At 72.2% G+C, this 46,688-nt stretch carries 37 protein-coding genes; 11 read left to right on the top strand and 26 right to left on the bottom strand.

Annotated elements, in window-relative coordinates; translation table 11 throughout:
* Positions 1-539: 539 nt before the first annotated feature.
* The 3 genes from ACFW6B_RS38055 to ACFW6B_RS38045 all read left to right on the top strand — a co-directional run bounded on the left by ACFW6B_RS38055 (position 540) and on the right by ACFW6B_RS38045 (position 7,971).
* Positions 540-1,922 carry an alpha-amylase family protein gene (locus ACFW6B_RS38055; protein WP_386603885.1) on the top strand — a complete coding sequence of 461 codons (1,383 nt, stop codon included), beginning with the start codon at positions 540-542 and terminating at the stop codon, positions 1,920-1,922.
* A gap of 144 nt (positions 1,923-2,066) precedes the next feature.
* Positions 2,067-7,466, top strand: coding sequence for a pullulanase-type alpha-1,6-glucosidase (gene pulA, locus ACFW6B_RS38050; RefSeq protein WP_386603896.1), 5,400 nt, complete (start codon positions 2,067-2,069; stop codon positions 7,464-7,466).
* Between the two features lie 142 nt (positions 7,467-7,608).
* The gene (locus tag ACFW6B_RS38045; protein ID WP_386603883.1) at positions 7,609-7,971 is read left to right on the top strand and encodes a 5-carboxymethyl-2-hydroxymuconate Delta-isomerase; all 363 of its coding nucleotides are present in this window, start codon (positions 7,609-7,611) and stop codon (positions 7,969-7,971) included.
* 18 nt (positions 7,972-7,989) lie between these two features.
* Here ACFW6B_RS38045 and ACFW6B_RS38040 read toward each other — a convergent pair whose 3' ends face one another.
* Together ACFW6B_RS38040 and ACFW6B_RS38035 are read right to left on the bottom strand one after the other, a co-directional pair.
* The gene (locus ACFW6B_RS38040; RefSeq protein ID WP_386603881.1) at positions 7,990-8,691 is read right to left on the bottom strand and encodes a TetR/AcrR family transcriptional regulator; all 702 of its coding nucleotides are present in this window, start codon (positions 8,689-8,691) and stop codon (positions 7,990-7,992) included.
* A gap of 186 nt (positions 8,692-8,877) precedes the next feature.
* Positions 8,878-10,806, bottom strand: a complete 1,929-nt coding sequence (locus ACFW6B_RS38035; protein WP_386603879.1) for a hypothetical protein — start codon at positions 10,804-10,806, stop codon at positions 8,878-8,880.
* Positions 10,807-11,111: 305 nt separating this feature from the next.
* Here ACFW6B_RS38035 and ACFW6B_RS38030 point away from each other — a divergent pair, with 305 nt between their 5' ends.
* Positions 11,112-11,579, top strand: coding sequence for a hypothetical protein (locus ACFW6B_RS38030; RefSeq protein WP_386603877.1), 468 nt, complete (start codon positions 11,112-11,114; stop codon positions 11,577-11,579).
* Positions 11,580-11,672: 93 nt separating this feature from the next.
* On the opposite strand, the gene ACFW6B_RS38025 is transcribed toward ACFW6B_RS38030, so the two are convergent.
* The 6 genes from ACFW6B_RS38025 to ACFW6B_RS38000 all read right to left on the bottom strand — a co-directional run bounded on the left by ACFW6B_RS38025 (position 11,673) and on the right by ACFW6B_RS38000 (position 18,368).
* On the bottom strand, positions 11,673-13,220 hold the full coding sequence (locus ACFW6B_RS38025; RefSeq protein WP_386603875.1) for a DUF1996 domain-containing protein: 1,548 nt from the start codon (positions 13,218-13,220) through the stop codon (positions 11,673-11,675).
* 361 nt (positions 13,221-13,581) lie between these two features.
* Positions 13,582-14,568: an NAD-dependent epimerase/dehydratase family protein gene (locus tag ACFW6B_RS38020; protein WP_386603894.1), complete on the bottom strand. Its 987-nt coding sequence runs from the start codon at positions 14,566-14,568 to the stop codon at positions 13,582-13,584.
* A 131-nt stretch (positions 14,569-14,699) separates the two neighbouring features.
* On the bottom strand, positions 14,700-15,308 hold the full coding sequence (locus tag ACFW6B_RS38015) for a winged helix-turn-helix domain-containing protein (protein ID WP_386603873.1): 609 nt from the start codon (positions 15,306-15,308) through the stop codon (positions 14,700-14,702).
* A gap of 472 nt (positions 15,309-15,780) precedes the next feature.
* Positions 15,781-16,809, bottom strand: a complete 1,029-nt coding sequence (glnII, locus tag ACFW6B_RS38010) for a glutamine synthetase (protein WP_386603871.1) — start codon at positions 16,807-16,809, stop codon at positions 15,781-15,783.
* A gap of 373 nt (positions 16,810-17,182) precedes the next feature.
* Complete coding sequence (locus ACFW6B_RS38005) at positions 17,183-17,872, bottom strand: hypothetical protein (protein ID WP_386603869.1); 690 nt, start codon at positions 17,870-17,872, stop codon at positions 17,183-17,185.
* Between the two features lie 124 nt (positions 17,873-17,996).
* Positions 17,997-18,368: an arsenate reductase family protein gene (locus ACFW6B_RS38000; RefSeq protein ID WP_386603867.1), complete on the bottom strand. Its 372-nt coding sequence runs from the start codon at positions 18,366-18,368 to the stop codon at positions 17,997-17,999.
* A gap of 164 nt (positions 18,369-18,532) precedes the next feature.
* On the opposite strand from ACFW6B_RS38000, the gene ACFW6B_RS37995 reads away from it, so the two are divergent.
* Entirely contained in the window at positions 18,533-18,841 is a 309-nt protein-coding gene (locus tag ACFW6B_RS37995; RefSeq protein ID WP_386603865.1) for a hypothetical protein, read from the top strand.
* A 115-nt stretch (positions 18,842-18,956) separates the two neighbouring features.
* Here the strand turns inward: ACFW6B_RS37995 and ACFW6B_RS37990 are convergent, their stop codons facing one another.
* A complete protein-coding gene (locus ACFW6B_RS37990) occupies positions 18,957-20,153 on the bottom strand; it encodes a winged helix DNA-binding domain-containing protein (protein WP_386603862.1) in 1,197 nt (398 codons plus the stop codon).
* Positions 20,154-20,343: 190 nt separating this feature from the next.
* On the opposite strand from ACFW6B_RS37990, the gene ACFW6B_RS37985 reads away from it, so the two are divergent.
* Together ACFW6B_RS37985 and ACFW6B_RS37980 are read left to right on the top strand one after the other, a co-directional pair.
* Complete coding sequence (locus ACFW6B_RS37985) at positions 20,344-20,874, top strand: hypothetical protein (protein ID WP_386603860.1); 531 nt, start codon at positions 20,344-20,346, stop codon at positions 20,872-20,874.
* Between the two features lie 5 nt (positions 20,875-20,879).
* Positions 20,880-22,238, top strand: a complete 1,359-nt coding sequence (locus ACFW6B_RS37980) for a DUF2252 domain-containing protein (RefSeq protein WP_386603858.1) — start codon at positions 20,880-20,882, stop codon at positions 22,236-22,238.
* Here the strand turns inward: ACFW6B_RS37980 and ACFW6B_RS37975 are convergent.
* The 5 genes from ACFW6B_RS37975 to glnA form a co-directional block, all read right to left on the bottom strand.
* The gene (locus ACFW6B_RS37975; protein ID WP_386603856.1) at positions 22,201-23,040 is read right to left on the bottom strand and encodes an alpha/beta hydrolase; all 840 of its coding nucleotides are present in this window, start codon (positions 23,038-23,040) and stop codon (positions 22,201-22,203) included. The two genes, ACFW6B_RS37980 and ACFW6B_RS37975, sit on opposite strands and share 38 nt — an antisense overlap.
* 92 nt (positions 23,041-23,132) lie before the next feature.
* A complete protein-coding gene (locus tag ACFW6B_RS37970; protein ID WP_386603854.1) occupies positions 23,133-23,777 on the bottom strand; it encodes a DUF1269 domain-containing protein in 645 nt (214 codons plus the stop codon).
* A gap of 124 nt (positions 23,778-23,901) precedes the next feature.
* Positions 23,902-24,486 carry a hypothetical protein gene (locus tag ACFW6B_RS37965; protein WP_386603852.1) on the bottom strand — a complete coding sequence of 195 codons (585 nt, stop codon included), beginning with the start codon at positions 24,484-24,486 and terminating at the stop codon, positions 23,902-23,904.
* 4 nt (positions 24,487-24,490) lie between these two features.
* Positions 24,491-25,435 carry a zinc metalloprotease HtpX gene (gene htpX, locus ACFW6B_RS37960; RefSeq protein ID WP_386603850.1) on the bottom strand — a complete coding sequence of 315 codons (945 nt, stop codon included), beginning with the start codon at positions 25,433-25,435 and terminating at the stop codon, positions 24,491-24,493.
* A 181-nt stretch (positions 25,436-25,616) separates the two neighbouring features.
* Positions 25,617-27,026, bottom strand: coding sequence for a type I glutamate--ammonia ligase (glnA, locus tag ACFW6B_RS37955; RefSeq protein WP_386603848.1), 1,410 nt, complete (start codon positions 27,024-27,026; stop codon positions 25,617-25,619).
* Positions 27,027-27,225: 199 nt separating this feature from the next.
* Here glnA and ACFW6B_RS37950 point away from each other — a divergent pair, with 199 nt between their 5' ends.
* The gene (locus tag ACFW6B_RS37950; protein WP_386603846.1) at positions 27,226-27,693 is read left to right on the top strand and encodes an RDD family protein; all 468 of its coding nucleotides are present in this window, start codon (positions 27,226-27,228) and stop codon (positions 27,691-27,693) included.
* A gap of 663 nt (positions 27,694-28,356) precedes the next feature.
* Here the strand turns inward: ACFW6B_RS37950 and ACFW6B_RS37945 are convergent.
* The 4 genes from ACFW6B_RS37945 to lipB form a co-directional block, all read right to left on the bottom strand.
* Entirely contained in the window at positions 28,357-29,055 is a 699-nt protein-coding gene (locus ACFW6B_RS37945) for a DUF4191 domain-containing protein (protein WP_386603844.1), read from the bottom strand.
* 177 nt (positions 29,056-29,232) lie between these two features.
* Positions 29,233-29,427, bottom strand: coding sequence for a hypothetical protein (locus tag ACFW6B_RS37940; RefSeq protein ID WP_355983643.1), 195 nt, complete (start codon positions 29,425-29,427; stop codon positions 29,233-29,235).
* A gap of 292 nt (positions 29,428-29,719) precedes the next feature.
* Entirely contained in the window at positions 29,720-30,685 is a 966-nt protein-coding gene (lipA, locus tag ACFW6B_RS37935) for a lipoyl synthase (RefSeq protein ID WP_386603841.1), read from the bottom strand.
* A gap of 164 nt (positions 30,686-30,849) precedes the next feature.
* On the bottom strand, positions 30,850-31,656 hold the full coding sequence (lipB, locus tag ACFW6B_RS37930; protein WP_386603838.1) for a lipoyl(octanoyl) transferase LipB: 807 nt from the start codon (positions 31,654-31,656) through the stop codon (positions 30,850-30,852).
* 334 nt (positions 31,657-31,990) lie between these two features.
* On the opposite strand from lipB, the gene ACFW6B_RS37925 reads away from it, so the two are divergent.
* Positions 31,991-33,463: a regulator gene (locus tag ACFW6B_RS37925; RefSeq protein WP_386603891.1), complete on the top strand. Its 1,473-nt coding sequence runs from the start codon at positions 31,991-31,993 to the stop codon at positions 33,461-33,463.
* A gap of 153 nt (positions 33,464-33,616) precedes the next feature.
* On the opposite strand, the gene ACFW6B_RS37920 is transcribed toward ACFW6B_RS37925, so the two are convergent.
* Both ACFW6B_RS37920 and ACFW6B_RS37915 read right to left on the bottom strand, forming a co-directional pair.
* Positions 33,617-35,011, bottom strand: a complete 1,395-nt coding sequence (locus ACFW6B_RS37920; protein ID WP_386603836.1) for an NAD(P)/FAD-dependent oxidoreductase — start codon at positions 35,009-35,011, stop codon at positions 33,617-33,619.
* A gap of 209 nt (positions 35,012-35,220) precedes the next feature.
* Entirely contained in the window at positions 35,221-36,141 is a 921-nt protein-coding gene (locus tag ACFW6B_RS37915; protein ID WP_386603834.1) for a TIGR01777 family oxidoreductase, read from the bottom strand.
* Positions 36,142-36,213: 72 nt separating this feature from the next.
* Here ACFW6B_RS37915 and ACFW6B_RS37910 point away from each other — a divergent pair, with 72 nt between their 5' ends.
* Positions 36,214-36,705, top strand: coding sequence for a GNAT family N-acetyltransferase (locus ACFW6B_RS37910; RefSeq protein ID WP_386603832.1), 492 nt, complete (start codon positions 36,214-36,216; stop codon positions 36,703-36,705).
* A gap of 57 nt (positions 36,706-36,762) precedes the next feature.
* Here the strand turns inward: ACFW6B_RS37910 and ACFW6B_RS37905 are convergent, their stop codons facing one another.
* A complete protein-coding gene (locus tag ACFW6B_RS37905) occupies positions 36,763-37,947 on the bottom strand; it encodes a MarP family serine protease (RefSeq protein ID WP_386603830.1) in 1,185 nt (394 codons plus the stop codon).
* Between the two features lie 415 nt (positions 37,948-38,362).
* Between ACFW6B_RS37905 and ACFW6B_RS37900 the strand changes: the two genes are divergently transcribed.
* Positions 38,363-39,085: a peptidoglycan recognition protein gene (locus ACFW6B_RS37900; RefSeq protein ID WP_386603889.1), complete on the top strand. Its 723-nt coding sequence runs from the start codon at positions 38,363-38,365 to the stop codon at positions 39,083-39,085.
* 418 nt (positions 39,086-39,503) lie between these two features.
* Here the strand turns inward: ACFW6B_RS37900 and ACFW6B_RS37895 are convergent, their stop codons facing one another.
* From ACFW6B_RS37895 to sucB, 5 genes are all read right to left on the bottom strand, one after another.
* Positions 39,504-40,025: a DUF4240 domain-containing protein gene (locus tag ACFW6B_RS37895; protein ID WP_386603887.1), complete on the bottom strand. Its 522-nt coding sequence runs from the start codon at positions 40,023-40,025 to the stop codon at positions 39,504-39,506.
* Positions 40,026-40,128: 103 nt separating this feature from the next.
* Positions 40,129-41,112 (bottom strand): helix-turn-helix transcriptional regulator, encoded by a 984-nt coding sequence (locus ACFW6B_RS37890; RefSeq protein WP_386603828.1) that lies wholly within the window; start codon positions 41,110-41,112, stop codon positions 40,129-40,131.
* Between the two features lie 125 nt (positions 41,113-41,237).
* The gene (aceE, locus tag ACFW6B_RS37885) at positions 41,238-43,937 is read right to left on the bottom strand and encodes a pyruvate dehydrogenase (acetyl-transferring), homodimeric type (protein WP_386603826.1); all 2,700 of its coding nucleotides are present in this window, start codon (positions 43,935-43,937) and stop codon (positions 41,238-41,240) included.
* Between the two features lie 296 nt (positions 43,938-44,233).
* Positions 44,234-44,857: a GntR family transcriptional regulator gene (locus ACFW6B_RS37880; RefSeq protein WP_386603824.1), complete on the bottom strand. Its 624-nt coding sequence runs from the start codon at positions 44,855-44,857 to the stop codon at positions 44,234-44,236.
* A 321-nt stretch (positions 44,858-45,178) separates the two neighbouring features.
* The coding region (gene sucB, locus ACFW6B_RS37875; RefSeq protein ID WP_386603822.1) for a 2-oxoglutarate dehydrogenase, E2 component, dihydrolipoamide succinyltransferase at positions 45,179-46,688 on the bottom strand (1,510 nt) is incomplete at its 5' end.

Here is a 46,688-nt window from a genome sequence, read left to right as displayed (position 1 = left end):
TGAGACAGCCCAGTTGTGACCGGGCTATCCACTTGAATGGTGCGACCTCGTGTCGCACGCGGAAGCTGTACCGAAGCTGCACGGCCATCACGCTACGCACCTGGGCATGGATAGGATCCCGAAGATCGGAACTGACCGACACCACGCTTTCGTAACGCATGTGACGTGACCTTCGTGACCGAGTTTCACGCGCCGGCGACCATAGTGCTGTCTGCGACACCGGTGTCCGCCGCCGCTGTCTGCTGGACGGACAGCGCGACCGGACTGTCGAGCGTCAGGGTGGCGTTCACCGGCAGCCAAAGGGCGGCCCCTTCTGCGTCGTAAGGACATCGGTCGTAAGGACATCGGGGATGCGGCTCCTCTCCGGATCGGTCAGCGCGGCCGCGGAGGTGCGGAGCTGACCCGTGTGGAGCGTGGGACCGGCCAAGGGGGCGCGTCAATAAGGGAGTTGGAAGTTCTTTCGACATCTTGCTGAAACATGATTGCAAGCGGTACGTTCCGATCCCCCCACCCGCACGACGTAGTGCAGGAGTACACACATGGCACGGAAGAAGCTTGCGGCCTCGTTCGCCCTCGTGGCGGGCCTGGCGGTCACGGTGGCCGTTCCCCCCGGTACGGCGGCGGCCTCGCCGCCCGGTACCAAGGACGTCACCGCCGTCATGTTCGAGTGGAAATTCGACTCGGTCGCCAAGGAATGCACCAACACGCTGGGCCCCGCCGGATACGGCTACGTCCAGGTGTCCCCGCCCGCCGAGCACATACAGGGCTCGCAGTGGTGGACCTCGTACCAGCCCGTGAGCTACAAGATCGCCGGAAGGCTCGGCGACGCCACCGCCTTCAGGAACATGGTCAACACCTGCCACGCGGCCGGTGTGAAGGTCGTGGCGGACACGGTGATCAACCACATGGCGGCCGGTTCCGGCACCGGCACGGGAGGCTCTTCGTACACGAAGTACAACTACCCGGGGCTCTACTCGTCCGCCGACATGGACAACTGCACCTCCAGCATCAGCGACTACACCAACCGCTCCAACGTCCAGAACTGCGAACTCGTCGGCCTCGCCGACCTGGACACCGGCGAGGACTACGTCCGCTCGGCCATCGCCGGATACATGAACACCCTGCTCGGCTACGGCGTCGACGGCTTCCGGGTCGACGCGGCCAAGCACATGCCGGCCGCCGACCTCGCCAACATCAAGTCCCGGCTGAGCAACACGTCCGTCTACTGGAAGCAGGAGGCCATCTACGGGGCGGGCGAGGCCGTCCAGCCCGCCGAGTACACCGGGACCGGCGACGTCCAGGAGTTCCGGTACGCCTACGACCTCAAGCGGGTTTTCAACAACGAGAACCTCGCCTACCTGAAGAACTACGGCGAGGGCTGGGGCTACATGAGCAGCTCGGTCGCGGGCGTCTTCGTGGACAACCACGACACGGAGCGCAACGGCTCGACGCTCAACTACAAGGACGGGGCGAACTACACCCTCGCCAACGTCTTCATGCTCGCCTACCCCTACGGCGCCCCCGACATCAACTCCGCCTACGAGTGGTCGAACATCGATGCCGGACCGCCCAACGGCGGTACCGTCAACGCCTGTTGGCAGGACGGCTGGAAGTGTCAGCACGCCTGGCCGGAGATCAAGTCGATGGTCGCCTTCCGCAACGCCACCCGGGGGCAAGCGCTTTCCAACTGGTGGGACAACGGTAACGACGCGATCGCCTTCGGCCGGGGCAGCAAGGGCTTCGTGGCCATCAACCACGAGAGCTCCTCGCTGAGCCGGACGTACAGCACCTCCCTGGCCGCGGGAACGTACTGCAACGTCCAGAACAACACGAGCATCACGGTCAACAGTTCGGGCCAGTTCACGGCGACGCTGGGCGCCAACACCGCACTCGCCATCTACGCGGGCAAGTCCAGCTGCTGAAAAGCCTTTCCGCATGTTGCAAGACTCTTGCTGTAAACCTTGCGTGAGCGATACGGTCACGCGGGCGTTAGGCATCGTGGCCGAAACGCTGCGCGGGGTCGGACCCGAGTACGCCGTAATCGCTAGGAGTTCACGACTGTGGACCTGATACCGAGAGGGACGGCGGGCCGCACCAGCCGTCCCAGGCTGCGGGCAGCCGTCCTCGCTGCCGCGCTGGCCGTATCGCTTGCGCAACCCCTTGTGGCGCGGGCCCAGATCCCGCCCGCACCGCCGTCGGACGCGAAGCTCGCCGCCGAGCCGTCACGGCACGACTCCACCCGTGACCAGTTCTACTTCGTCCTGCCGGATCGTTTCGCCAACGGCGACACGTCCAACGACAAGGGCGGACTGACCGGTTCCCGGCTGTCGACGGGTTACGACCCCACCGACAAGGGCTTCTACCAGGGCGGCGACCTCAAGGGCCTGACGAAGCGGCTCGACTACATCAAGGGCCTCGGCACCACCGCCATCTGGATGGCGCCGATCTTCAAGAACCAGCCCGTCCAGGGCACCGGCAAGGACGCCTCGGCCGCCTACCACGGCTACTGGATCACCGACTTCACCAAGGTCGACCCGCACTTCGGCACCAACAAGGACCTGGAGACGCTGATCTCCAAGGCCCACGCCAAGGGCATGAAGGTCTTCTTCGACGTCATCACCAACCACACCGCCGACGTCGTCGACTACGAGGAGAAGTCCTACAACTACCTCTCCAAGGGCGCCTTCCCGTACCTGACCAAGGACGGCAGGCCCTTCGACGACGCGGACTACGCGGACGGCAAGCACGCCTTCCCGTCCGTGGGCACCGGTTCCTTCCCCCGCACGCCGACGGTTCCCGCCGCGAAGAAGGACGTCAAGGTCCCGTCGTGGCTCAACGACACGACCATGTACACCAACCGCGGTGACTCCACCTACGCCGGCGAGTCCACCACCTACGGCGACTTCTCCGGCCTCGACGACCTGTGGACCGAGCGTCCCGAGGTCGTCAGCGGCATGGAGAAGATCTACGAGCGCTGGGTCCGCGACTTCGGCATCGACGGCTTCCGGATCGACACCGTCAAGCACGTGAACATGGAGTTCTGGACGCAGTGGGCGACCGCCCTCGACGCGTACGCCGCCAAGCAGGGGCGCAAGAACTTCTTCATGTTCGGCGAGGTCTACTCCGCCGACACCTCGATCACCTCGCCGTACGTCACCGAGGGCCGCCTCGACGCCACCCTCGACTTCCCCTTCCAGGACGCGGCCCGCTCCTACGCCTCGCAGGGCGGCAGCGCGCGGAAGCTCGCCTCCCTGTTCGCGGACGACTACAAGTACACGACCGACAAGGCCAACGCCTACGAGCAGGTCACCTTCCTCGGCAACCACGACATGGGCCGCATCGGGTACTTCCTGAACCAGGACAACCCGAAGGCGACCGACGCCGAACTGCTGAAGAAGGACAGGCTCGCCAACGAGCTGATGTTCCTCGGCCGCGGCAACCCCGTCGTCTACTACGGCGACGAGCAGGGCTTCACCGGCTCCGGCGGCGACAAGGACGCCCGCCAGCCGATGTTCGCCTCCAAGATCGCGGACTATCTCGACGACGACGAGATCGGCACCGACCGCACGGCCGCGAGCGACGCCTACGACACGAACGCGCCGCTCTACAAGACGATCAGCACCCTGTCCAAGCTCCGCAAGGACAACCCGGCCCTCGCCGACGGCGTCCAGACGGAGCGCTACGCCGCCGACGGCGCGGGCGTGTACGCCTTCTCCCGCACGGACGCGAAGACCGGCACCGAGTACGTGGTCGCCGTGAACAACGCGGACGAGGCGAAGCCGGCCACCTTCGCGACCGGTTCGGCGGACACGACCTTCCGGGCCGTGTACGGAACCTCGGCCTCGGTGAAGAGCGACGGCGACAAGAAGGTCACCGTCACCGTCCCGGCCGGTTCGGCGATCGTCCTCAAGGCCGCGGGCCGCCTCGCCGCCCCCGCGACCAAGCCCACGCTGACCCTGAAGGCCCCCGCCGCGGGCGCCACCGGCACCGTCGAACTCTCGGCGGACGTCACGGGCGGACAGCTCGACCGGGTCGTCTTCGCCGCCCAGACCGGCAACGGCACGTGGCGCGTCCTCGGCTCCGCCGACCACGCCCCGTACAAGGTCACCCAGGTCATCGGCGAGGACGTACCGGCCGGAACCGCCCTGCGCTACAAGGCCGTCGTCGTCGACTCGGCCGGACGCACCGCGAGCGCGACGGCCCAGTCCACCACCGGCGCCGTGCCCGCCCCGGAGGCCCCGACGGCCTCCTCGCGCGACTACGCGGTCGTCCACTACAAGCGCGCCGACGGCGACTACACCGACTGGCGCCTGTACGCCTGGGGCGACATCGCCGACGGCGAGTCCACCCCCTGGCCGGCCGGTCACGACTTCATCGGCCGGGACGCCTACGGCGCCTTCGCCTACGTGAAGCTGAAGCCCGGAGCCTCCAGCGTCGGCTTCCTCGTCATCGACAAGGACGGCAACAAGGACGTCGCGAGCGACCGCACGATCGACGTCACCAAGACCGGCGAGGTCTGGGTCGAGCAGGGCAAGGACACCGTCCTGACCGAGCAGCCCGACCTGCCCGCCCAGGACAAGACCAAGGCCGTCGTCCACTACCACCGCGCCGACGGCGACTACACCGGCTGGGGCCTGCACACCTGGACCGGGGCCGCGACGCCCACGGACTGGACGAAGCCCCTGGAGCCGACGCGCACCGACGCCTACGGAGCCGTCTTCGAGGTGCCGCTCGCCGAGGGCGCCGACAGCCTCAGCTACATCATCCACAAGGGCGACGACAAGGACCTGCCCACCGACCAGTCCCTGGACCTCACGGCCAACGGCCACGAGGTGTGGCTGCTCGGCGGCCAGGAGAAGTACCTGCTGCCGCAGCCCAAGGGCAGCGCGGCCGCGCTCGACCTGACCACCTCCAAGGCGGTCTGGATCGACCGGTACACGGTCGCCTGGAACGGCTCCGAGGCCGCCGTCTCCACCCAGCTCCTCTCCTCCCGCGACGGCTCGATCACCGTCAAGGACGGCGGGCTGACCAGCGACGACGAGCGCTGGCTGCGGCTGGAGAAGAGCACCCTCACCGACGCCCAGAAGGCGAAGTACCCCCACCTGAAGGCGTACACCGCCTGGTCCGTCGACCCGCGCGACCGCGACCGGGTGCGCTCCGCGCTCGGCGGCCAGCTCGTCGCCTCGCAGCGGGCCGCGAACGGCGCCGTGCTCGCGGCGACCGGCGTGCAGATCGCCGGCGTCCTCGACGACCTGTACGACGCGACGAAGGCGCACCTCGGACCGGTCTTCCGCGACGGTGTCCCCACCCTCTCGGTGTGGGCCCCGACCGCGCAGTCGGTGAGCCTCGACCTCGACGGCTCCACCGTCGCCATGAAGCGCGACCCCGCCACCGGCGTCTGGTCCGTGACCGGAAAGAAGTCCTGGACGGGCAAGCCCTACCGCTACGTCGTGAAGGTGTGGGCGCCGAGCGTCCGGAAGGTCGTCACCAACAAGGTGACCGACCCGTACTCGGTGGCCCTGACCACCGACTCCGAGCGCAGCCTGGTCGTCGACCTCGGTGCCAGGTCCCTGGCCCCGTCCGGCTGGTCCGGGCTCAAGAAGCCCAAGGCCGTGCCGCTGAAGGACGCGCAGATCCAGGAGCTGCATGTCCGGGACTTCTCCGTGGCCGACAAGACGGTCCCGGCGAAGGACAAGGGCACCTACCTGGCCTTCACCGACAAGGGCAGCGACGGCTCCAAGCACCTGAAGGCGCTGGCCAAGTCCGGCACCTCGTACGTGCACCTGCTGCCCGCCTTCGACATCGCCACCATCGCGGAGAAGAAGGCCGACCAGAAGAGCCCCGACTGCGACCTGGCCTCCTACGCCGCCGACTCCGACAAGCAGCAGGAGTGCGTGGCGAAGACCGCCGCGAAGGACGCCTACAACTGGGGCTACGACCCGTACCACTACACGGTCCCGGAAGGCTCCTACGCCACCGACCCGGACGGCACGGCCCGTACCGTGCAGTTCCGCCAGATGGTCAAGGCGCTCAACGAGGACGGCCTCAGGGTCGTCATGGACGTGGTCTACAACCACACCGCCGCGAGCGGCCAGGCCGACACCAGCGTCCTCGACAAGACCGTCCCCGGCTACTACCAGCGGCTCCTCGCCGACGGCAGCGTCGCCAACTCCACCTGCTGCTCCAACACGGCGACCGAGAACGCCATGATGGGCAAGCTGGTCGTCGACTCGATCGTCACCTGGGCCAAGGAGTACAAGGTCGACGGCTTCCGCTTCGACCTCATGGGACACCACCCCAAGGCCAACATCCTCGCGGTCAGGAAGGCCCTCGACGCGCTCACCGTCGCCGAGGACGGCGTCGACGGCAAGAAGATCGTCCTGTACGGCGAGGGCTGGAACTTCGGCGAGGTCGCCGACGACGCCCGGTTCGTCCAGGCCACCCAGAAGAACATGGCGGGGACGGGCATCGCGACCTTCTCCGACCGTGCCCGTGACGCCGTCCGCGGCGGCGGCCCCTTCGACTCCGACCCCGGGATCCAGGGCTTCGCCTCGGGCCTGTACACCGACCCCAACTCCTCCACCGCCAACGGCACCCCGGCCGAGCAGAAGGCCCGCCTGCTGCACTACCAGGACCTCATCAAGGTCGGCCTGGCCGGCAACCTGGCGGCGTACCGCTTCACCGACACCGCCGGCAAGGAGGTCAAGGGCTCCGAGGTCGACTACAACGGCCAGCCCGCGGGCTACGCGGCGGCTCCCGGCGACGCGCTCGCCTACGCCGACGCGCACGACAACGAGTCGCTGTTCGACGCGCTGACGTACAAGCTGCCCGCGGCCACCAGCGCCGCCGACCGGGCCCGGATGCAGGTCCTGGCGATGGCGACGGCCACCCTCTCACAGGGTCCGTCCCTCTCCCAGGCCGGCTCCGACCTGCTGCGCTCCAAGTCGCTCGACCGCAACTCCTTCGACAGCGGCGACTGGTTCAACGCGATCCACTGGGACTGCCGGGACGGCAACGGATTCGGGCGCGGGCTGCCGGCGGCCGCCGACAACACCTCGAAGTGGCCGTACGCCAAGCCGCTGCTGACCTCCGTCGAGGTGGGCTGCGGGCAGATCGACGGCGCCTCGGCCGCCTTCCGGGACCTGCAGCGGATCCGTACGGGCGAGAAGGTCTTCTCGCTCTCCACGGCCGCCCAGGTGCAGTCGCAGCTCTCCTTCCCGCTGTCGGGCAAGGACGAGACCCCGGGGGTGATCACCGCGCGCCTCGGCGACCTGGTGATCGTCTTCAACGCGACCCCGGAGAAGCAGAAGCAGACCGTCGGCTCGCTGGCCGGGACGGCGTACGCGCTGCACCCGGCGCAGGCGGCGGGCGCGGACGCGGTCGTCAAGTCCTCGTCCTACGCCAGGGGAACGGGCTCCTTCACCGTTCCGGCCCGCACGGTGGCGGTGTTCACCCGGACCCCGTGACGGCGGCCCGGCCCTCTGACGCGGCCTGACCCGGTGGGGGCGGAGCCGGACACCCGGAGCACATCCGGGACCGGTTCCGCCCCCGCCGTCGTTCCTGCGCCGGTACTAGGGTGACCGGGAGACCCCCGGAACAGGAGCCCCCATGCCGCAGATCACCGTCGAGTTCTCCCCGGCGCTCGACCACGTCGACTGGCGCGCGTTCGCGCTCGCGCTGCACCCCGTGGTCGTCGAGACGGCCGCCGCGCGGCTGGAGGCGTGCAAGACGCGCACGCTGCGGACCGCGGACGAGGTCGTGGGCGACGTGGTGGGGGGCGGTACCGGCCCGGCCGTCGTGAACGTCACGCTCGCGCTGCTGGCCGGCCGCAGCGACGAGACCAAGGCGAAGCTGTCCGAGGCCACGCTGGAGCTGCTGAGGAAGCACATCGAGCCCGTCGACGGGGTCACGCTGCACGTCTCCGCCGAGGTGCGCGACCTCGACCCGTCCTACCGCAAGTTCGAGGAGTAGTCCCCGAGCCCCGGCGCCTCAGCCCCGGGGCGGCCCGGCGAGCGCGAGCAGCCGGACGGCGAGGCCGGTGAACGGTCCGTCGCCCGGCTCGTCCCGGAGCGCCTCGCGCAGCAGCGCCGCGAGCTCAGGGTCGTGGGCGGCGCTCACCGCGGCCAGGGCCGCGAAGTCGTGCACGAGCTGCACCTCCAGCTCGCCGCGCGGGATCCGCCGTCCGTCCAGCCAGATCAGCGCGGTCGACTCGACGAGCGAGATCCAGGAGCGGATCACCAGCTCCAGCCGGGCGGGCGGGTCCTCGACGTCCAGGTGCGACAGGATCTGCACGTAGGCCGCCTGACGTACGCCGTCCACGAGCGCGTTGGTGGTCGACGAGCCGACGGCCGGGCCGCCCCGCATCAGCGCGGCGAAACCGGGCCCGTGGTCGTCCACGAAGTCGAAGAAGCGGCGCATCACCCGCAGCAGCCGAGCTCCCAGCGGGCCCTCGCGGGGCTCCACGAAGCGGCCCGCGAGGTCGTCGGAGGCGCGCTGCAACGCCGCTTCGTACAGGCTGATCTTGCCCGGGAAGTAGTGGTACACCAGCGGTCGCGAGATGCCCGCGGCCGAGGCTATCTCGTCGATGGAGACCTCGTCGGGCGAGCGTCGGCTGAACAGTTCGAGGGCGACGCCGATCAACTGCTGCCGTCGCTCCTCGACACCCATCCTGCGGCGTACCCCGGTTGTCATGCGGACACCTTACCGACCGGATCCGGCCCGGTCAGGGCCGGTCCGTGCGACGGACGTTCACATCTCCGACACGATTCGCCCACCTCGTGCCGGGCCGTGCCGGCCCCGGCCGGGGACCGGGGTCGGGGCGGGCGGACGGGGCGGGCGGCCGGGGCGCGGCGGCCTGCCGGAGGCGTGCGGCCGCGTTCAGCGCAGCCCAGTGACGCTCCGGCCGTCCGTCAGCCTCCCCTTCAGCTCGGCGCGCGCTCCCTGCCTCGCCCGCACGGTGAGCAGGGGGCCCGCCGCGGAGCCGCGCACCCCGCCCGTCGCCTCCACCGAGGCCGTGCCCCTGCTGCCGGCCGCGAGGAGGTACCACGTCCCCGCCCCCGACTTCCACAGCACGCCGGCCAGCACCTGCGGATCACGGGAGCCGCAGGCCGGGGAGTTCCCGGCCTGCGCGACGACCGCCCCGTACCTCCCGCCCGGGGTGTGGAACTGGGCCGCCACCCGGGTGCCGCCGCCGCGCCAGGTGTCGGCACGCGTACACACCCAGGCGGCCGATCCGCTTCCGTCGGGCAGCGGCTGGCGCGCGTACTCCCAGGCGTTCACCGTCCGCACGCCCTGTGAGCGCGCGGAGGCCAGCGAGCACGCGAAGGGCGCCCACTCCCGCAGGCCCCGCGCTCCCGCGGCCTCCTGGGGCGCGGTCGGCCGGCCCGCGGTGAGGTGGGCCGGGATCAGCTCGCCGAGGTCGGTCAGCAGCCGGGTGCCCGAGGCGTCCTCGACCTGGAGCACGTTCCACGACGTGCACGCGCCGGTCCCGGGCGGCCCGGCCAGCGGTGAGGTGGAGCCGTCCGCGGACAGGGTGAGGTCCATCGCCCCCGCGGAGGGCTTCAGCAGGTCACGCTCGGCGGCTCCGGTCACCCAGGGCGCGGTCAGATAGCGGACGTTGCCGTCGGTCCGGCCCAGCAGCACGGCGCTCGCGCCGGCCCGGCCCGCCCCGTCGGCCCGCGCGAAGTCGAGGGCCGCGCCGCCCGTGCCGTTCCTCGGCTCGGCGTAGCGCGCGATGCGCAGACCGTCGTGGAGGAGCACCACACGGGCCTGGTCGACGTCGCCCGCGTACAGCAGCTGGGGCGGGCCGGGCGGAGCGCCGGAGGGCGTGCCGGGCGTGGCCGAGACCTGGACGGACCCGCCGGGCCGGGCCCAGACGGCGAGCGCGCGGCGCAGCAGGGCGGAGTCGTGGACGAGGGCGCCGCGCGCGGGCCAGACGGAGAAGTCGGTGCGCGCGGAGGACTCCCAGGCCGCGGGCGCCACCCGTTGCAGCCTGGCCGGGTCGAGCGCGGCCTCGGCGGCCGGGTTCCGCGCGTAGGAGGGGGCCGCGGCGCCGTCCGGGCCCCAGCCGTCGCCCGGCAGGGCGAGCAGCGCGCCGCACACGGCCACGGCGGCCGTGGCGACGAGCGCGGCCTTCGTGCGCTGTCTGCGCCGGATCAGGTCGGTGGGCCGGGCCTGCAGCGAGCAGGGGTCGAACTCGGGGGAGCCGAGCAGCGCGTCCCGCGCCTCGACGCCGGAAGCCTCCTCGATCGCCGCGGCCGGGTCGGCGACGCCCGCGGCCGCCAGCTCCTGGCGCAGCCGAGGGTCGGACAGCTTCTCCAGACCGCGCAGCACGTACGCGGCGCGGGCGGGTGCCGGGAGGGCGGACAGCCTTTGTTCCAGGGCGAGTTCGTCGGCTCCGCCCGAGCGCGGGAAGAGCCGCAGGCCCCACACCTGGGGGAGGAGGGGCGGAAGCCGGTACCGCCCGGGCCACGCCCGCCGCTTCGGCGGCAGCCCCGCCCCCAGTGCCGCGCGCACCACCTGGAGGCGTACGAAGGTGTAGCCCGGGTCGCCGTCACGGCCGCCGCCGCTCTGCTGGGAGGGGATCACCGAGGCGTCGCCCCCCGCCCTGCCCCGCGGCAGCGCGCGCTGGGTGAGGGCGTGCGCGGTCAGCACGCGCCGGTTGCGGCCGAGGTCCGGCGGGAGCATCAGGTAGGCGAGCCGGACCAGCCGCGGATAGTGCTCGACGAGCGCGGCCTCGGCCTGCTCGACGTCGACGACAGCTCCGGAGGAGGGTGCGGGGCGCGGGGCGACATCCTGTGACTGCACGTTCAGCAGAACGAGCGAATCGGCGGATGGTCACCGGCCCCGCGGCGAAGTCGGTCCGCGGGCCTGACGGCCCGCCCGTCCGGCAGGGAGATCCTGGCGTCGAAGCGGTCCCAGGCCGCCGCCGTACGCTCTTCCCAGTCTTCGTCCACGGGTGCCGGCCTCGCACAGCCGTGTCCCCCGCGGCACCGGGTTCCCCGCCCGCGGCGGGGGCGGATTGAGCAGTGGGCGGCCCGGAGCCGTATCGAAGGCAGAGCCCCTGCCGGGGCTCTTCTCGGCGTGAAAGCCGACAGGTACCGGAGGAACGTATGAGGTTGACACGCGGGAAGCTTCTGGCCGGGGCGGCCGTGGCCGCTCTGCTGGCGCTGACGGGCTGCGGCGGCGGATCGGACGACGGGGGCGCGGCGGCGAAGAAATCCGTCCCGCCCACGGCGACCGGCAGTCTGGAGGAGCTGGCCGCCGAGGTGAAGTGCAAGCCGAGCATCCAGACCGACGCGGACGAGATCCGTCAGGGCGTCTGCAAGATCAGCACCGGCAAGTTCATCCTGGCGACCTTCGCCACCGACCGCGGCCAGCGCGAGTGGCTCGACGGGGCCAAGGACTACGGCGGCTCGTACCTCGTGGGCGCCAAGTGGATCGCCGTCGGGGACCAGAAGATGGTCACGACGCTGCGCGGCCGGCTCGGCGGGACCCTTGAGCAGGGGGCCTCGCACCACTCGGGAGGCGGCGGTGACGCGGGGACCGGGACCGGGCACTCCGGTCATCACAGCGGCTGACCGGGCGGGACCCGGGACAGCGAGAAGGCCGGTGACGGGGGATCCCGCCACCGGCCTTCTCAGTGGGTCACTCGCGACACCGACCGCTGTGGGTCACCTGCAGCGCTGACCGTTGTTGATGCAGTTGACCATCTTCGTCATCAGCTTGTCGTCGAAGACGTTGATGAAGTCGTCGTGGTCGGTCGAGGGCTTGTGCAGCTGCTCGGGGAAGCCGTCCACCGCGTAGGCGTTCTTGATCTGCCCGTTGGTGAGGGTCGGAGCCTGGAAGTTGTAGACCAGGCGCATCGTGAGCTGCGGGATGGCCTTGAAGCCGTTGGCGCAGTTGCCCTGGGCGTCGGCGAAGGCCACGTGCGTACGGTGGTTCGCGCTGTCGGCGTTCACCCCGTCCCAGCAGCTCTGGAAGGCGAAGGTGCGGACCACGTTGCTGCCCCGCGGGCAGATCGGGTACTGCGCCGTCAGCTGCACCTTGTTCTCGAAGCCGGTGCAGCTCCAGTGCGCGTTGGCGTTCGCCAGACCGTTGGTCGTGGTCTTCGCGTCACCGGTGATGATGCGCAGGAACTTCGGCATCGCGACGACCTTGCTCTTCGCGTTGCCGACGAACTTGATCTGCGCCTGCCGCACCTGCTGGATCTTGCCGACGTTGAGTTCCTTGCCACCGCCGTCGTTGTTCTGGTCGAAGTCCTGCGTACCGTTCTGGATACGCACGACCGGCCAGTAGTACGACGACTTGTCGCCCTGGTTCGAGCAGGAGGTCTGGGCGGCGGCGAAGGTGTCGTTGGTGGCGAAGGCGTCGTTCGACTGGTTGCCGACGTAGTCGTGGAGGTGGTGCGCACCGTTGGTGACACCGGGCGCCACGATCACGTTGTCCGTGTTGAACTTCTTGTTCGCGTTGACACCGCAGGAGCTGCTGAACGTACCGGCCGAACCGCCGGCCTGGGTACGGGCCTTGGCGGGAACGTTCGGCTGGACCTTCGTGATGTCGACGAAGTCGGCCGCGACCGGGCCGTTGCCGGCCTGTCCGCCGTTGCCCGCCTGCGCGCCGCCGCCGTTCGCCGGGGCGCTCGCGCTCGCGGAGGCACCCGCGCCGGCGCCGCCGCCGTTCGCAGGGGCGCTCGCGCTCGCGGACGGGGCCGCCGTGGCGCCGCCGTTGTTCTGGCCGCCGTTCTGGCCGCCGGCCGGCTGTCCCGTGCAGGTGGAGAGCCCGTCGAGCCAGCCCGGAGCCTTGCCGCCCGCGCGGTTGATCTCCAGCTTGATCCGGTCGATGATCACCGACCGGTTCTGCTTCAGCGGCGTGAGGATGGAGTTCTGGACGAAGCTCGCGTCCCTCGTCTGCGCGTCACGCGTGGTCGCGAGGCGCTGGTAGGCGGCGGTGATCTGCTGGTCGAGCGTCGCCAGCTCCCCGTCGACCTCGCCACGCGCCTGGTTCGGGACGTTGGACAGCTTCTGGCCCACGTCCGGGCACTTGATGGTGGCGACCTGCGCCCCCGCGGCCCTGGTGGTGTTCCGGCCCGAGTTGCTCTCGTCTGCCGAGGCGTAGAAATTCGCCCAGACCAGCCCACCCCCGCCGATCGCGAGCGCTGCCGACGCCGCAACGGCGCGAACGGCCAGCGGCGAACGTCGTTTTCGAATGTTGCGTCCCATGGAACTCCTCTGACTTCCTTGCGGGGCAGCGAGGCGCCCGACAGGAGTGAAGCGGCTCCGTTCCATACGCAGGAGGGGCGCGAGGTGTTCACGGGTCTCGAAAGAATCTTAGAAATGCGTGAGGCCAATTCGGTCACAATGGTCTCAGAAGCCCGCGAATTCACGAGAGTTGATCTCGAAATTCAGGTTTGAGAGCGGTTTTTTTGACTCATGTTCAGTGGTCTTCGGGTCCGGAGGGGGGGTTCCGACGGTCCTCGGGGGCGGTTTCAACTGGCCCGTCGGGCAGTCGAGTTCGACTCCGGCGCCGGCCGTTCCCGACCGCGGGGCGGGAGCGGGACGGCCGGGCCGGAATCGCCGGTATTCAGATTCCGAGGACCTTCGCCTCCACCGCGGGATCCAGCCCCACCTCCGGCCGGTCGGCGCGCCGGGGCGCGGCACCGCCGAGTGACCTGAGCCAGTTCCAGGTGTCCTCGACGGTCTCCTCGACGGGCCGGCACCGCAGTCCCGCCGACAGGGCCCGCGAGACATCGCCCGAGTACACCGAGGTGTGCAGCTCGCTCCCCGGCGGCACCCATACGGGAAGCTGGGTCCACGGTTCGATCCCGGCGCCGAGCACGGCCTCGGGGTCCGTCCAGCGGAGCTCGGCCCGTGACCCGGTGGCCCGGACGCACGCGTCGAGCAGCGCCCCCATCGTGGCGTGCCCCGGAGGGCTCACCAGGTTGTACGCCCCGTCGAGTTCCGCCTCCACGGCGCCGAGCGTCCACTGCGCCAGATCCCGGACGTCGACGTACTGGAGCGGCAGTTCGCGCGGTCCGGGAGCGAGCACCGGACCCCCGGCCGCGATCCGGTTCAGCCACCACGGCAGCCGCCCGATGTTCTCGTACGGCCCGAGGATCAGCCCGCACCGCACGAGCAGCGAACGCCCGTCGCCGAAGGCCTCGACGGCGGCCAGTTCCCCGCCCCGCTTGTCCCGGGCGTAGTCGGTCGCGTCCGCGCCGGCCGACGCGCCCTCCACGAGCGGCGCGTCCTCGGCGTACCCGGCGGCGCGGGGCCACGCGTACACCGAGCCGCTCGACACGTACACGTACCGGGCGGCCCGTCCGGCCAGCAGACGGGCCGCGTCCCGCACGGTCCGCGGCGCCGCCGACCAGGTGTCGACGACGGCGTCCCACGTGTCCGTGGCCGCCGCGAGCGCCGCGAGCCCGTCCGGCGAGGTGCGGTCGCCCAGCAACGGCCAAGCCCCGGCCGGGGGTTCGTGACGTCCGCGGTGGAACACGGTGACGTCCCACCCCCGGGCGAGCGCCGCCTCCGCGACCGCGCGCCCCACGAACTCCGTACCGCCCAGCATCAGAAGTCTCCGTGTCATACGGACGACTCTGCCCGCACGGCCCGCCCGTTGGCACGCGAATCTGCCGACAGAAGAAACGCGGGGTGGGCCGGTGCCCGGCCGGGCACCGGCCCGCTCCACGGCCGTGGGGGTCAACGGCCGGTCGGCGGGGTGTACTTGTAGCCCACCCGGCGCACCGTCTGGATGGCCTGCCGGTGCTCGGTGCCGAGCTTGCGGCGCAGCCGCGCGACATGGACGTCGACGGTCCGTCCGTCGCCGACGTGCCCGTAGCCCCACACCGTGGAGACCAGGTGGTCGCGGGTGTGCACCCGGTGCGGGTGGCGGACGAGATGCGCCAGCAGCTCGAACTCCAGGTAGGTCAGGTCCAGTACCCGCCCCTCGATCTCGGCGGTGCGCCGTACGGTGTCGACGCGCACCAGCGGGTCGGCGTCGTCCCCGGCACCGGTGTCACCGGCGGGGGCCCGGACGGCGGCCGGGGGCTCGGCCGGGCCCGTCACGGCGGCGGGCAGCAGGGGCTGCTGGTCCGCCGGCACGAGGACCAGGTAGCCGATCATCGGCGGCTGCCCCGGCAGGACGGGCAGCGCGTTCTGCGGAGCGGGCAGCCAGGTGGCGCCCGGCGGAAGGAAGTTCGCCACGTCTACGACCTCGTCCCGGTCGACGGCACGCAGTCGGTGCCGTGCCGGAGCGGTCGAAGGGGCGGGGGCCGTCGCGACGTTGGAGAAGGAACGAGTGGTCGCCATGAGAGGTCAGCTCTTTCGCGCGAGAAGTTCGTCGGGAGGTCCGGCGGCCGCGAGTTCGTGGTCGGGGCCGCCGGGGACGTACGTCGTGCGCGCTGGCCGAAGGCCGGGGTGTACGGCTTTAGAGGGCCGGCGCGTTCGTCGCGCGACAACACACCCGGTCGAAGTCGTGGTGCTGACGGGAGGGCCAGAAGGGCTCGAGGTCATGACGACCCGTCGCTGCGCACCTCTGGAAGTCGGCCATGAACCCATTGAAGCAGACACGGCGTTGCAACAGGAGCCTCCTCTCACCGCTCGGACGCCTCTTGGCGCGAAGCTCACCGCTCGGACGCCTCTTGGCGTGAAGCCGACGCCGCGCGGACCGCTCCGTCCGGCGTCCGCTCCGTCCGTCCGCTCCGTCCGTCCGCGCCGGACGGACAACGCGACGGGGCGCCCACCGTGACGGTGGACGCCCCATCGGGAGAGCCGGGCGGGATCAGACCTGGCCGGCCTTCTCCAGAGCGGTGCAGCAGGTGTCGACGATGAGACGCGTCACGACGTACGGGTCGACGTTCGCGTTCGGACGGCGGTCCTCGATGTAGCCCTTGCCGTCCTTCTCGACCTGCCACGGGATGCGGACCGAGGCACCGCGGTCGGAGACGCCGTAGCTGTACTCGTTCCACGGGGCGGTCTCGTGCAGGCCCGTCAGACGGTCGTCGATGCCGGCGCCGTAGTTCTTGACGTGGTCCATGGGCTTGGAGCCCTCGCCGAGCGACTCGCACGCGGTGATGATCGCGTCGTAGCCCTCGCGCATCGCCTTGGTGGAGAAGTTGGTGTGCGCGCCCGCGCCGTTCCAGTCGCCCTTCACCGGCTTCGGGTCCAGCGTCGCGGAGATGTCGAAGTCCTCGGCGGTGCGGTAGAGCAGCCAGCGGGCCACCCACAGCTGGTCCGAGACCTCCAGCGGCGACAGCGGGCCGACCTGGAACTCCCACTGGCCGGGCATGACCTCGGCGTTGATGCCGGAGATGCCGAGGCCCGCCTTGAGGCAGTTGTCCAGGTGCGCCTCGACGACCTCACGGCCGAAGATCTCGTCCGCGCCGACGCCGCAGTAGTAGCCGCCCTGCGCGGCCGGGAAGCCGCCCTCGGGGAAGCCGAGCGGGCGCGCGCCCTTGAAGAAGGTGTACTCCTGCTCGATGCCGAAGATCGACTCCTGGGCGGCGAACCGCTCGGCGACCTCGGCCAGCGCGGCACGGGTGTTGGTCTCGTGCGGCGTCATGTCGATGTTGAGGACCTCGCACAGGACGAGGATGTCGTCGCCACCGCGGATCGGGTCCGGGAAGCTGGCCACGGGCTTGAGTACGCGGTCCGAGGAGTGACCCTTGGCCTGGTTCGTCGAGGAGCCGTCGAAGCCCCAGATCGGCAGCTCCGCGCCCTTGGCGTCGTCGGCCAGGATCTTCGTCTTGGAACGGAGCTTTGCCGTCGGCTCGGTGCCGTCGATCCAGATGTACTCAGCCTTGAAGCTCACGGGCCACATCCTTCGGGGTGTGTCTTGATCGCACTTGCGGGTGCTGCGGCGCTGCGGCACTGGGGCGCCGCTGGGGATGTCCGGAAGACTGTCAACCAGCGATTTCCCGATCATTGCCCGAATGTGAACCCCGTGTTACCTGGGCCGTATGTGCCCGGTCTCACACGGCGCGTTCTGCCCCGGCCGTCCGCCCGCGCCCGCCCGCGACCGTTCACGGCCGTGATCGTCCGGCGCGTCGCGCGCCCCGGTCCCCGAAGACCGGGCGGGAGCCGCTCGTATGCGATCCGCGCGGGACCGCCGGCCCATGCGGAAGCCCTGCCGCCCCCGCCCCGGACGGGGCGGCGACGACAGGGCTCTCGATCCGTTCCGCCCGTTATCCGACCTTCTCGATGAGGGCGCGGCGGATCAGGAACTTGCCCGGCTCCCGGACCTGTTCGAAGGCCGCGTTGTTCAGCAGGGCGCAGCTTCCGGAGACCGAGGTGACCTCGACGGTCGTGGACTTGTTGTTGTCCAGGTTGGTGACCTTCAGCTTCGTTCCGGCCGGGAACTGGTTGCTGGACGCGGCCGGAGCGCCGCCCTCGCCGGAGAGCGTGACGGTCGAACCGTTGCAGACCTGCTGGCCGGTGGCCGCGGCGCCGCCGCCGTTGTTCGCGGGGGCGCTCTGCGCCGGAGGCTTGGCGGCCTGGGCGGGCGCGGACTGGGCCGGTGCGGACTGGGCCGGCGGCTGGGCGGGCTGCTGGCCGGTCTGGGAGTCCTGAGCCGATTCCCCGACGACGCAGCCCGACGCCTGCTGCTGAACCTTGATCTGCGCGATGACCGCTTCGCGGTTCGCGATCCTGGCCGCCGACTGGGCGTCGGGGTTGGCCTTCTGGTCCGCGATGAATTTCTGGTTGTTGCCGAGCGCGGTGGCCAGGCCCTGACAGGCGACCGAGCTCTGAGCGTTCTGCACGGACGCCGCGTTCGAGGTGGCGGCCAGGGCGAAGGCCCCGCCGCCCGCCACCGTCGCCGCGCTGACCAGCAGAGCGATCTTCTTCTTGGTGCTGAGAGTTCTCCTACGCGACATGCACGCCTCCAGAGAGTGGGGGAGCGTTACGTCGCTATGTACGAGATGCCGAACGCAGTTGCTCAACGGTTACGGCATTCACTTAAGTAACATGGATCACACGGGAGTTGGGCGGGCGGTCCGGCTAGGGCGTGTCCTTGCGGGACATGGCCTCCCGTACCGCCTCCTCCGTGCGGCCCACCAGCGCGGTTCCGTTCTCCGCGGTGATGATCGGCCGCTGGATGAGCTTGGGGTGCTCGGACAGCGCCTTGATCCACCGGTCCCGTGAACCGGCGTCCCGAGCCCATTCCCCCAGCCCCAGCTCCTTCGCGTCCGGCTCCCCGGTCCGCGTGATGTCCCACGGTTCGAGGCCGAGGCGGTCGAGGACACCGCGGATCTCGTCCTCGGAGGGCACGTCCTCCAGATAGCGGCGGACGGTGTACTCGGCACCCTCGGCGTCGAGCAGGCTGATCGCGCTGCGGCACTTCGAACAGGCCGGATTGATCCAGATCTCCATGCCGCCCACGTTACGGCAGACGCCTTCGGGCACTGCTGTCACAGCACCCCCGAAGCCCTTGTGGCCAGCGGCTTTTGTCAGTGCCCGGCGGTAGAATAGAAGCAGTGTTCGAGGGTGTCGCCGGGGGGTCCGGAAGGCGCCCTGACCGCGACAGGAGGATGCCTGTGCCCGCTGCCGCACTGAAGCCGCTGCCCACTCAGTCCACATCCAAGAGGACGGTTCCGCTGGACCTGCCGTACGAGCCCGTGGAGAAGTGCCCGCTGCCGCCGGGCCGCCCCCGCGACTGGTACGTCACCCACAACCGCCGGCTCAAGGCGATGCGACTCGCCATCGCCCTGCTCGACTCCGGCGTCTACGGGCCGGACCAGGCCCGCGACGAGAAGATCCGCAGCACCGCGCAGCTCATCGGCGTGCACCCGCCGTCGGGCACGACCTGCCACATGGTCCGTGCCCTGATGAGGTACGCGCGCTGAGAGTGCGTGCGCCGCTCACCGGTGCCGGGTGCCCCCGCCCGTGGCGGGGGCACCCGGCACCGGTTCCCGGCGCCGGCACCCACGGGGTGCCGGCGCCGGCCCGCGGACCCGGTCCTCACGCCGCCGACAGCTCCCGTTCCAGGGGCGTCCGGAAGCGGGGGGTGATCCGGGTGCCGCCCACCCACTCCTGGAGGCGCCCGGCCTCCGCCGCGATCGCCTCCAGGGCCTCGCGGCCGACGTCCTGGCCGGCCGGCAGCCGCCAGACGATCTCGCCGTCGGGCCGCTGCGCCCATCCCCCGACCACCCGCCCGTCCCACCACACCGTCGGCCCGACGTTGCCGCTGCGGTCGAAGAGGGCGGGGCGCAGGGAGGGTTCGAGGAACCAGTCCCGCTCCGCCCGGCTCATGGGCGCCGGATCGAGGGCGGGCAGCAGGGCGGCCCAGGGCGCGTCCGGCTCGTCGACCGGGCCGTCGTCGCCCGCCGCCACGTACCCCGTGGCCCCGTCGTCGAGCGAGACGGTCACCGCCCCGCCCGCCGTCAGCGCCCGCCGTACGTCGGTGACCTTCCACCCCGTCCACCACTTCAGGTCGGCCTCGGTGGCGGGCCCGCACGCCCGCAGCCAGCGGTCCAGCAGCTCGGAGCGGGCCTCGGCGGGCGGGAGCGGGGGATGCGGCGGCGCGACCTCCCAGCGGAACTGGCTCGACGTCCAGGAGCCGAGCGGACGCCCCCGCACCACCCGGCCCTCGAACCCCAGCACCCGCATCAGGCGGGACGACACGGTGTGCACCCCCTCGTAGCTCTTCCCGGGCGAGTGGGTGAACTGCTCCTTCAGCCGGGGCTCGTCCGCGGTGAGTTGGTTCACGGTGGCCTGCCCGCGCCGGGCCAGCGCGGCGAGCGCGGACGCCTCGACCTCGTCGAGCCACTGTCCGGTCAGCCGTCCCCCGCTCCCGGCGACCATGTCCTTGACCAGTGCGGCACGGGCCTTCGCGGCCAGGTCGAGCCCCGTCGAGGCGTGTACGACGGCCGCCAGGGCGGTGGGGAACACGAACACGGTGTTCCGCATGCCGTGCATCCGTACGAGGGAACGGTCCTCGTACAGCGCCCGCTCCACCTGCGGCACCGTCTCGCGGGCGTCCGCCAGACGCGCGCCCACCGCCAGGTACACCGTCGCCGGGTCGCTGCCGTGCAGCGCGACCAGTGAGTCCGCCACCTCCTCGGGGGCCGTCCCCCGCGCGGCGCCCGCCAGCCGCTGCCGCAGCCCGAGCCTCGTCCGCCGCTCCGCCACCCCGATGTGCCGCGGCTTCCCCGTCACGTCGTCTCCGTCCGGTCGTTCCGTACCCGTGCTCCGGGTGCTCCTCATCCTCCCGAACACCCGCCCTCGCGGGGCGGGGTTCACCCGTTGGACGCAACCGGGCATGCGGCGGCACCGCCCGCGGCCTTGACTGGGGCCACCGCGAGGAAGCGGGATCCGGAGGCGAACCAGGATCACGTGGGGAGAGACGATGCAGCACAGGAACGGCATACGAGGACCGGTCCGGCTGATCCTGGCCGTGGCGGCGGTGGCAGGTCTGGCCGCGCAGCTGACCGCCTGCTCCGACGACAGCAGCCCCTCCAGCACCGCGTCCAAGGCCGCCTCCGCCGCGTCCAGGGCGGCGTCCGCCGTCTCCGAGGCCGCGTCCGCCGTCACCGGGGCGGGAGACGCCCTGGCCTCCGCGACCGCCGAGGCCGGCCGGAAGTTCGACGAGTTCAAGAGCGGCGCGGACGCCAAGGACGAGGTGAGGACCGCCGGGACCGCGAGTCCCGGCTCCGACGGGCGCGTCACGGCCGAGGTGACCGCCACCAACCCCACCTCCTCGGCGAAGTCGTACGTCGTCCAGGTCGACTTCCGCGACCAGAGCGGCAACCTCCTCGACACGACCGTCGTGACGGTCGACGACGTCGCCGCGGGCGCCTCGAAGAACGCCACCGCCCGCAGCAACCGTTCCCTCACCGGTGACGTCAGGACCGACGTCGCCCGCGCCGCGAGGCACTGACGGCCGTGCTCCGCGACAGCGTCACGGCCACCACCGCGGACCGGGCCGCCCGGGGCCGGGCCGCCCGCAAACGGGTGCCCCGCTCCGCGCACGGCACCTGGATCCCCGCCGCCGACCGCCCCGACCCCGTCGGCCTCCTCCAGACGCAGGGCAGGGACCGGCTTCCGGAACTGCTGCCGGTCCGGTACGCGCGGATGACGGCGTCACCCCTGTCGTTCCTGCGCGGGGGCGCCGCCGTCATGGCCGCGGACCTGGCCGCCCAGCCCCACACCGGACTCACCGTCCAGCTCTGCGGCGACGCCCACCTGCTGAACTTCGGCCTGTACACGGTCCCGGAACGCCCGCTGCTCTTCGACCTCAACGACTTCGACGAGACCTTCCCCGGCCCCTTCGAGTGGGACGTCAAACGGCTCGCGGCCAGCGTCGCGGTCGCGGCCCGGGAGAACGGGCACAAGGAGGAGCACGTCTTCGGCGCGGCACGGGCCGCCGCCGGGCAGTACCGCGAGGCCGTGCGCCGGCTGGCCGGGCAGGGCGAACTGACCGTCTGGTACCAGCACATCGACGCCGATCTGCTGCTGCCGCTCGTCCGCTCGGGACGCCGCCGGCGGCGCGCGGAGGCCACCCTCACCCGGGCCCGCCGCCGCACCAGCCTGCAGGCGCTCGGCAAACTCACCGAGACCGTCGGGGGGCGCCGCCGCATCGTCCACGACCCGCCCCTGCTGGAGCCGGCCGGAGCCATGGACACGGCCTCGCTCCGCAAGATCTTCAGCGACTACCGCTCCACGCTCCCCGAGGAACGCCGTCTGCTCCTCGACCGCTACCGGTTCGTCGACGCGGCCCGCAAGACCGTCGGCGTGGGCAGTGTCGGCACCCGCTGCTTCATCGTGCTGCTCGCCGGGCGGGACGCCGACGACGCGCTGTTCCTCCAGATCAAGCAGGCGGGACGGTCCGTGCTCGAAGAACACCTGCCCAGCGGCCCGTACGTGCATCCCGGGCGCAGGGTCGTCGCGGGCCAGCGGCTGATGCAGGCCGCGGGCGACGTCTTCCTCGGCTGGACGACCGGCCCCGAGGGACGGGCGTTCTACTGGCGCCGGCTCCACGACACGAAGGGGTCCGCGGACGTCGCCGGCATGAGCCCGGGTGAACTGCGCGACTACGCCCGGCTGTGCGGCACCGCCCTGGCCCGCGCGCACGCCCGCTCCGGCGACCGTGTGGCGATCGCCGCCTATCTCGGCCGCGCCGACACCTTCGAGAGCGCCGTCGCGGACTTCGCGCTGCGCTACAGCGACCGCAACGCCGCCGACCACGCGGCCCTGGGCGCGGCGGTCATCGCGGGCGTGGTCCCGGCGGCCCCGGGGGTGTGAGAACGCCGGCCGCCCGGACGCCGGGAGCAGAGGGGACCGGGGCACCGAGGCCGGTGAGGGCGAGGTCCACGAGCCGGCGCCGGTCCTCGGCGTGGTCGCGGAACCAGAGGCCCAGCAGATGGTCGGCGTCGGGCAGTTCGAAGCGGGTGAAGTCGGCACGGGCGGTGAGCGCGTCCGAGACGGCCTCCGTCACGGCGAGCGGGACGACCGCGTCCGTGGCGGGTACGGCGAGCACCGCGCGGCCCTCGTAGGCCCGCAGCGCGTCGAGCGCGGGAGCCCCCCGCCAGCTGTCCGGGGTGCGGATGATCCGGCTGAAGCGGCTCTGCGCCTTCGGACCGTCACCGTCCTGCCGCGAGGGGTCCCGCGGGTCCTCGAACGGGAGGGACCAGGCCTCGGCGGCGTACACGGCGGGCGCGCACAGCACGAGCGCCACCGCACGTCGCCCGTAGTGCCGTGCGAGGTCGGCCACCGTCTGGCCGCTCATGCTGAACCCGGCCAGGATCAGCGGGGCGCCCGCCGGAACGGTCGCGTCGATCACCGACACGGCCTGCTCGAAACGCCGCCGGAGGCTCGACTCGCCCAGCGCGCCGGTGCTTTCGCCGTGTCCGGAGAAGTCGAGGGCGAGCCCCGCGCAGCCGCGGGCGGCGAAGTCGCCGAGCAGCGGGAGCAGCCGCTCCTTGCTGCCGTTGCCCGCGCCGTGCAGCAGGACGGCGGTCGCCGCGCCGTCGCCGGTGCCGTCCGCGCGGCCCGCGACACAGCTCAGCCGTTCGCCGTCGTGGTCGTGCGTGAAAGAGGAGAACATCCCCCCATTCACGCACGCGGACGGCGCCGCCCACGCAGGACACCGGCCGGATGACGTCCTTGCCGGGCGGGCCGGCACGGGGCCCGGCCGGCTCAGGAAGCGGTGGGAGCGCCGTTCGCGTCCGGTTCGGGGGCGCCGGCCGTCGCGGACGTGCCCTCGGCGCCCGTCCCGGAAGCGGCCGGCGGCGCGTCCGCCGCGGGCGCGGCCGTACCGCCCGTCTCCCCGGGCGCGGTGGCCGCCGCGGACTTCGCCCGGGCGGCGGCGACCGCCTCGCGCAGGTGGTCCTCCTGCTCCTGGCTCAGCGAGGTCTGCACCAACTGGCCGCCGAACCCGGCGATCTGGGGGATCACCTTGTCCCCGGCCGCCTGCTTGACCAGGACGAACAACGCCGCCGCGCCCGGCCGCAGATTCTGGCTGAGATCCTTCATGAACTTGTCGTTGATGCCGGTGTCCGTGACCGCGCCTCCGGCGGCACCCGCCGCCGCGCCCACCGCGGCGCCGAGCAGCGGCGCCAGGAAGAGCAGCCCGATGACACCGCCCCACAGCGCGCCGCCCGCCGCGCCGATGGCCGTGTGGCTGACCGCCTGGTGCAGCTTGATCTTGCCGTCCTCGCTCCGTTCGACGACGACCGCGTCCTCCAGCTCGACGAGATGCTGCTTCGACAGCTCGAACAGCTTGTCGCGCACCTGGCCGGCCGTGGCGAGATCGTCGTAGGCGATGACGAACAGATTGCTCATGAGGGCACCCCTTGTGTCGATTTCGTACGACTTTATAGCGATATGGGGTGGGGTGCAGTCGGGCAAGAAGGAGCAGGTGCCGGGAAGGAAGGGGCAGGTGCCGGGAAGGAAAGAAGGAACGGGGTCACAGCCCCGGGGCGCCCCAGATCGGGAACCAGCGGGTGAGGTCCTGCTCGACGTGCAGGTCGTCGGCGAGCGCCGCTCCGATCTGGAGTTCGAGCGCGTTGTCGCGCTTCTCCTCACCGCCGGGCAGCGGGCAGAAGGCGTACCAGCTGCCGCGTTTGTAGAGGTAGACCAGGCCGATCCGCCGCTGCCGGCCGTCCTCGAAGGCCGCCACGGAACAGAGGAGCTGGGGGCCGAAACCGGTGCTCTCCAGGGAGCTGTTGACCGCGTGCAGATCGCTCACCAGCGCCGGCAGGTCGCCGGGCGCGCGGCGGGAGACCAGCCACGAGTAGCCGTACTCGTCCCGGACCGGTTCCACCGGGGGGCCGGTCCGCCCGGTGTCCGCGTCCAGCAGGTCCTGCGCCTCCTGGCGCGCCCGGGCGAAGGCCGCACCCTCGGCGGAGGCGAAGCACACCGCTCCCGTGCCGGTCGGGGTGAACCCGGCCGCGGCCTGGAGGGTCACGGCCGCCGACGGCAGTCCGAAGAGCCGGTCGAGGTCGGGTACGGCCGGCTTGCCGCGGCCGAGCAGGATGTCCAGGAACCCCATGCGCTCAGAGGACCTCTCCGGGAGAGGGGGCGCCCGCGTCCGGGACCGCGGGCTCGCCCAGCTCGGCGGAGATGCGGGCCAGCTGCGCGAGCCGCTGCTCCAGGCTCGGGTGGGTCGAGAACAGGTTGGCGATCCCCGGCTGGGCGCCGAGCGCGGGGGTGAAGTAGAAGGCGTTGAAGGCCTGCGCGGTCCGCAGGTCCTTCGTCGGGATCCGGCCGATGTCACCGGTCACCTTGGTCAGCGCGGCGGCCAGCACCGAGGGGCGGCCGGTGAGCAGGGCCGCGGCACGGTCGGCGGCCAGCTCGCGGTACCGGGAGAGCGCCCTGATCAGCATGAAACTGATCGCGTACACGGCCGCGGAGACCGTCATCACCGCCATGAGGACCACGGCGGTGTTCTGGTCCTTGCCGCCCCGCCCGCCGAAGAGCTGCGAGTAGAACGCGAACCGCACGATCAGCCCGGCGAGCACCCCGAGGAAGGACGCCACGGTGATCACGGCGACGTCCTTGTGCGCCACGTGCGACAGCTCGTGCGCGAGGACGCCCTCCAGCTCGTCGGGCTCCAGGCGGCGCAGCAGCCCGGTGGTCACGCACAGCACGGCGTGATCGGCGTTGCGCCCCGTGGCGAACGCGTTCGGCATGTCGATGTCCGAGACGGCGACGAGCGGCTTCGGCATGTCGGCGACGGCGCACAGCCGGTCGACGACGCCGTGCAGCTGCGGATACTCCTCCCGCTCCACGATCCGCCCGTGCATGGCGTACAGCGCGATCCGGTCCGAGAACCAGTACTGCGCGACGAGCGCCCCGGCCGCGATCACGACGACCAGCACCCACGACTTCAGCAGCACGACCAGCGCGGCGACGAAGGCCACGTACAGCAGTCCGAGCAGGAACAGCGTGACCGTCATCCGCACGGTCAGCTGACGGTCGTTCCGGAATCGGCTCCGCATCGCGCACCACCCCGCAGTCGGGCACTCGTCCCGTTCTCCATTGTGCGCCCGCGGTACCCCATGAACGGGTGCCGGCAGTCCCTGCGGGGGGCGAAGAACCCCGTCGGCGGCGGGCGAACGCGTCGGCCGCGCCCTCCCGGAGGAAGGGCGCGGCCGAGGACGTGCTCGCCGGAGCGGGGTTTTACACGTCGAAGTACAGCTCGAACTCGTGCGGGTGCGGACGGAGCTGGAGCGGCGCGATCTCGTTCGTGCGCTTGTAGTCGATCCACGTCTCGATCAGGTCGGACGTGAAGACGTCGCCCGCGAGGAGGAACTCGTGGTCGCGCTCCAGCGAGTCGAGGACCGCCGGGAGCGAGGTCGGGACCTGGGCCACGCCCGCGTGCTCCTCGGGAGCCAGCTCGTAGAGGTCCTTGTCGATCGGCTCGGCCGGCTCGATCTTGTTCTTGACGCCGTCCAGACCGGCCATCAGCAGGGCCGAGAACGCCAGGTACGGGTTGCCGGAGGAGTCGGGCGCGCGGAACTCGACGCGCTTGGCCTTCGGGTTCGAGCCGGTGATCGGGATGCGCATGGCCGCGGAGCGGTTGCGCTGCGAGTACACCAGGTTGACCGGGGCCTCGAAGCCGGGGACCAGGCGGTGGTACGAGTTCACCGTCGGGTTGGTGAAGGCGAGCAGCGACGGGGCGTGCTTGAGGATGCCGCCGATGTAGTAGCGGGCCATGTCCGACAGGCCCGCGTAACCGGCCTCGTCGTAGAACAGCGGGGAGCCGCCGCTCCACAGGGACTGGTGGACGTGCATGCCCGAGCCGTTGTCACCGAAGATCGGCTTCGGCATGAAGGTCGCGGTCTTGCCGTTGCGCCAGGCGACGTTCTTCACGATGTACTTGAAGAGCTGGAGGTCGTCGGCCGCGGCGAGCAGCGTGTTGAACTTGTAGTTGATCTCGGCCTGGCCGGCGGTGCCCACCTCGTGGTGCTGGCGCTCGACCTGGAGGCCGGAGTTGGCCAGCTCCAGGGAGATCTCGGCACGCAGGTCGGCGAAGTGGTCGACCGGCGGGGTCGGGAAGTAGCCGCCCTTGTAGCGGACCTTGTAACCGCGGTTGTCCTCGAGGGCACCGGTGTTCCAGGCGCCGGCCTCGGAGTCGATGTGGTAGAAGGACTCGTTCTCGGACGTCTTGAAGCGCACGCTGTCGAACACGTAGAACTCGGCCTCGGGACCGAAGTACGCGGTGTCGGCGATACCGGTCGAGGCGAGGTAGGCCTCGGCCTTCTTGGCCACGTTGCGCGGGTCACGGGAGTACTGCTCGCCCGTGATCGGGTCGTGGATGAAGAAGTTGATGTTGACCGTCTTGTCGCGGCGGAAGGGGTCGACGCGCGCGGTGGACAGGTCGGCGCGGAGCGCCATGTCGGACTCGTGGATGGCCTGGAAGCCGCGGATGGAGGAGCCGTCGAAGGCGAGCTCCTCGGCCGGGTCGAAGGCCTCGGCCGGGATCGTGAAGTGCTGCATCACACCCGGCAGGTCGCAGAAGCGGACATCGACGAACTTGACGTCCTCGTCCGCGATGAACTTCTTGGCCTCGTCGGCGTTCTGGAACATCCAGCTCCTCCTACTTCCGTCCGCGGTGGACGGGGTGGTAGTTCGTTCGTGCGGCCAGTGCGGTGGCACACGCTGCGGCCCGACCATAGGGACGGGGGATTTCTCCGGCGTGACCCATTTGTTTCGCCCAAGTTAACCGACTCCGGCCCTCCGGGCCCCTCCTGTCCGTATGGCAAAACGGGCACAGTACCTTGGACGGGTGGACAACAGGCAAGCAATCGGATCGTGGCTCTCCGGTCCCCGCGCGGCGGCGGAGGAAGCCGGAGTCGACTTCGGATACCGGGGCGAACAGCTCGGTCTCCCGGAGCACGGGCCGGGCTCGATCGCCCGCCCCGGCCGCCGTCTGGGCGCCCTCGCCGTCGACTGGGGCCTGTGCGTCCTGATCGCATACGGGCTGCTCACCGACGGCTACGGCCAGGCGACGGGCAACTGGGCCCTGCTCCTCTTCCTCGTCCTCGGGGTCCTGACGGTCGGCACCGTCGGCTCCACCCCGGGCAAGCGGCTGCTGGGCATGCGCGTCGTGGCCGAGGGCGGCGGCCGGCCGAACCCGCTGCGCGTCCTGCTGCGCACGGTGCTCCTGTGCGCGGCCGTCCCGGCGCTGATCTGGGACCGCGACGGCCGCGGCCTCCACGACCGCCTGGCCCGCACGATCGAGGTCCGCATCTGACTCCCACCCGCCCGTCGGCTCGGCCGCGTGCGGAACCAGCCCCTGCGGGGAGGGCGACCTCTACGGGCGGGGGGCGACCCCCTGCGGGGAGGGCGGCCTCGTCCTGGGACGGTGACCCGCTCCGCCGGAGGCGGCCTGCGACGGCGAGCGGCCGCCGCGGTGCGGCGACGGGGCCTGCGGTGAGGGTGCCCGGCGAGGCGTGCCCCCGCGCCGGAGGCGGCCTGCCGGCGTGCGGCCGGGGGTGTTCCCGCGCGACGACCGGCCCTGCGACGAGGGCCCACGGTGAATGTGCTCCGACACGGAGGTGTGCCCCGCTGCGAGGGGCCCACCGGGCGGAGCCGACCTGAGATAGGCGAGGCCGGCCGACGACGGGCGCCCCGCGACCGGGCGCGGTCCTGCGGTCAAGGCGGCCCGGTGGGGCGGGGTCGGCCCGCCGCAAGGGAAGAAGGGGTCGCCGCGTCGGGGCTGGACCGACATGGCGGAGCGGCCGACGACGGGCGCCCCGCGACCGGGAGCGGTCCTGCGGGCAAGGTGGCTCCGGCCGACGAGGAGGCCCACGGCCAAGGCGGCCCGGCACGGTGGGGCGGGGTGCGAACGACGATGGGGCGCCCGGAGGATTCCGGGCGCCCCATCGTCGTAGGACTGGTCAAGCGAGCGCGAGCGTCACCGCTTCGGGCCGCCCCGCGGCATCCGCATGCCCTTGGGCATCGGCCCCTTCGGCAGCGGCATGTTGCTCATCAGGTCGCCCATCGCGCGCAGCCGGTCGTTGGTCGCGGTGACCTGGGGGCCGGCGAGCACACGCGGAAGCTTCAGCATCGTCGTGCGGAGCTTCTTCAGCTCGACCTGGCCCTCACCGGTGCCCACGAGGATGTCGTGCACCGGGACGTCCGCGACGATGCGCGCCATCTTCTTCTTCTCGGCGGCCAGCAGGGTCTTGACCCGGTTCGGGTTGCCCTCGGCGACCAGCACGATGCCGGCCTTGCCGACCGCGCGGTGCACCACGTCCTGGCTGCGGTTCATCGCGACCGCCGGGGTGGTGGTCCAGCCCCGGCCGATGTTGTCCAGCACGGCCGCGGCCGCGCCGGGCTGGCCCTCCATCTGCCCGAAGGCGGCCCGCTCGGCCCTGCGCCCGAAGACGATCGCCGTCGCGAGAAGGGCGAGCAGAAGCCCGAGAATGCCGAGATAGATCGGGTGGCCGATCAAGAATCCGATCGCGAGGAAAACACCGAGGGTGAGAATTCCGACAGCCGCGAGTACAAGACCGATCTTGGAATCGGCCCTGCGGGTCATTTTGTACGTCAGAGCGATCTGCTTGAGTCGCCCGGGGTTCGCAGCGTCCGCTGCGGTTTCCTTCCTCGCCATGCTCACGAGTCTACGTGGCCCGTGAAGCGCCGACGACGTCAGTACCGGGCGAACGGGCCGCGGCGGCGGGGAGCGGCCGCCGTGGTGGCAGGGACCGGCGCCGAGGGGCGCCGACCGGAGCCGGTCGGGAAAGGACGTCGGGAACGGGTGGGGGACGTCGGGGACGGCTGTGGGACGTCAGGAACGGATGACGGATTCCAGCACGCGCTGCGCCTCGACCCGGTCCTTGGCCCGGCGGCGGTCCTCCAGGACGGAGGTCCAGGCGTTGCGGCGGGCCGTGCGCTGCCCGCTGCTCATGAGCAGCGACTCGACGGCACGCAGTGCATCGGTGAACGAAGGAATCGCGGTGGCGCGTACGGGCGCGGCCTGCATGATGGAGATCCCCCCTCGGGATCGACGGCTCGGACAGGGATGTTTGTGACGTGGAACCAGAGTCTCTGATTGGTGTTACCAGTACGTGACCGAGCGGTCAAACACCAATGAAACCTTGATGCGGCGGGGCCTTTTCCCGGCCCCTTCCTGATGCGGCGTTCAGCTGCGGGGATGTCCCGGGAGGGTGTGAACCGGCCGTTGTGAAGGGCGAGTTGCTTGTGCGCGGATTCACAGAAAAGCGGTGGCACTCGGTGCCACCGCTTTTCTTTCGCAACGTGTGCCGTTCGGGGGATCAGACCGCCTGGGAGGCGACGTACGCGCCGCGCTTCTCGACGGCCATCTGGTACAGGCGGCCGGCCCGGTACGAGGAGCGGACCAGCGGGCCCGACATGACGCCGGAGAAGCCGATCTGCTCGGCCTCCTCCTTGAGCTCCACGAACTCCTGCGGCTTGACCCAGCGCTCCACGGGGTGGTGGCGCACGGAGGGGCGCAGGTACTGCGTGATCGTGATGAGCTCGCAGCCCGCCTCGTGGAGCTGCCGGAGCGCCTCGCCGACCTCCTCGCGGGTCTCGCCCATGCCGAGGATCAGGTTCGATTTCGTGACCAGACCGTAGTCACGGGCATCGGTGATGACCTTGAGCGAGCGGTCGTAGCGGAAGCCGGGACGGATCCGCTTGAAGATCCGCGGGACCGTCTCGACGTTGTGCGCGAAGACCTCGGGGCGCGAGGAGAAGACCTCGGCGAGGTGCGCGGGCTCGGCGTTGAAGTCCGGGGCGAGCAGTTCGACCTTGGTGCGTCCGGCCTCGCGGCCCGCCGTCTGCGCGTGGATCTGGCGGACCGTCTCGGCGTACAGCCAGGCGCCGCCGTCCTCCAGGTCGTCGCGGGCGACGCCGGTGATCGTGGCGTAGTTCAGGTCCATCGTGACGACGGACTCACCGACGCGGCGCGGTTCGTCCCGGTCGAGGGCCTCCGGCTTGCCGGTGTCGATCTGGCAGAAGTCGCAGCGCCGAGTGCACTGGTCACCGCCGATGAGGAAGGTGGCCTCGCGGTCCTCCCAGCACTCGTAGATGTTGGGACAGCCCGCCTCCTGGCAGACCGTGTGCAGCCCCTCGCTCTTCACGAGGCCCTGCATCTTCGTGTACTCGGGGCCCATTTTCGCCCGGGTCTTGATCCACTCGGGCTTGCGCTCGATGGGGGTCTGGCTGTTCCGGACCTCCAGGCGCAGCATCTTGCGTCCGTCGGGTGCGACTGCGGACACATCGGCTCCCTGTAGCTTCGATTCTTCGGCGTACACCAGGGTACGCCCGTGTGGTGCTCGGCCCCCGACGTGGGCAACCTTCGGGAGCGGGGGTGCATTCCCGGAGGCGTTCCGCCGTGGGGGCGCGGGGCCCGGGCGGGTGCCGCCACGGGCGCGCGGGGGGTTCAGGCCGGCGTGCGTTCGACGACGCGCGGCTTCAGGTCCGCGTTCGCCAGGACGTCCCTGAGGTGCTTCTCGGCCACCGGCAGGACCTCCTCGATGGTCACGTCACGGCCCAGCTCGCCCGCGAGCGAGGCGACGCCCGCGTCGCGGATGCCGCACGGGATGATCCGGTCGAACCAGGCGTTGTCCGGGTTCACGTTCAGCGCGAAGCCGTGCATGGTGACGCCCTTGGCGACGCGGATGCCGATCGCGGCGATCTTGCGGTCCTCGCGGCGCTGGCCGGCGTTGGACGGGGCGTACTCCGGGCCGTTGAGCCGCGGGTCGAACTCCTCGTCGTGGAGCCGGGGGTCGAAGTCGAGGGAGAGGCCCCCGAGCGCGGGGGCCCCCTGGGCGGGGTCCTTGGCGTCGCCGAGGATCCAGACGCCGCTGCGGCCCTCGACCCGGCTCGTCTCCAGGCCGAACTCCGCGCAGGTGAGGATGATCGCCTCCTCCAGGCGGCGTACGTGGGCCACGACGTCCACGGGACGCGGGAGCTTCTGGATGGGGTAGCCGACCAGCTGGCCCGGACCGTGCCAGGTGATCTTGCCGCCGCGGTCCACGTCGATGACGGGAGTGCCGTCCAGCGGCCGCTCGTTGTCCGCCGTGCGCCGGCCCGCGGTGTACACCGGGGGGTGCTCCAGGAGCAGGCAGGTGTCGGGAACCTCGTCCAGGAACCGGGCGGCGTGCACGCGACGCTGCTCGTCCCAGGCCTCCTGGTACTCGACGGCCTCGGCACCGAATCCCATGCGGACGAACCGCAACTCACTCACGGCAAGCGCCTCCCTAGAAGCTTCCTCGGGCACGTGGTGGTCCCCGTGCGGGGCGCGCGAAGGAACCTTTCGTCAGGCCCGTGGCGCACCCACGCCACTGTACGTCCGTCGGATTCACGTCAGCTCGACGGCCAATACTCACACGATCGGATGAATGAATGTCGATGTGTGCGATGACGTGCTCACGCTCCGCTACATTCGCGCCGTTCACTGAGGCCATAAGGGCTGCTCACAGGCAATCCGGGCACGGGGGGACCTCGGGGGAGGCGCAAGCATGTTCCACGCCGCCCCCGGGACCGCCCTGGAGACCCGAAGGCAGGAGACCGCACCGCAGATGACGGAACGACCCGCGCAGCGCACGCCCAATCGACAGCTCGCCGCGCTCATCGCAGAAGCGGGGTTCTCCAACGCAGGTCTCGCCCGTCGGGTCGACCAGCTCGGACTCGAACACGGACTGGACCTGAGATACGACAAGACCTCGGTGACCCGGTGGCTGCGGGGCCAGCAGCCCCGCGGGACGACCCCCGCGCTCATCGCCGAGGTGTTCACCCGCCGCCTCGGCCGGCGCCTGAGCGCCCAGGACCTCGGGCTCGACGCCTGCGCGCCGGTGTACGCGGGGCTGGAGTTCGCCGCGACCCCCGAGGAGGCCGTGGACATCGTCAGCGGCCTGTGGCGCAAGGACTCCGGGAGCCACGCCGAGCTCCGCAAGATCGCCTTCACCCCGGCCGGACTCGTCGTGCCCAGCCGGGACTGGCTGATCGGCCGGGCCGACGACCGGGTCGCCCGAGGCGAGCAGCCCTCCCGCATCCCCGCCCAGGGCCGCCCGGCCGCGCCCAAGCTCACGGCGCCGCCCGAGCAGGGGGGAGCCTCGTCCCGGCGCGGCCGCACCGAGCGGGGCCCCGGCCAGCGGGTCACCGGCGGGGACATCGCCGCGCTCCGCTCGGTCGGCGAGCTCTTCCGCGCCCTCGACCACGCCTACGGCGGCGGCCACGCCCGCCAGGCGCTGGTCCGCTACCTGGAGCACGAGGCCGAGCCGATGCTGCGCGGCGCGTACGGCGAGCAGACCGGCCGCCACCTGTTCGCCGCCGCCGCCGACCTCACCCGGCTCGCCGGCTGGACGTCGTACGACATCGGCGCCCACGGACTCGCGCAGCGGTACTTCGTCCAGGCGCTGCGCCTGGCGCAGGCCGCGGGGGACCGGGTGTACGGCTCCTACGTGCTCATCACGATGAGCCGGCAGGCCGTCTACCTCGGGCACGGGCGCGAGGCCGTACAGCTCGCGCGGGTCGCGCAGCAGGGCCTCGGGTCCGGGGGCCCGCACGTCGTGCAGGCGCTGCTGCACGCCGTCGAGGCGCGCGGCCACGGGGTGCTCGGCGAGGTGCGGGCCTGCACGGCCTCCCTGGTGCGGGCCGAACGCGCGCTGGAGGCGTCCCGGACCGGCGACGAGGTCCCGCACTGGGCCCGGTACTTCGACGAGGCGCAGCTCGCCGACGAGTTCGGGCACTGCCACCGGGACCTCCAGCAGTTCCGGGCGGCGGCGCAGCACGCCGAACGCTCGCTGCAGCTGCGGGCGCCCGGATACGCCCGCAGCCGGCTGTTCTGCCGGGTGGTGCTCGCCTCGGCCCGGCTCGGGCTCGGAGAGCTCGACCAGGCCTGTCTGCTCGGCGCGGAGGCCGCGGGGCAGGCGGCGGAGATGCGGTCGGCGCGGGCCGTCGAGTACGTGCGGGACTTCGAGAAACGGCTCGAACCGTACAAGGACGCCGCGCCCGTGCGCGGCTACCGCGACAAGGTGGCCGCGCTGAACTGACCCCGGGGCCGGCGTCCCCGGTCTCCGGCCTGGGGAACCGGAGACCGGGAAGCCCGGTGCACGCGCCGGGGTCCGCCCGCCGGCGCACGCGGACCCCGGCCCGCCCGTGCGGGGCCGCCCTCCGGGGGCGGAGCGGGGGACCGGGGTCCCGGGTCAGGCGGCGGCGGAGGCCAGGGGTTCGGACAGCGGGGCGGGGGCGTGGACGTCCAGGTCCGTCAGGAGGGCGTGGGCGGCCCGCCGGGCCGAGTGGAGCGCGCCCTGCACCGTGCTGGTGTCCCGGTGGTCACCGCACACGTACAGGCCCGCGAGCAGCCGTACGGGACGGCGCGGGTCGTGCGGCGGCGGCATCGCCGGCACCGCCTCCGGCTCGTGATGGACCGCCAGCAGCTCCCAGCGGGTCGTGGACGTCCCGTAGAGGCGGGCGAGCTGGGCGCGGACCGTCGCGTCCAGGTGGGACGCGGCGGGTGCCGCGCCGAGCACGGTCGAGGAGACCAGGGCGCGCCCCGCCGGTGCCCGGCTCGGGTCGACCTGGCTGACGACCGCCGTGTGGGCGACCGGGCCGCTCCGGTCGGCGTCCAGGACCAGCGCCGGATCGGTGAGCGGCGGTTCGTCCGTGGTGTGGTGCAGGACGGTCACCGGATGGAAGGCGGGGACGTGCAGACCGGGCAGGAACCCGGCGGCGGCACGGGCCCCGGTCGCGAGCAGGACGGCCCGGCAGCGGAGTTCGCCGTGGTCCTTCGTCGTGACACGGGTCGTGGAGACGGCGGTGACCTCGACGCCCGTGTGCACGGTGCCGGGCGGAAGGGCGGCGGCGAGCAGCTCGGGCAGCGCGTCCGCCCCGCCCTCGGGCAGGCACAGCCGGCCCGTCGCGAAGGAGTGCAGCGCGAGGTCGGCGCACCGGCTCGACGTCCCCAGCTCCGGGTCGCACAGCAGGGCCGCGAGAAGGGGGCGCAGAAAGGTTTCGACCGTACGGGCCGGGAGCCCCCGGGCGGTCAGCGCCTGCGCCGCGGTGAGGTCGGGGCGGGCGAGCAGGCGCTCCGGCGCGGTGGAGGCGAGACGGGCGAGGGACGCGCTCAGACGGGACTGGTCGAGGGGGCTGCCGAGCGGTCCGGGGCGGGTGGTGCCGCGCGCGGGCCGGGGCAGCGGAAGCCGGGGGGCGCTCGCGAGGGCGCGCGCGGTGGTGAGTGCGCCCCTCGCGCTCCGGGGTGTGCCGGGCGTGCCCGTGTGGTGGCGATGGCCGTCGCTGTGCAGCAGCACCCCCGGCGAGAACGGGCGCAGGACGAGGCCGTCCAGGCCCGGGGTGTGGCGCAGCTCCGGGTACGAGGTGGACAGGAGCCGGCCGAGCCGGTCCAGCCGGAAGCCGTCGACCTTCTCCGTGGACATGCGGCCGCCCACATGAGGGGCGGCTTCCAGGACGGCGGTCCTCAGCCCCGCCCCGGTCAGATGCCGTGCGGCCGCGAGGCCGGCGACACCGGCTCCCACGACGACGACGTCGACGTCTTCGGTGATCTCCGCCGTGTGCGCGGTGTGGCGTGCGGGCTCTAGCACGTGCCCCTCCTCGAGGTTGCGCGGCCGGTGGGGACGTCATGCCCCCAACACGCTTCTGGAATGCCCGAGTTCGGATCGAGGGTGCGAGGTTCGGCCGCGCGGGGGAACCCGCGCGGCAGCCGTGCACGGGAGCATGGGGGGGTGCATGTACCCGCCCGGCGGGGCGTCTATCCGCCCGGCGGGGTGTCCGGGCCCGCCGGGAAGGACGGCTATCGGCCCAGCGCCGCCCGCAGCGATCCCTCGATCGAGGGAAACGCGAAGACGAAACCCGATTCCAGGAGGCGGGTGGGCAGGACGCGCTGGCTGCCCAGGACGTCGTCGGCCATGTCGCCGAGGGCGAGCCGCAGCAGCGGGGCGGGAGCGGTCAGGAGGGTCGGACGGTGCAGGACACGGCCCATGGCCGCGGTGATCTCGCCATTGGTGAGCGGGTCGGGGGCGGTCAGGTTCACCGGCCCCGACAGCGACTCCGTGTCGATGAGATGCCGGATCGCGGCCACCTCGTCGTGCAGCGAGATGTAGCTCCAGTACTGGCGCCCGTTCCCCATCCGTCCCCCGGCGCCCGCCCTGAACAGCGGGATCAGCCTCGCCCAGGCCCCGCCCTCACGGGCCACCACGAGCCCGGTCCTGGCGAGCACCGTGCGAACCCCCGCCTCCTGCGCCGGAGCGGTGGCCTCCTCCCACTCCACGCAGACGGACGGCAGGAACCCCGCCCCGGGCGGCGCCGACTCGTCCACCGCGCGGCCGTCCGTGTCGCCGTAGAACCCGATCGCGCTCCCGTTGACGAAGACCCGCGGCGGTTCGTCGAGCGAGGCCACCGCCTCCGCGAGCGTCGCCGTCCCGAGCACCCGGCTGTCCCGGATCATCCGCTTGTACGTACGTGTCCAGGGCCGCCCCGCGACCGGGGCCCCGGCCAGGTTGACCACCGCGGCACAGCCGATGAGCCCCACCGCGTCGATCCGCTGCCGCTGCGGATCCCAGCGGATCTCGTGCGGCGAACGCGGCTCGCGGCGCACGAGCCTGACCACCTCGTGCCCCTCGGCGCTCAGGGAGCGCGCCAGCGCGGAGCCGATCAGGCCGGACGCGCCGGCGATCACGATGCGGGAGCCCGGGGGCAGCGGTGAGTCGCTCATGGGTCCATCCTGCCCGCGCCGCCGCGGACTTCACGGAAAGGACCGCAGCGCGGCGGCCGTACAGTGACCGGTATGCCAGCTGCTCCGCTGATACGCACCGCCACTTCGGACGACGAGGACGCGCTCGGCCGGATCGACCGCGACACCTGGTCCACGCTGCACGCCGTCATGCCGCGCCCCCGGCCGCCGTACGAGCCCTTCTACAGCGAGCGGTTCGGCCCCCGGGACCATTTCGTGGCCGAGCTCGACGGCAGGCTCGTGGGGTACGTCCGGCTGGGTTTCCCGACCGCTCTGGCCTGCAACGCGCACGTCCGGCAGATCCTCGGACTGGCCGTCGCCGACGAGGCCCGCGGCGCCGGGGTCGGCCGCGCGCTGCTGCGGGCGGCGCGCGAGGAGGCCCGCCGCCAGGGCGCCCGGCGCATCACCCTGCGCGTGCTCGGCCACAACGTCCCGGCGCGGACGCTGTACGAGTCCGAGGGGTTCGTCGTCGAGGGGATCCTGCCCGGGGAGTTCCTGCTGGACGGCGCCTACGTGGACGACGTCCTGATGGGACACCCGCTCTGACCGGACCGGACCGGGGCGGACCTGGACCGGGGTGGACCTGGACCGGCCGGGTCCGGCTCAGGACGAGACGAGGTCGCCCGTGTCCACGCGGGCCGTGGCGTGCGCCGCCTTCCGGGCGTCGCCCGCGATCTCGCGCGCCGTCAGGACGTAACCGGTCTCGTCGTCCGAGGTCGAACGGGCGAAGACCATGCCGTACACCTCGCCGTCGGTGGTCAGGAGCGGGCCGCCGGAGTTGCCGGGACGGACGGTCGAGCGGATCGAGTAGACCTCGCGGGTGACCGTGCCGGTGCCGTAGATGTTCTGGCCCGTCGCGTTGATGCGGCTCGCGACGGTGGCCGCCTGGAGGTCCAGGCCGCCGTCCTGCGGGTAGCCCGCGACCACCGCGGAGTCCCCGCGCGAGGCGACCCCGTCGAACTTGAGAACCGGTGCCCGGAGCGTCGGCACGTACAGGACGGCGACGTCCTTCTGCGGATCGAAGAGCACCACCCGCGCCGGGTACGGGCGGCCGACCCCGCCCACCCGCACGGTCGGCCGGTCGATGCCCGCCACCACGTGCGCGTTGGTCATCACCCGGCGGGGGGCGTAGACGAAGCCGCTGCCCTCCCGGCCCTGGTTGCCCGAGGCGCCCTCGACCTTCACGGTGCTCAGCTTGGCGGCGTTCGTCGCGGACGGCGTGACACTGTCCCCGGAGGGCTTGGCGACACCGGCCGCCGGTTCGTTCTCGAAGGGGTTGAAGACCTGCGGGAAGCCCGCCTCCGTGAGGGCCGAGGTCGCGCGCGAGAACCAGGTCGGCGTGGTCTCCGGCATCGTGTTCTGCACGGCGCCCAGCAGCGCCGAGTTGCGGATCGACTGCGTCACCACCGTCGAGGAGGACGCGCCGAGGACGCTCGCCGCCACCCAGGCCACCAGCAGCACGGCGACGGTGTTCGCCGCGGCCCCGCCGATCCCGTCGGCCACCCGCAGCGGCCCCTGGTCCAGCTCGCGGCGCAGCTTCAGCGCCAGCCGCCCGGCAAGCTCGTGGCCCACCGCGGCGGGTACCAGGACCGTGAGCACCGCCGTGACCGTCGCCGCCGGTGTCCCCGCCGTGACCAGCTCCATCATCCACGGCAGCACCCATACGCCGATGACGGCGCCGCCCACGAAGCCGGCCAGCGAGACACAGCCGGCCACCAGGCCGCGACGGTACCCGGACGCCGCGTAGACCAGGATGACCAGCACCAGCAGGAGGTCGAGAACGTCCACGGAGCCGCCTTTCTCTAGGGCCCCTCAGTACGCGCCGGGCGGGCCCAGTGATCAGCCACGCGCGTTCCGGTGCCGCGGGAAACGGCCGCACACCCGTGGACCTGTAGAAACGTCCCGGATACGCACGATGGTTCCACCAGGTGGCACACCACACATCGCGGCCCGCGCGGATCCGGGTCAGGGTGGCTCCATGCGTGTCTTCCGGAAGCCGCGGGGACCTCGAATACGGAGCGTGGAGCGGGCGTCCCGGCCCGGGCGCCACGGACGTTCCGGGCCCCCGGGCCGAGACGGTCGCACCGGCGGAACTCTGCGGACCCCCCGTGCGCCGGTGCCGCCCGGTGTGCGCCGGCGTGCGCCGGTGCCGCCGCCGAGAACGGTCCTCGTCGCCCTCGGGTGCGTGCCCGGCCTGCTCGCGATGCTGGCGCTGGTGGTGTGCCCGGCGGGGGTGGACCGCAAGGCGTCCCGGGCCGCCGCCCCGCCCACCGCCGTGGCCCGGACCACCGCTCCCCGGATCACCGTCCCCCGTCCCGTCGTCAGGCCGCTCATCGTGCCGCGGTCGACGTGGCTGGACGCCGTGAGCACGCGCGAGCAGCCGCCGCCCCGCTACGACGACCGCGTCGTGGCCGTCTTCGTCCATCACACCGACTCGCCGAGCGGCTACGACTGCGCCGACGCGCCCCGCGTCATCCGTGACGTGTACGCGGGCCAGACCGGCGCCAAGCACTGGGACGACATCGGCTACAACTTCCTCGTCGACCGCTGCGGCACGATCTACGAGGGCCGCGCCGGCGGGGTCGACCGGCCCGTCACCGGGGCGCACACACAGGGCTTCAACCACCGCTCCGCAGGGATAGCGGCGATCGGCACCTTCACGGCGGGATCACCGGTGCCGAAGGCGATGACCGACGCGATCGCCCGCCTGGTGGCCTGGAAGCTCGGGCTCGGCGGCGTGGACCCGCGGGGCACGGTCCGCCTCGTCTCCAGCAACGGCCTCAGCCGCTACCCCGCGGGCACCGCCGCCGTGCTCTCCACCGTCTCCGGCCACGACGCGGCCTTCATGACCAGCTGCCCGGGCGCCGCCCTCAGCGACCGCCTCCCCGAGATACGCGCCCTCGCGGCCCGCCTCCAGGGCCGCTGACCGCCGGCGCGCCCGGCGTCGGCGTCCACAGGCGCGCCCCCGTCCGCTCACAGCCTCCCCCGAGCCGCGCGCCCTACCGTCCGGGTACGCCGTCGTGCGACGGCGTGCACACCGACCGGAGGCGGGAATGACGAGGATCAGCCGGACGGAGCCCGCGCGCCGCGCGGGGAGCGGGGCGCACGCGGGGCGCGCCGAGGGCGGGCGGGAGACGCGGGCCGGGAACCCGGCAGCCGGCCGGACGGCCGTGGCGCGGGGGCCGTGGGCGGTGCTGTGCGCCGTGGCGACGGTCGTCCTGGGCCCGGCGGCGGTCACGGCGTCCGCGCTGGACCGGGCCAACGCGGCCCCCCGGCACCACACGGCACGGGCCACGGGCCCCGGGGCCGCGCGGGCACCTCCTGACGCGCCGGCCCCCGGCCCCTCAGTCCTCCCTGAAGCGCTCCCACAGCTTGGGGTAGCGCTCCGCGATGACGGAGTCGTTCTCGAACTCGAGCGGGGTCCCCTCGGGCTCGGCGGCCGCGGCCGGGATGCCCAGAGCGGGCGCGACGACACCGGTGAGCTGCTCGTAGGCCTCGTCGGCCGCGTACCCCAGCTCCTCGCCGTCGCCGTCGATCTCCTCGTCGAAGTCGTCCAGGAGCTCGGCGAGCGTGTCCGGGTCGTGCATGGCCCCCTCGAAGACCTCCCTGCCCTGGCCGATCAGCCAGCACCGGAAGAAGTCGAAGGCGTCGTCGCTGGCCCCGTCGAGCAGCAGCCAGGCCGCGCCCCACAGGTCCCAGCGGTAGGCGCGGTTGTAACGGGACTCGAAGTGCCGGGCGAAGTCCAGGACGGAGTCCGGGTCGAGCTGGACGAGCCGCTCGACGAGCAGATCCGCCTGTTCCTCGGGGTCGCCCTCGGCAGTCTCGCGGGTCGTGTCCACCAGCTGCCAGAACTCCGTCTCGTCCATCACGGGTCCAGCATCGGGCCTGGGCGGGAGGGACGCACGTGGAGCGGGGCAGATTGTTATGCATGCACATGCCGACGGTAAAACCACCGGCTTCCTGCGGATTTCAACCGGGCGCGGACCGGTAGAGCGCCGCCGCTCTCGCCGCGTCCTCGGCGCAGTGCCGCCGCAGGGACTCCGGGGCGAGCACCTCCACCTCGGGCCCCAGCCCGCGCAGCCGGTCGTGGGCGACCTCCTCGGACTCGACGGGCAGGGTGAGGGTCACCCAGCCCCGTCCGTCGGGGGCGCCCGACGTGCCGAGCCCCTCCTTCGCCGACACGGGATCGAGGGCGTACGGCAACAGCCGTACCCCCTCGGGGGACAGCCGTACGACGACCTCGGACCGCAGCACGGACCGGGCGAACTCCTCGGCCCGCTCCTCCCAGAACGCCGGCAGGTCGAACCCGTCGTCCCGCCGGAACCGCTCCGCGCCGGGGTCGACGGCAGTGAACCGGTCGATCCTGTAGACCCGGAAGACCTCCGCGTCCGCCACCCGCGCGCACAGGTACCAGAGCCCCGCCTTCAGGACGAGCCCGTACGGTTCGAGGGCCCGCTCCACCTCGGAACCGTCGCGCCGGTAGCGAGCGAGGACCCGGCGGTCGTCCCACACCGCGTCCGCGAGCGCGGGCAGCAGCCCGGGCGTCCGCGGCTCGCTGAACCAGGCGGGGGCGTCCAGGTGGAAGCGCTGCGCCGCCGTGCGCGGGGCGTCCCGCAGGGACGGCAGCAGCGCCGCCGAGACCTTCAGCCGGGCCGCCGACGCCGTGTCCTGGAGGCCCATGTCGCGCAGCGCCCCGGGCACCCCGCTCAGGAACAGCGCCTCCGCCTCGTCGCGCGCCAGTCCCGTCAGCCGTGTGCGGTACCCGCCGACCAGGCGGTAGCCGCCGGCCCGGCCCCGGTCCGCGTAGACCGGGACCCCCGCCTCCGACAGCGCCTGCGCGTCCCGGGAGACCGTGCGCTCGGACACCTCCAGCTCCCGCGCCAGCTCGGCGGCGGTCATCGACGCGCGGGTCTGGAGCAGCAGCACCATCTTGATCAGACGAGCGGCACGCATGGGTTCATCATGCCGGGCGCCACCGGCGGCCGGGAAAAGCGGGGAGGGCCGCCACCGGCGGCCGGGAAAGCCGAGAGGGGGCACGGCGCTCGCCGTACCCCCTCTCCGGGTCCGACCCCCGGGCACTACAGGCCGTAGCGCTCCCGGGCCTCCTTCACCGCCGACGCCTTGACCTCGCCGCGGCGGGCGAGCTGCGCCAGCGCGGCGACGACGATCGACTGCGCGTCCACGCCGAAGTGGCGGCGGGCCGCGTCGCGGGTGTCGGACAGGCCGAAGCCGTCGGCACCGAGCGAGGACCAGTCCTGCTCGACCCACTGCGCGATCTGGTCCGGGACCTGGCGCATGTAGTCGGAGACCGCGAGCACCGGGCCCTCGGCGCCCTGGAGCGCCTGGCGGACGAACGGCACCCGGTCCTCGCCGCGCAGCAGGGCCGCGTCGGCCTCCAGCGCGTCACGGCGCAGCTCGGTCCAGGAGGTCGCGGACCACACGTCGGCGGCCACGCCCCACTCCTCGGCGAGCAGCTTCTGGGCCGCGAGGGTCCAGTGGATCGCCGTGCCGGAACCGATCAGCTGGATGCGCGGGGCGTTCGCCGCGGCCACGTCCAGGCCGGCCGACTCCGCCGTGTTGAAGCGGTACAGGCCCTTGAGGATGCCCTCGTCGACGCCGGCCGGCTTGGCGGGCTGCGGCATCGGCTCGTTGTAGACGGTCAGGTAGTAGAAGACGTCCTGGTCCTCGCCCGGGGCCGCCTCGCCGTACATCCGGCGCAGACCGTCCTTGACGATCGCGGCGATCTCGTACGCGAACGCCGGGTCGTAGGACAGCGCCGCCGGGTTCGTCGCCGCGATGACGGGGGAGTGGCCGTCGGCGTGCTGGAGGCCCTCACCGGTCAGGGTCGTGCGGCCGGCCGTGGCGCCGACGAGGAAGCCGCGGCCGAGCTGGTCGCCGAGCTGCCACATCTGGTCGGCCGTGCGCTGCCAGCCGAACATCGAGTAGAAGATGTAGAAGGGGATCATCGTCTCGCCGTGCGTGGAGTACGCGGTGGACGCGGCGATGAAGTCCGCCATGGAGCCGGCCTCGGTGATCCCCTCGTTGAGGATCTGGCCGTCCTTGGCCTCCTTGTAGTACATCAGCTGGTCGCGGTCGACCGGCTCGTACGTCTGGCCCTTGGGCGAGTAGATGCCCAGCGACGGGAAGAGCGACTCCATACCGAAGGTACGGGCCTCGTCCGGGACGATCGGCACCCAGCGCTTGCCGGTCTGCTTGTCGCGGACCAGGTCCTTGACCAGGCGGACGAACGCCATCGTCGTCGCCACGCTCTGCGAGCCGGAGCCCTTGTCGAAGGAGGCGAACGTCTTGTCGGCGGGGGCCGGCAGCGGGGCCAGGGCGTGCGTGCGGCGGGCCGGGGCCGGGCCGCCGAGGGCCGCGCGGCGCTCCTGGAGGTAACGGACCTCGGGGGAGTCGGCGCCGGGGTGGCCGTAGGGCACCACACCGTCGACGAACTGGCTGTCGGAGATGGGCAGTTCGAGCAGGTCACGCATCTGCTTGAACTCGTCCGCGGACAGCTTCTTCATCTGGTGGTTGGCGTTCTTCGACGCGAAGCCCGGGCCGAGGGTGTGGCCCTTGACCGTCTGGGCCAGGATCACCGTGGGCGCGCCCTTGTGGGCGAGGGCGGCGCGGTAGGCCGCGTACACCTTGCGCGACTCGTGGCCGCCGCGGGACAGGTGGAAGCACTCCAGGATCTTGTCGTCGCTGATCAGCTTCGCCATCTCGGCGAGCGCCGGGTCGGAGCCGAAGAAGTCCTGGCGGATGTAGGCGGCGTCGCGGGTCTGGTACGTCTGCACCTGCGCGTCGGGCACCTGGCGCAGGCGGCGGACGAGCGCGCCCGTGGTGTCGAGCTGGAACAGCTCGTCCCAGGCCGAGCCCCACAGCGACTTCACGACGTTCCAGCCGGCGCCGCGGAACTGCGCCTCCAGCTCCTGCACGATCTTGAAGTTCGCGCGGACCGGGCCGTCGAGGCGCTGCAGGTTGCAGTTGATGACGAAGGTCAGGTTGTCCAGGCCCTCGCGGGAGGCCAGCGCGAGTGCCGCGGTCGACTCGGGCTCGTCCATCTCGCCGTCACCGAGGAACGCCCACACGTGGGACGCGGAGACGTCCTTGATGCCGCGGTTGGTGAGGTAGCGGTTGAAGCGGGCCTGGTAGATCGCCGACAGCGGGCCGAGGCCCATGGAGACGGTCGGGAACTCCCACAGCCAGGGCAGCCGACGCGGGTGCGGGTACGACGGGAGGCCGTTGCCGCCCGACTCCTGGCGGAAGTTGTCCAGGTGCTGCTCGTTCAGCCGGCCGTCGAGGAAGGCGCGGGCGTAGATGCCGGGGGAGGCGTGGCCCTGGATGTAGAGCTGGTCTCCGGAGCCGTCACCCTCCTTGCCCTTGAAGAAGTGGTTGAAGCCGGTCTCGTAGAGCCAGGCCGCGGAGGCGAAGGTGGCGATGTGGCCGCCGACGCCGTACTTCGCGCCCCGGGTCACCATCGCGGCCGCGTTCCAGCGGTTCCACGCGGTGATCCGGGCCTCCATCGCCTCGTCACCGTCGACGACGGGCTCGGCGGCGGTGGGGATGGTGTTGACGTAGTCCGTCTCGAGCAGCTTGGGCAGCGCGAGACCGTTGCCCTCGGCGCGCTCCAGCGTGCGGCGCATCAGGTACGCGGCACGGTGCGGCCCGGCCGCCTCGGTGACGGCGTCCAGGGAGGCCTGCCACTCGGCGGTCTCCTCGGGGTCGCGGTCCGGGAGCTGGTCGAGCTCGCTCGGCTGGATTGCGGTGGGGTCGGTCATTGCGCCGCCTTCCGGATGCGGAGGGGGGTTCCCTCGTCGGCAAGGGGTTTTCGGGGTGTGCCCTTGGTCTATGGCAGGACAGGGCGAAGGGCTCTTGTGGGAGCCCGTCGAGGACTGTAACCCCCTGATCGATGATCGATCAAAGGATTCCGGGCGAAATCCTCTCCAGAACGAAAAGTCGGCACCCGGTGCCTCGTGGGCAGGCACCGGGTGCCGTGAAAATCGACGGTTCTCGCAGGTGGGAGCACGGGTGAGCGCGGGCGCGCTCCCCTGCGCCGGTGTCGTCCGGGTGCCCCTCAGGGGCGCGGGGCGCAGCCGAGGACGTGTGCCTTCACGAGCTCGGCGATCAACGGATCGCGCCGCCGGAAGGCGTCCACGAGGGCCTCGTGCTCCTCCGCGTACGACTGCTGCACGGTCCCGAGCCAGCGGATGGAAAGGGCCGTGAAGACCTCGATGCCCAGCCCTTCCCAGGTGTGCAGGAGCACGGAGTTCCCGGCCGCCCGGACCAGCTCGCGGTGGAAGGCCACGGTGTGCCGCACCTGGCCGGTCCCGTCGGCCAGCCGGTCGGCTTCGTACAGCGCGGTCACATGGGGTTCGAGGGCCGAGCAGTCCTCCGCCAGCCTCTCCGCCGCCAGCTCCGCCGCGATGGCCTCGAGACCGGCTCGTACGGGGTAGCTCTCCTCCAGGTCGGCGGCCGTCAGGTTCCGGACCCGGACGCCCTTGTTCGGGGCCGACTCGATCAGCCGCAGCGACTCCAGCTCGCGCAGCGCCTCGCGCACCGGGGTCTGGCTGACCTCCAGCTCGGTGGCGATCCGCCGCTCCACGATCCGCTCGCCCGGCTTCCAGCGCCCGCTGACGATCCCCTCCACGATGTGCTCGCGGATCTGTTCGCGCAGCGAGTGGACGACGGGCGCGGTCATGAAGGCTCCTTTGGGAGGGGCGGCGAGATAACCCCGGGGGCGTTTGACCTTTAGACAATAAGGCCGTGGCCCGGCCGGTGAGGGGCGCACGGCGGCGCTTTCCCGCAGGTGAGACGAGACTTACACGCCGTCAGAGTGTTCCCCTCCGTACGGACCCGTACCGTGCGAAGTCCGGATTCGTCCCGTCGATGCGGCCGCGCGGCCGGGGACGCGGCGGAAGAACGGCGGCCGAGGGGCCCCGGCCCCGGCGAAACACGACACCCCCGCCGGGAGAACCGGACGGGGGTGCCGTGTCTGCGTGCCGCGTGCGGGCGGTGCGGGTTACAGGCCGAGCTCGACCTCGAACTCGCCCGCCTCCAGGATCGCCTTGACCGCGGTCAGGTAGCGGGCGGCGTCGGCGCCGTCCACCAGACGGTGGTCGTAGGACAGCGTCAGGTACGTCATGTCGCGGACGCCGATGACCGTGCCCTCCTCCGTCTCGATGACGGCCGGACGCTTGACCGTGGCGCCGATGCCCAGGATCGCGACCTGGTTCGGCGGCACGATGATCGTGTCGAAGAGCGCGCCGCGCGAGCCGGTGTTGGAGATGGTGAAGGTCGCGCCGGACAGCTCGTCCGGGGTGATCTTGTTCGCCCGGACCTTGCCCGCCAGGTCGGCGGTGGCCTTCGAGATGCCGGCGATGTTCAGGTCGCCCGCGCCCTTGATGACCGGGGTCATCAGGCCCTTCTCCGAGTCCACCGCGATGCCGATGTTCTCGGCGTCGAAGTAGGTGATCGTGCCCTCGGCCTCGTTGATCCGGGCGTTGATGACCGGGTGGGCCTTCAGCGCCTGGGCCGCCGCCTTCACGAAGAACGGCATCGGGGAGAGCTTGACGCCCTCGCGGGCCGCGAAGGAGTCCTTCGCCTGCGCGCGGAGCTTCATCAGGCGGGTGATGTCGACCTCGACGACCGAGGACAGCTGCGCCTGCTCGTGCAGGGCCTTGACCATGTTGTCGCCGATGACCTTGCGGATGCGGGTCATCTTGACGGTCTGGCCGCGCAGCGGGGAGACCTCCAGGACCGGGGCCTTCTTGGCGGCGGCGGCCGGGGCGGCGGCAGCGGCCGGGGCCTGGACCGCGGCGGCGGCCTTCGCGGCCTCGGCGGCGGCGACGACGTCCTGCTTGCGGATGCGGCCGCCGACGCCGGTGCCCTTGACGGCGGCCAGGTCGACGCCGTTCTCGGCGGCGAGCTTGCGCACCAGCGGGGTCACGTACGCGCCGTCGTCACCGGCGGTGGCGGCGGGCGCCGGGGCCGGGGTGACGGGGGCGGGCGCGGCCACCGGCGCGGGGGCCGGAGCGGCGGGCGCGGCAGGGGCGGCGGGCTGGACCGGGGCCGGGGCGGCGGCGGCCGGGGCGGCCGGAGCAGCCGGGGCCGGGGCCGGAGCGGCCGGAGCCGGAGCCGCGGCGGGGGCGGCGGGAGCGGCCGCGGCGGGGGCGGCCGGAGCCGCACCGGGGGCGCCGATGACGGCCAGCTTCGCGCCGACCTCCGCGGTCTCGTCCTCGCCGACGACGATCTCCAGCAGCACGCCGGCGACCGGCGCGGGGATCTCGGTGTCGACCTTGTCCGTGGAGACCTCGAGCAGGGGCTCGTCCTCCGCGACCTCCTCGCCGACCTCCTTCAGCCAGCGGGTGACGGTGCCCTCGGTGACCGACTCGCCCAGCGCGGGCAGCACGACGTCGGTGCCGGAGGCGCCACCGGCCGGAGCGGCGGGAGCGGCGGCGGCCGGGGCCGGGGCGGCGGGGGCCTCGGCGACGGGGGCGGGGGCGGCCGGGGCGGCGGCCGGGGCCGGAGCC

It is taken from the genome of Streptomyces sp. NPDC058751, from assembly GCF_042746485.1.
In the GTDB taxonomy this organism is placed as follows: Bacteria; Actinomycetota; Actinomycetes; order Streptomycetales; family Streptomycetaceae; genus Streptomyces.
This window is presented reverse-complemented; position numbering and strand designations above follow the sequence as displayed.

Bases quoted from the DNA above. Each gene is read 5' to 3' on its own strand.
- ACFW6B_RS38055 (WP_386603885.1), top strand. From the start codon at position 540: ATGGCACGGAAGAAGCTTGCGGCCTCGTTCGCCCTCGTGGCGGGCCTG.
- ACFW6B_RS38045 (WP_386603883.1), top strand. From the start codon at position 7,609: ATGCCGCAGATCACCGTCGAGTTCTCCCCGGCGCTCGACCACGTCGAC.
- ACFW6B_RS38040 (WP_386603881.1), bottom strand. From the start codon at position 8,691: ATGACAACCGGGGTACGCCGCAGGATGGGTGTCGAGGAGCGACGGCAG.
- ACFW6B_RS38030 (WP_386603877.1), top strand. From the start codon at position 11,112: ATGAGGTTGACACGCGGGAAGCTTCTGGCCGGGGCGGCCGTGGCCGCT.
- ACFW6B_RS38025 (WP_386603875.1), bottom strand. From the start codon at position 13,220: ATGGGACGCAACATTCGAAAACGACGTTCGCCGCTGGCCGTTCGCGCC.
- ACFW6B_RS38020 (WP_386603894.1), bottom strand. From the start codon at position 14,568: ATGCTGGGCGGTACGGAGTTCGTGGGGCGCGCGGTCGCGGAGGCGGCG.
- ACFW6B_RS38015 (WP_386603873.1), bottom strand. From the start codon at position 15,308: ATGGCGACCACTCGTTCCTTCTCCAACGTCGCGACGGCCCCCGCCCCT.
- ACFW6B_RS38005 (WP_386603869.1), bottom strand. From the start codon at position 17,872: ATGTCGCGTAGGAGAACTCTCAGCACCAAGAAGAAGATCGCTCTGCTG.
- ACFW6B_RS38000 (WP_386603867.1), bottom strand. From the start codon at position 18,368: ATGGAGATCTGGATCAATCCGGCCTGTTCGAAGTGCCGCAGCGCGATC.
- ACFW6B_RS37985 (WP_386603860.1), top strand. From the start codon at position 20,344: ATGCAGCACAGGAACGGCATACGAGGACCGGTCCGGCTGATCCTGGCC.
- ACFW6B_RS37975 (WP_386603856.1), bottom strand. From the start codon at position 23,040: ATGTTCTCCTCTTTCACGCACGACCACGACGGCGAACGGCTGAGCTGT.
- ACFW6B_RS37970 (WP_386603854.1), bottom strand. From the start codon at position 23,777: ATGAGCAATCTGTTCGTCATCGCCTACGACGATCTCGCCACGGCCGGC.
- ACFW6B_RS37965 (WP_386603852.1), bottom strand. From the start codon at position 24,486: ATGGGGTTCCTGGACATCCTGCTCGGCCGCGGCAAGCCGGCCGTACCC.
- htpX (WP_386603850.1), bottom strand. From the start codon at position 25,435: ATGCGGAGCCGATTCCGGAACGACCGTCAGCTGACCGTGCGGATGACG.
- glnA (WP_386603848.1), bottom strand. From the start codon at position 27,026: ATGTTCCAGAACGCCGACGAGGCCAAGAAGTTCATCGCGGACGAGGAC.
- ACFW6B_RS37945 (WP_386603844.1), bottom strand. From the start codon at position 29,055: ATGGCGAGGAAGGAAACCGCAGCGGACGCTGCGAACCCCGGGCGACTC.
- ACFW6B_RS37940 (WP_355983643.1), bottom strand. From the start codon at position 29,427: ATGCAGGCCGCGCCCGTACGCGCCACCGCGATTCCTTCGTTCACCGAT.
- ACFW6B_RS37925 (WP_386603891.1), top strand. From the start codon at position 31,991: ATGACGGAACGACCCGCGCAGCGCACGCCCAATCGACAGCTCGCCGCG.
- ACFW6B_RS37915 (WP_386603834.1), bottom strand. From the start codon at position 36,141: ATGAGCGACTCACCGCTGCCCCCGGGCTCCCGCATCGTGATCGCCGGC.
- ACFW6B_RS37910 (WP_386603832.1), top strand. From the start codon at position 36,214: ATGCCAGCTGCTCCGCTGATACGCACCGCCACTTCGGACGACGAGGAC.
- ACFW6B_RS37900 (WP_386603889.1), top strand. From the start codon at position 38,363: ATGCTGGCGCTGGTGGTGTGCCCGGCGGGGGTGGACCGCAAGGCGTCC.
- ACFW6B_RS37895 (WP_386603887.1), bottom strand. From the start codon at position 40,025: ATGGACGAGACGGAGTTCTGGCAGCTGGTGGACACGACCCGCGAGACT.
- ACFW6B_RS37890 (WP_386603828.1), bottom strand. From the start codon at position 41,112: ATGCGTGCCGCTCGTCTGATCAAGATGGTGCTGCTGCTCCAGACCCGC.
- aceE (WP_386603826.1), bottom strand. From the start codon at position 43,937: ATGACCGACCCCACCGCAATCCAGCCGAGCGAGCTCGACCAGCTCCCG.
- ACFW6B_RS37880 (WP_386603824.1), bottom strand. From the start codon at position 44,857: ATGACCGCGCCCGTCGTCCACTCGCTGCGCGAACAGATCCGCGAGCAC.